General features: G+C 63.2%; 53 protein-coding genes, 1 tRNA gene and 1 riboswitch (1 of these 55 only partly in view). Of the genes, 25 read left to right on the top strand and 29 right to left on the bottom strand.

The genetic code is table 11. The annotated features are described in order from the left end of the window. The first annotated feature begins 471 nt into the window (after positions 1-471). On the top strand, positions 472-1659 hold the full coding sequence (gene hpnH / locus HNO79_RS13045; protein WP_010515706.1) for an adenosyl-hopene transferase HpnH: 1188 nt from the start codon (positions 472-474) through the stop codon (positions 1657-1659). A 139-nt stretch (positions 1660-1798) separates the two neighbouring features. Next, positions 1799-3088: a hemolysin family protein gene (locus HNO79_RS13050; RefSeq protein ID WP_010515707.1), complete on the top strand. Its 1290-nt coding sequence runs from the start codon at positions 1799-1801 to the stop codon at positions 3086-3088. Positions 3089-3302: 214 nt separating this feature from the next. Here the strand turns inward: HNO79_RS13050 and HNO79_RS13055 are convergent, their stop codons facing one another. After that, positions 3303-5279: a lytic transglycosylase domain-containing protein gene (locus HNO79_RS13055; protein ID WP_048855284.1), complete on the bottom strand. Its 1977-nt coding sequence runs from the start codon at positions 5277-5279 to the stop codon at positions 3303-3305. Positions 5280-5469: 190 nt separating this feature from the next. Continuing rightward, positions 5470-6396: a uracil-DNA glycosylase gene (locus HNO79_RS13060; RefSeq protein WP_214165472.1), complete on the bottom strand. Its 927-nt coding sequence runs from the start codon at positions 6394-6396 to the stop codon at positions 5470-5472. Positions 6397-6414: 18 nt separating this feature from the next. Here HNO79_RS13060 and HNO79_RS13065 point away from each other — a divergent pair, with 18 nt between their 5' ends. Together HNO79_RS13065 and HNO79_RS13070 are read left to right on the top strand one after the other, a co-directional pair. Continuing rightward, a complete protein-coding gene (locus tag HNO79_RS13065; protein WP_244987544.1) occupies positions 6415-8259 on the top strand; it encodes a tetratricopeptide repeat protein in 1845 nt (614 codons plus the stop codon). Then, positions 8259-9185 (top strand): 4-(cytidine 5'-diphospho)-2-C-methyl-D-erythritol kinase, encoded by a 927-nt coding sequence (locus HNO79_RS13070; RefSeq protein ID WP_214165471.1) that lies wholly within the window; start codon positions 8259-8261, stop codon positions 9183-9185. The genes HNO79_RS13065 and HNO79_RS13070 overlap by 1 nt, the downstream gene beginning before the upstream one ends. Before the next feature lie 169 nt (positions 9186-9354). Here HNO79_RS13070 and HNO79_RS13075 read toward each other — a convergent pair whose 3' ends face one another. The 6 genes from HNO79_RS13075 to HNO79_RS13100 all read right to left on the bottom strand — a co-directional run bounded on the left by HNO79_RS13075 (position 9355) and on the right by HNO79_RS13100 (position 15078). Continuing rightward, positions 9355-10341, bottom strand: a complete 987-nt coding sequence (locus HNO79_RS13075; RefSeq protein WP_200409922.1) for an SDR family oxidoreductase — start codon at positions 10339-10341, stop codon at positions 9355-9357. 145 nt (positions 10342-10486) lie between these two features. Continuing rightward, positions 10487-11065, bottom strand: coding sequence for a YqaA family protein (locus tag HNO79_RS13080; protein ID WP_214165470.1), 579 nt, complete (start codon positions 11063-11065; stop codon positions 10487-10489). 39 nt (positions 11066-11104) lie between these two features. Next, the gene (locus HNO79_RS13085; protein ID WP_010515716.1) at positions 11105-11581 is read right to left on the bottom strand and encodes an OsmC family protein; all 477 of its coding nucleotides are present in this window, start codon (positions 11579-11581) and stop codon (positions 11105-11107) included. 40 nt (positions 11582-11621) lie between these two features. Beyond that, on the bottom strand, positions 11622-13238 hold the full coding sequence (locus HNO79_RS13090) for an ATP-binding protein (RefSeq protein WP_010515718.1): 1617 nt from the start codon (positions 13236-13238) through the stop codon (positions 11622-11624). Positions 13239-13247: 9 nt separating this feature from the next. Next, entirely contained in the window at positions 13248-13967 is a 720-nt protein-coding gene (locus HNO79_RS13095; RefSeq protein ID WP_010515719.1) for a response regulator, read from the bottom strand. Positions 13968-14055: 88 nt separating this feature from the next. Beyond that, a complete protein-coding gene (locus tag HNO79_RS13100; protein WP_214165469.1) occupies positions 14056-15078 on the bottom strand; it encodes a cysteine synthase A in 1023 nt (340 codons plus the stop codon). A 149-nt stretch (positions 15079-15227) separates the two neighbouring features. Here HNO79_RS13100 and HNO79_RS13105 point away from each other — a divergent pair, with 149 nt between their 5' ends. Beyond that, positions 15228-15638: a rhodanese-like domain-containing protein gene (locus tag HNO79_RS13105; protein WP_010515722.1), complete on the top strand. Its 411-nt coding sequence runs from the start codon at positions 15228-15230 to the stop codon at positions 15636-15638. Positions 15639-15692: 54 nt separating this feature from the next. Here the strand turns inward: HNO79_RS13105 and HNO79_RS13110 are convergent, their stop codons facing one another. The 3 genes from HNO79_RS13110 to HNO79_RS13120 all read right to left on the bottom strand — a co-directional run bounded on the left by HNO79_RS13110 (position 15693) and on the right by HNO79_RS13120 (position 18955). Continuing rightward, a complete protein-coding gene (locus tag HNO79_RS13110; protein ID WP_408885698.1) occupies positions 15693-16589 on the bottom strand; it encodes a DUF2272 domain-containing protein in 897 nt (298 codons plus the stop codon). Positions 16590-16771: 182 nt separating this feature from the next. After that, entirely contained in the window at positions 16772-17131 is a 360-nt protein-coding gene (locus tag HNO79_RS13115) for a hypothetical protein (protein ID WP_010515724.1), read from the bottom strand. Between the two features lie 57 nt (positions 17132-17188). Then, complete coding sequence (locus HNO79_RS13120; RefSeq protein ID WP_214165467.1) at positions 17189-18955, bottom strand: Na+/H+ antiporter; 1767 nt, start codon at positions 18953-18955, stop codon at positions 17189-17191. 279 nt (positions 18956-19234) lie between these two features. On the opposite strand from HNO79_RS13120, the gene HNO79_RS13125 reads away from it, so the two are divergent. Beyond that, complete coding sequence (locus HNO79_RS13125; protein ID WP_048855275.1) at positions 19235-20170, top strand: DnaJ C-terminal domain-containing protein; 936 nt, start codon at positions 19235-19237, stop codon at positions 20168-20170. Further along, positions 20167-20496 carry a chaperone modulator CbpM gene (locus HNO79_RS13130; RefSeq protein ID WP_010515728.1) on the top strand — a complete coding sequence of 110 codons (330 nt, stop codon included), beginning with the start codon at positions 20167-20169 and terminating at the stop codon, positions 20494-20496. The genes HNO79_RS13125 and HNO79_RS13130 overlap by 4 nt, the downstream gene beginning before the upstream one ends. A 45-nt stretch (positions 20497-20541) precedes the next feature. Here HNO79_RS13130 and HNO79_RS13135 read toward each other — a convergent pair whose 3' ends face one another. Further along, positions 20542-20946, bottom strand: a complete 405-nt coding sequence (locus HNO79_RS13135) for a hypothetical protein (protein ID WP_214165466.1) — start codon at positions 20944-20946, stop codon at positions 20542-20544. A gap of 239 nt (positions 20947-21185) precedes the next feature. Here HNO79_RS13135 and budA point away from each other — a divergent pair, with 239 nt between their 5' ends. The 5 genes from budA (at position 21186) to HNO79_RS13160 (ending at position 28221) form a co-directional block, all read left to right on the top strand. Then, positions 21186-21989: an acetolactate decarboxylase gene (gene budA, locus HNO79_RS13140; RefSeq protein ID WP_029329654.1), complete on the top strand. Its 804-nt coding sequence runs from the start codon at positions 21186-21188 to the stop codon at positions 21987-21989. A gap of 81 nt (positions 21990-22070) precedes the next feature. Continuing rightward, entirely contained in the window at positions 22071-23762 is a 1692-nt protein-coding gene (gene alsS / locus HNO79_RS13145; protein ID WP_200409916.1) for an acetolactate synthase AlsS, read from the top strand. 204 nt (positions 23763-23966) lie between these two features. Beyond that, entirely contained in the window at positions 23967-25700 is a 1734-nt protein-coding gene (gene dld, locus HNO79_RS13150) for a D-lactate dehydrogenase (RefSeq protein WP_010515735.1), read from the top strand. A 138-nt stretch (positions 25701-25838) separates the two neighbouring features. Further along, on the top strand, positions 25839-27533 hold the full coding sequence (locus tag HNO79_RS13155) for an alpha-keto acid decarboxylase family protein (protein WP_214165465.1): 1695 nt from the start codon (positions 25839-25841) through the stop codon (positions 27531-27533). A gap of 244 nt (positions 27534-27777) precedes the next feature. Then, entirely contained in the window at positions 27778-28221 is a 444-nt protein-coding gene (locus HNO79_RS13160; protein ID WP_214165464.1) for an NUDIX hydrolase, read from the top strand. A 57-nt stretch (positions 28222-28278) separates the two neighbouring features. On the opposite strand, the gene HNO79_RS13165 is transcribed toward HNO79_RS13160, so the two are convergent. From HNO79_RS13165 to HNO79_RS13175, 3 genes are all read right to left on the bottom strand, one after another. Further along, complete coding sequence (locus HNO79_RS13165; protein WP_010515739.1) at positions 28279-28464, bottom strand: hypothetical protein; 186 nt, start codon at positions 28462-28464, stop codon at positions 28279-28281. A gap of 279 nt (positions 28465-28743) precedes the next feature. Continuing rightward, on the bottom strand, positions 28744-29727 hold the full coding sequence (locus tag HNO79_RS13170) for a phosphotransferase enzyme family protein (RefSeq protein WP_214165463.1): 984 nt from the start codon (positions 29725-29727) through the stop codon (positions 28744-28746). A gap of 45 nt (positions 29728-29772) precedes the next feature. Beyond that, a complete protein-coding gene (locus HNO79_RS13175) occupies positions 29773-31251 on the bottom strand; it encodes a carbohydrate porin (RefSeq protein ID WP_048855269.1) in 1479 nt (492 codons plus the stop codon). A 262-nt stretch (positions 31252-31513) separates the two neighbouring features. Between HNO79_RS13175 and moaB the strand changes: the two genes are divergently transcribed. Beyond that, positions 31514-32068, top strand: coding sequence for a molybdenum cofactor biosynthesis protein B (gene moaB, locus HNO79_RS13180; protein ID WP_010515174.1), 555 nt, complete (start codon positions 31514-31516; stop codon positions 32066-32068). Positions 32069-32093: 25 nt separating this feature from the next. Next, positions 32094-32669, top strand: a complete 576-nt coding sequence (locus HNO79_RS13185; protein WP_214165462.1) for a DJ-1/PfpI family protein — start codon at positions 32094-32096, stop codon at positions 32667-32669. 115 nt (positions 32670-32784) lie between these two features. Here the strand turns inward: HNO79_RS13185 and folE are convergent, their stop codons facing one another. The 3 genes from folE to metZ all read right to left on the bottom strand — a co-directional run bounded on the left by folE (position 32785) and on the right by metZ (position 35145). Beyond that, entirely contained in the window at positions 32785-33390 is a 606-nt protein-coding gene (gene folE / locus HNO79_RS13190) for a GTP cyclohydrolase I FolE (protein WP_010515171.1), read from the bottom strand. A gap of 57 nt (positions 33391-33447) precedes the next feature. Further along, positions 33448-33858, bottom strand: coding sequence for a Co2+/Mg2+ efflux protein ApaG (gene apaG, locus HNO79_RS13195; RefSeq protein WP_010515170.1), 411 nt, complete (start codon positions 33856-33858; stop codon positions 33448-33450). Between the two features lie 84 nt (positions 33859-33942). Further along, positions 33943-35145, bottom strand: coding sequence for an O-succinylhomoserine sulfhydrylase (gene metZ / locus HNO79_RS13200; protein WP_048855267.1), 1203 nt, complete (start codon positions 35143-35145; stop codon positions 33943-33945). A gap of 131 nt (positions 35146-35276) precedes the next feature. Further along, positions 35277-35357, bottom strand: a riboswitch (SAM riboswitch). 115 nt (positions 35358-35472) lie between these two features. Between metZ and HNO79_RS13205 the strand changes: the two genes are divergently transcribed. Then, positions 35473-35546: transfer RNA gene (locus HNO79_RS13205), tRNA-Gly, on the top strand. A gap of 82 nt (positions 35547-35628) precedes the next feature. Here HNO79_RS13205 and HNO79_RS13210 read toward each other — a convergent pair. The 11 genes from HNO79_RS13210 to HNO79_RS13260 all read right to left on the bottom strand — a co-directional run bounded on the left by HNO79_RS13210 (position 35629) and on the right by HNO79_RS13260 (position 47579). Further along, positions 35629-36120, bottom strand: coding sequence for a hypothetical protein (locus HNO79_RS13210; RefSeq protein WP_010515167.1), 492 nt, complete (start codon positions 36118-36120; stop codon positions 35629-35631). A gap of 154 nt (positions 36121-36274) precedes the next feature. Then, complete coding sequence (locus HNO79_RS13215; protein ID WP_214165461.1) at positions 36275-36958, bottom strand: PqiC family protein; 684 nt, start codon at positions 36956-36958, stop codon at positions 36275-36277. After that, positions 36955-37920 (bottom strand): MlaD family protein, encoded by a 966-nt coding sequence (locus tag HNO79_RS13220; RefSeq protein WP_010515165.1) that lies wholly within the window; start codon positions 37918-37920, stop codon positions 36955-36957. Before HNO79_RS13220 ends, HNO79_RS13215 begins: the two co-directional genes overlap by 4 nt. Then, positions 37920-38732, bottom strand: a complete 813-nt coding sequence (locus HNO79_RS13225) for an ABC transporter ATP-binding protein (RefSeq protein WP_010515164.1) — start codon at positions 38730-38732, stop codon at positions 37920-37922. Before HNO79_RS13225 ends, HNO79_RS13220 begins: the two co-directional genes overlap by 1 nt. 5 nt (positions 38733-38737) lie before the next feature. Continuing rightward, a complete protein-coding gene (locus HNO79_RS13230) occupies positions 38738-39874 on the bottom strand; it encodes an MlaE family ABC transporter permease (RefSeq protein WP_200409910.1) in 1137 nt (378 codons plus the stop codon). Positions 39875-40082: 208 nt separating this feature from the next. Further along, positions 40083-41153, bottom strand: a complete 1071-nt coding sequence (locus tag HNO79_RS13235; RefSeq protein ID WP_214165460.1) for a hypothetical protein — start codon at positions 41151-41153, stop codon at positions 40083-40085. Further along, entirely contained in the window at positions 41150-41884 is a 735-nt protein-coding gene (locus HNO79_RS13240) for a 2OG-Fe dioxygenase family protein (RefSeq protein WP_048855264.1), read from the bottom strand. Before HNO79_RS13240 ends, HNO79_RS13235 begins: the two co-directional genes overlap by 4 nt. Beyond that, positions 41877-44435: a mechanosensitive ion channel family protein gene (locus HNO79_RS13245; protein WP_244987545.1), complete on the bottom strand. Its 2559-nt coding sequence runs from the start codon at positions 44433-44435 to the stop codon at positions 41877-41879. Before HNO79_RS13245 ends, HNO79_RS13240 begins: the two co-directional genes overlap by 8 nt. Before the next feature lie 190 nt (positions 44436-44625). After that, positions 44626-45219 (bottom strand): RDD family protein, encoded by a 594-nt coding sequence (locus HNO79_RS13250; RefSeq protein ID WP_010515157.1) that lies wholly within the window; start codon positions 45217-45219, stop codon positions 44626-44628. Positions 45220-45337: 118 nt separating this feature from the next. Beyond that, on the bottom strand, positions 45338-46573 hold the full coding sequence (gene argJ, locus HNO79_RS13255) for a bifunctional glutamate N-acetyltransferase/amino-acid acetyltransferase ArgJ (RefSeq protein WP_200409907.1): 1236 nt from the start codon (positions 46571-46573) through the stop codon (positions 45338-45340). A 100-nt stretch (positions 46574-46673) separates the two neighbouring features. After that, positions 46674-47579, bottom strand: coding sequence for a peptidylprolyl isomerase (locus HNO79_RS13260; protein ID WP_244987546.1), 906 nt, complete (start codon positions 47577-47579; stop codon positions 46674-46676). Between the two features lie 246 nt (positions 47580-47825). Between HNO79_RS13260 and secA the strand changes: the two genes are divergently transcribed. The 10 genes from secA to tolB all read left to right on the top strand — a co-directional run. Next, on the top strand, positions 47826-50567 hold the full coding sequence (secA, locus tag HNO79_RS13265; RefSeq protein ID WP_214165459.1) for a preprotein translocase subunit SecA: 2742 nt from the start codon (positions 47826-47828) through the stop codon (positions 50565-50567). A 59-nt stretch (positions 50568-50626) separates the two neighbouring features. Then, positions 50627-51376: a YebC/PmpR family DNA-binding transcriptional regulator gene (locus HNO79_RS13270; protein ID WP_010515152.1), complete on the top strand. Its 750-nt coding sequence runs from the start codon at positions 50627-50629 to the stop codon at positions 51374-51376. Positions 51377-51384: 8 nt separating this feature from the next. Then, positions 51385-51891 carry a crossover junction endodeoxyribonuclease RuvC gene (gene ruvC, locus HNO79_RS13275; protein WP_010515151.1) on the top strand — a complete coding sequence of 169 codons (507 nt, stop codon included), beginning with the start codon at positions 51385-51387 and terminating at the stop codon, positions 51889-51891. Continuing rightward, positions 51888-52508, top strand: a complete 621-nt coding sequence (gene ruvA / locus HNO79_RS13280; protein ID WP_010515149.1) for a Holliday junction branch migration protein RuvA — start codon at positions 51888-51890, stop codon at positions 52506-52508. The genes ruvC and ruvA overlap by 4 nt, the downstream gene beginning before the upstream one ends. Next, positions 52505-53566: a Holliday junction branch migration DNA helicase RuvB gene (ruvB, locus tag HNO79_RS13285; RefSeq protein ID WP_214165458.1), complete on the top strand. Its 1062-nt coding sequence runs from the start codon at positions 52505-52507 to the stop codon at positions 53564-53566. The genes ruvA and ruvB overlap by 4 nt, the downstream gene beginning before the upstream one ends. Further along, positions 53553-53972 (top strand): YbgC/FadM family acyl-CoA thioesterase, encoded by a 420-nt coding sequence (locus HNO79_RS13290; protein WP_010515147.1) that lies wholly within the window; start codon positions 53553-53555, stop codon positions 53970-53972. Before ruvB ends, HNO79_RS13290 begins: the two co-directional genes overlap by 14 nt. A 201-nt stretch (positions 53973-54173) precedes the next feature. Beyond that, positions 54174-54839 carry a protein TolQ gene (gene tolQ, locus HNO79_RS13295; protein ID WP_010515145.1) on the top strand — a complete coding sequence of 222 codons (666 nt, stop codon included), beginning with the start codon at positions 54174-54176 and terminating at the stop codon, positions 54837-54839. A gap of 2 nt (positions 54840-54841) precedes the next feature. After that, complete coding sequence (tolR, locus tag HNO79_RS13300) at positions 54842-55276, top strand: protein TolR (protein WP_010515144.1); 435 nt, start codon at positions 54842-54844, stop codon at positions 55274-55276. Positions 55277-55306: 30 nt separating this feature from the next. Then, positions 55307-56299 (top strand): hypothetical protein, encoded by a 993-nt coding sequence (locus HNO79_RS13305; protein WP_029329575.1) that lies wholly within the window; start codon positions 55307-55309, stop codon positions 56297-56299. Positions 56300-56329: 30 nt separating this feature from the next. Continuing rightward, on the top strand, positions 56330-56790 hold the 5' portion of the coding sequence (gene tolB, locus HNO79_RS13310) for a Tol-Pal system beta propeller repeat protein TolB (protein WP_010515142.1). It continues 907 nt past the right edge of the window; 461 of the gene's 1368 nt are visible here — the first part of the coding sequence; the start codon lies at positions 56330-56332; its stop codon lies off the right edge, out of view.

Below are 56790 nucleotides of genomic sequence, written 5' to 3' on the forward strand. Positions count from 1 at the left end.
CGCGGGTTTGGTCTGATCCATGATGTTCGCGTCCATTATTCTGTGTTGGCCCTTGCCCCGTTCGTGGGGAGGAACCAACCCGGGTTTCGGTTTGGCCAGCCAGCCCCGGGATCGGGGCCGGTGCGGGCTGCTCCGGCGGCGATGAATGGCGGCTCATGGCACGAAAACCATGGCGACCGTAGCGTAATCGCGATGTGTTACTCCGGTTAAGCGTGTAAATACAGTCTCTAATTCTGTGACTGTTGTTAATTGGCCACACCAAAGCTGATAGCAATTGAATACAGGATGGTTTCTGTCCTATACCCTCGCGAAAGGCTTCATGTGTCGTACAAGTCCGCAACCTCGGCATGCTCTGAATGCACGGCTGGGTGATGTTGGACTTGTTTTCTCGTAGGTGGATGTGTCCATAGTCCGACCTACCAGACTTGAAATATGAGACCGGCGTTGGGCCGGTGCAGGAGCAGAGGTTTCATGGCCGTTCCTATTATGCAGGCAGTCCGCGTCGGTGCCTATGTTGTCAAGCAGCATGTCACGCGACGCAAACGTTATCCGCTCGTGCTTATGCTCGAGCCCTTGTTCCGCTGTAACCTGGCCTGTGCCGGTTGCGGCAAGATCGACTATCCCGCCCAGATCCTGAACCAGCGCATGACCCTGCAGGAATGCCTGGATGCGGATACCGAAGCGGGCGCGCCGGTCATCGCCGTGGCGGGTGGGGAACCGCTGCTGCACAAGGAAATGCCCGATATCATCCGTGCGCTGATCGCACGCAAGAAGTACGTATATCTGTGCACGAACGCCCTTCTTCTGGAAAAGAAGATGGACGATTACGAGCCGAATCCCTTCTTCTCGTGGGACGTACACCTTGATGGTGACCCGGCGATGCACGACGCGTCGGTGTGTCAGGACGGCGTGTACGAACGCGCGGTCGCCGCCATCAAGAAGGCGAAGGCCCGCGGATTCCGCGTGTCGATCAACTGCACCCTGTTCGATGGCGCCGATCCCAAGCGCGTTGCCGCCTTCTTCGACGAAGTGATGGCGATGGGCGTGGACGGCATCATGACCGCGCCGGGTTATGCTTACGAACGTGCGCCGGATCAGGAGCACTTCCTGAACCGTCACAAGACGAAGCAGCTGTTCCGTGACATCTTCCGTCTGGGCAAGGGCAAGAAGTGGCGCTTCACGCAGTCGCCGCTGTTCCTGAACTTCCTGGCCGGGAATGAGCAGTACCACTGCACCCCCTGGGGCAAGCCGCTGCGCAACGTCTTTGGCTGGCAGCGCCCGTGCTACCTGCTGGGTGAAGGTTATGCCAAGAGCTTTGAAGAGCTTATGACCGACACCGACTGGGATGCTTACGGCACCGGCAATTACGAAAAATGCGCCGACTGCATGGTCCATTCCGGCTACGAATCCACCGCCGTGATGGATGCCGTCCGCCGTCCCTGGCACATTGCCAAGGTCGCCCTGTTCGGGCCGGAGACGGAAAAGCCGATGGCGCCGGAAATCTCGCTGGCGAACCAGCGTCCGGCCGAATACGTGTTTACCCAGCACGTTGACGCCAAGATGGAAGAACTTGCCGCCCGCAAGAAGCCCGCGGCCCCGCCGCGCGTGAACAAGGTGGCGGCCGCCCCTGCTGCGGAAACGGCCGACGCGGCTGACTGATCGCGTTCATTCGCGCGGTCATGCACGGTTTTGGAAAAGGCGGGACACAGGTCCCGCCTTTTTCTTTTGCATGCGTATTGTCCAGCCATGTCCGCGCGGTGTGCCCGCGCGCGTGATTGTGCTGTAGGATCAGGGGATCATGGTTGTCTCATTGATTGTCATACTGGGTCTTGTCCTGCTCAACGGGCTTTTTGCCATGGGCGAACTGGCCCTGATTTCCGCTCGCCGGGCGCGGCTTGCCATTCTGGCGCGTGATGGTGTCAAGGGATCGGACCGCGCCCTGAAACTGGCGGGAGACCCGCAGAGCTTCCTGCCCACCGTCCAGATCGGCATGACCCTTGTCTCCATTCTGGAGGGCACCTTCGGCGGCAACAGTATCGAAGCAGGCGTCAGCCACTGGCTGTCCCATATCCCTGCCCTGCGCTCCATTGCGGATGAACTGGCCATGTTCCTGGTCGTCAGCAGTATTACCGCGGTCATGCTGGTGCTGGGGGAACTGGTGCCCAAGCAGATCGCGCTGCGGCAGCCCGAACTGATCGCAGCGCGCCTGTCGCTGCTGCTGGAATGGATGGCGTGGCTGACGCGGCCCATCGTGTGGCTGCTGGGGCGATCGTCGGAACTGGTGCTGAAGCTTATGGGTATTGGCGGCGCGATCCGGCAGTCCGTCTCGGTCGAGGAACTGCGGGCCTACATTGCCGAAGGGGCGCAGGCTGGCGTGCTGGAGCAGGAAGAGCGCGACATGATCGAACGCCTGCTACGCCTGGCCGAACGTCCCGTGCGGGCCATCATGACCCCACGGAACGAACTGTGCTGGGTGGAACGGCATGTGCCCCGTGCGCAACTGCTGCAGGTCCTGCGTTCGACCACCTATTCCCGCATCGTGGTGTGTGAGGGAGGGGTGGATAACCCGGTGGGCGTGATACTGGCCAAGGACATGCTGGACCGGTTTCTGGATGGCAAAAGCCCATCAGTGGAAATCGGGCTGCGGCATCCCATCTCGGTGCCCGATACGCTGTCGGCCTTTGACATGCTGGAGCGTATGCGCGCGTCCCCGCTGGGCCTTGCGCTGGTGCTGGATGAATATGGGTCGTTCGAAGGGATTGTGACCTCGTCCGACCTGTTTGGCGCCATTGTGGGGGAACAGCATGAACCGGGGAACACGCCGCCCCAGCGGCTGGCGCATGATAATGTGCTGGTGCTTGACGGGTCCATGCCTGCGGATGAGGTGAAGGACCGGCTTGGCCTGTCCGACCTGCCAGCCGAAGGCAGCTATCACACCCTTGCGGGGCTGATACTGGCCCTGCTGCGGCGCGTGCCGGCCAGGGGGGACAAGGTTGTCTTTTCAGGCTGGCTGTTTGAGGTGCTGGAAATGGAAGGGCGCCGCGTGGTGCGCGTGCAGGCCAGCCGCCAGCTTCTGGCGGAAAACTGACTGCTGCGTCCTTCCGTATAAAAACAGGAGAAGTTTTCGGATGCTGCCTTTTCAAAAAGGCGGCGTTCCCGGATGATTTCTGGAAAACGCTTTACCGGAAGCGTCCTTCAATGTTCGGGACGTTCCACAGGCAGGGTATTTCAGACGGCGTGCCATAAAAAAAGGGCGTCCCCCGACAATGGGACGCCCTTTTTTTACGGATATGCAGAACCCGTTAATGGATGGTGTGGCCGGTATGTCCCGCCATGGCCATTTCCGCGCCAAAACCGGGCCATTCATTGCGGGCCAGTGTTTCCAGCGAAGGCGCTGCAATTCCCAGCCTGTCGGCATAGATCCACAGATAGGTGAATGCCCGGCGGACATAATCACGTGTCTCGGTATTGGGCAGGCTTTCGATATACAGCAGCGGATCCTCGCCTTCGTCCATGGTCGCGCTGCGGCGCGAAATGGCGGACGGACCGGCATTATAGCTGGCCAGCATGCGGATCATGTCGCCACCCGGCGGCACATGCCTGCCACCGGCCTGCGTGGAAAGCTGGGCCAGGTAAAGTACGTAGCGCTGCCCGATATCAAGATTGGTCGCAGGGTCATGCAGGTCCACGGGACGCCGGGTGAACCGGTCCTTGTCATGCATGACGAAACCGGCCGTGACCGGCATGACCTGCATGAGGCCATGCGCACCGGAGCCTGATACCGCATTGCTGTCGAAATTGGATTCCAGCCGCGTCAGCGCATAGACCAGTGCCGGGTCCATGCGGAACCCATGTTCAGGCTGCAGCGGCGGCAGGGGGAAGCGGGATGCGTGGGTACTGTGCTCGCTCTCGTTCGTGTCGATCAGCATGAGCATCTGGGCCGACAGGTCCTTCATGTTCATGGCGTCGGCCACCATCTGGGTGGAATGGCACAGTGCGGCGTCGTTCTGGATATCGGGCCACATGCGGCGCAGGGTGGCTTCTGCCCGGTCACGCTCACCCACCTGCAGCAGGGCGAAGGCCCGGCGTCCTGCCGGTGTGGCGGCCACGGCCTCGATATCGATTTCACCCAGCACGCGGCTGCCCGCATGGATGGTCTGCTGTTCGGCCGCCAGTGTCATGGCGGCGTTCGGGCCGATGGTACCGGATGGATGGACGGATCTGGAGGCCGGTGTACGCAGGCCAAGGATCTGTGAGGCCAGAAGGCCGTAGAACGTATGTGGTGCCGCGGCCGCGCGGTGCAGCCAGGGGTGGTAGGCCGCCACGTCACCCGTCGCCTGATGGGCGCGTGCGGCCCAGTAGGCGGCACCGGCGCGGATGCCGCCCGGTGTCAGGCTGGCGCGTGATGCGGCTTCGAACAGGGGTTCAGCCATGTCCGGCCGTCCCTGCCGCCATGCGGCCAGACCGGCCACATAACCCGCAAGACCCAGCCGCTGGCCGGATCTGGCAAAGGCATCGCGCGCGATTGACATGGCCAGCCGGTTTTCACCGCTGCTGAACATGGTCATGGCGATTTCTGCCTGAAGATGGGCTGCATACAGGTCATTCATGCCCGGCGTCACCGCGATCAGGTGCAGGGCGCTGCGTGCCCCCTTTACCCCCTGCGCGGCACGTTCGCGCACCGTGTGGTCAAGCAGGCTGTTACGGGTAAACACGCGGAGCGAGGGGTCATCCTCCTCCGGCAGGCGGATATGCTGCGGGGGGTGACTGCTGTCCAGCGCGTTATGGGCCGGCGCTGGCGGCAGGGGGCCGCCCCTGTTGGGCATGGAGGACAGCAGGGAATAGATCGCGGGCGAATCCGCAAGCCCCGAAAACGTCCGCAGCCATAACCTCAGCTGTCCGGGGCTGGCATGGTAGGCGGGGTTGAGATACCGCGCGGCCAGGATGTCCCCCAGCAGGGTATCATCATGGATCGCGGCCGTTTCATGGATTGCGGCATCGAACTTGCCATCCGCCTGCAGCCGGAACACCCGGCGGATACGGCTGACGTCATCGGGCGAGAGGGGACGCGGCAGCCCGGCACTGCCCTGCGTGGGCAGACGCGGAAGGGCGAGTGCCGTTTCCTCGTTATGGTCGCCGTGGCTGGCCGGATCCTGATCCGGCCTTCCGGCGTCCACCGTTTGGGCACGCAGCGGCGCGAACGCCGCTCCTGCCAGAAATGCGGCGCCAGCCAGGAAGGCTGCCACCGCGTGATGGGGGGTATTGAGTGTCCCTCGCATAGCGCAGCCGGATGTAAGCCCTGTGCGGGAGGAAAGCAATAGCTAACGCATTAAGGGGTGGTAAATAAGTTTTCAGAACAGATACGGGAACTATATGTAAACAGTAAAAAACATATACTCGAAACAGAACGAATATCTACCATTCCCAAGCTAATCGCCCGGAATGATTATGTTAATACCCTTTATGATTTTAAAGGATGTTTCCGATTGTTTCCCGGATCAGAAGCATGTCTTTCCATGCATCCCGGCGGGCCGTGGCGCTGGCGCGCAACTGTAGCGGATGGCGCATGGGCAACGCCTGGATCGTAGGCACGGTTGCACCGTCATCCGCACAGTCGGGGGGCAGGGGCAGGTCGCGCCACCGGCCCCGCATGCGCGCCGCCGTGGTGCGCTGGCCCAGCAGGACGGAGACCGGCAGGTTGCCCATGAGTACCACGCGCGCGGGCCGCGCCAGCACGATCGCGCGTTGAATGAAGGGCAGGCAGATCCGTGTTTCGGCAACCGAAGGGGGCCTGCCGCCCGGCGGCCGCCATGGAATGACCGGCGCGCGCAGCAGGGTCGCCTGGTTTATGCCGATACTGCCGAACATGGCGGTGACCAGCGCCCCGCTTTCCCCGGCAAAGGGCTGGCCGCCGCGATCCTCGTCCGCATCCGGGGCTTCGCCAATCAGCATGAGCGGTGCCCCCTCCGGTCCCGCGACAAAGACGCTGTGGGTGGCCGTTTCACGCAGGCTGCACCCTTCGAAGGCGCAGATGGCGGCATGCAGGTCCGCCATCGTGCGCGCGCCACGTGCCGCCTCCCGCGCCGCTGCCACGGCCTGTTCCACCAGCGGGGCGGACCCGCGTGGGACAGGCGGGGGCGGGCGGTGATTTTTATGTGCATTCCCCGCGCCTGCCTGTATGGGGGGGGGCTGTGTCGTCCGGGGGTGGTCGTGTATCGTGGGGGCAGGCGCCAGCCGGTCATGCGGGTGGCTGTCCAGCGCGTCATCGGCGCCCCATTCGACATACAGGCGTAACAGGGACAGGGAATCAGTCATCGGATGGATATATCCCGCACAGGCAATGCAGGCATGCGCCGTTCCGTCCCCATGCGCAGGGTTTGGCAGCGGACGCCGCACGCGGTAGATTCTGGCGTCATGCTCTTACCTCGTCTGTCACGCATGGTCGTGGCCGCCCTTGTTGTACCGCTCATCGCCGGGATTCCCAACCGGGAAATACACGCCGCAACTCCGGATGACACCATCATTCAGGCAGGACAGCACGATCTGGCCACCAACCTGCTGGTGGGCAGCGTTGCCGCCAGCGAGGGTGATAACGCCAGCGCCGCGCTGGCCTTCCGCAACGCAGCACAGCTTGCGCCGACGTTCCGCCTGTTCAGCGAACGGGCGTTTTATTACAGCATTCTGGCTGGCAGCCCGGAGGCCGCGACACTGGCCCGCTCCCAGACACCCGGCGTCATGTCCGCGCTGGTGCTGGGGAATGCCGCGGCTCTTGCCGGGAAATGGGACGAAGCCCTGACGCAGTACCAGGGCGCGCCCGCAGACCAGATCATGACCCTGCTGCGGCCGTTGCTGCGGGCCTGGGCGCTGCAGGGCGCGGGCCGCACGGATGAAGCGCTGGCCGCACTTGAGCCCGCGCGTCAGGATCGTGCGCTGGGGGGATATTATACCCTGCATGCCGCCCTTGTGGCCCAGCTGTCGGGCCAGCAGATGCGCGCGGATACGCTGTTCCGGCAGGCGGCCAGCATGACGGGTGGCGACCTGTTCACCTCGCTGGTCATGGCGCGGTGGCTGGTGACGCAGGGGCACGTGGCGGACGCGCAGGCCCTGATCAACCAGCGCATAACGGGCATGCCGGTGCTGGAGGCGGCGCGCGCCAACATCATGGCCATGATCCAGCGCCCGGTGGTGACCCGCGCGACGCAGGGACTGGCGCAGGCATACGGGCTGATTGCCCTGCTGATCGACCAGCAGTTCTATGCCCGCGATGGCGTGGATGATGATCACCAGCCCGTTGATGCGGCAATGGAGATCGGCACCCTGCGTGGAACCGAACAGATGATGCTGCGCATGGCGCTGATGCTGGACCCGGCGGATTCGGAAGCGCGGCTGCTGCTGTCCTCCACGCTTCATGCCCGCAAGCAGGACCGACAGGCGCGCGAGGCGCTGGACGGCGCGCCCGCCGATGACCCGCTGCTGCCGGTCTACCGGACCGAACAGGCCGATCTTGACGTGGTGATGGGACATAAGGAACAGGCGGCGCTGGAACTGCGCGACCTGCTGCGGCAGGCCCCCGATGACCGCATGCTGTGGTCCAGCCTTGGCGATGCGCTGCTGGACCAGCAGAAATGGGCAGAAGCACTGGATGCGTACCAGCATGCCATGGCGCTGACCCACCACCCGCTGGAAGGCGATGACTGGCGGCTGCTGTTCGGGCAGGCGATCGCACAGGAACGGCAGGACCACTGGCCGCAGGCGCGTGCGCTGCTGCAGCATGCTCTCCAGCTGTCCCCGAACGAGGCGGACCTGCTGAACTACCTCGGTTATTCCATGGTCGAACATGGCGGCGACCCCGCCCAGGCGGAAACCTACCTGCGGCGCGCGCTGGCGCTGGCACCATCCGACAACCAGATCCGTGACAGCGTGGGCTGGGTGCTCATGCGGCTTGGCCATGTGGCCGAAGGCCTGCCCCTGCTGGAACAGTCCGCCGAGCAGATGCCACAGGACCCGGCCATCAATTACCACCTTGGCGTTGCGTACTGGATGGCGGGGCGCAGGCTGGAAGCGGTGAATGAATGGCAGAACGCAATCCAGTTCCAGCCCGACCCCATGGACCGGCGCAAGATTACGGCGGCCCTGACCTACGCCCGGGCATGGCAGGCCAATGCGGGGCATCCCGGCGTGGCGCTGCCTGCTGACCTCAGGCCTGCGGTTACCCCCGCCGCTCCTTCCCATTCACAGGCAAATGGAACCCATCACTGATGTCCCCACTACGTGAACTGGCTCATGCAAAGATCAACCTGTACCTGCATGTCACGGGGCGGCGTGATGATGGCTATCACCTGCTGGACAGTCTTGCGGTATTCGCCGGGGCGGCGGATGAACTGCGACTGGACTGCGGGTATGGTCGTGGCGGCCATGTCCGCCTGCGGATCGAGGGGACATTCGCCCCCGGTCTGCTGGATGACAGCGCTGACAACCTGATCGTACGCGCGGGCGCGCTGCTGCGTGCGCATGTGGGGACGGATGTTGCCGCCCGCCTGCCGGATGTGGAGATCGTGCTTGGCAAGGAACTGCCCGTAGCGTCGGGAATCGGGGGTGGATCGGCGGATGCCGCGGCGGCGTTGCGCCTGCTGCTGAAGGCATGGGACCTGTCCGTCGATCGTGCCGACCTCATGGTGCTGGCGACCCGTCTGGGCGCGGACGTGCCGGTATGCCTGGACCAGCTGCCAGCCCGCATGGAAGGAATCGGGGAGGAACTGACCCCCGCACCCGGCCTGCCCCCGTGTGGCATGATGCTGGTCAACTGCGGGCAGAGCGTATCCACCCCACAGGTGTTCCGTACGCGTGCACCAGGCTTTACGCCACGTGCGGACCTGCCCGCGCGGTGGAATACGCTGGCGGATATGGTGCGTGACCTGTCGGCACAGACCAATGACCTGCAGGATGCAGCCTGCGCCATCTGTCCCGAGATCACGGCCGTACTCGACTCCCTGCGTGCCGCACCCGGCTGCCGCCTTGCGCGGATGAGCGGGTCAGGCGCCACCTGCTTCGCCCTGTTTGACAGCCCGGAGGCGGCACGGGCGGCTGAACCTGCGGTGCGTCAGGGGAAATGGTGGGTCTGGGCGGGTGATCTGTACCGCACGGGTATGCGGCTGGATGCGCGGGCCGATTCGCTGTCCGCCTGACCGGACATGGGCTGTTGCAGACGGCAGCCCATGAAATATGCCATGGATCAGGAAGCGCTTCTGGTGAAGGCCGTCTCCGGAAAGCGTCGGGGAATGCCACCTTTTTGAAAAATGGCGGCACCCGAAAACCTTCGTTAATTCCTGGCGGAACTCGTGGCGGAGTGTACGCCTAGTCCCGTCTGCGGCGCAGGGCCAGCATTATGATGCCCATAAGGCCCGTGACGGTGGCCAGCTGCGCATGGCGGCTGGTCAGCAGCAGGGGCATGCTCTTTCGGGTGATCATGTCAAATCGGCCATGGGCGGCATAGGCCCCCGGCACGGTTTCATACAGGTCATCGGGTTCGTTGCCTGCAACCGGCGTCTTTTCCATCTGCTTCGCATAGCCCTTGCCCGACAGCCAGCGGTCCGACAGGCCGGGCAGGAAGGTGGCCAGTGCCCAGTTGCGCACACCAGACAGGCCAACCCAGATGTCACGTTCACGCCCGAAGGCGGCGCGGCATATCGCCTCGGCGGCGATTTCGGGTTCGTAAACCGGCCCCATCGGCTTCAGGCGCTTGCCGGTGTGGTTGCGTGTCCATGAAAAGCGTGGCGTGTTGATGGACGGCAGATGGACCAGCACGATATTGATCCGGTCCCCGTCATGCAGGATTTCCGGGCGGATGCTTTCGGAAAAGGCGCGCACGGCAGCGCGGGCTCCGTTTTCCACGGCCTGCAGCGGCGGCGGACGCAGGCTGGCCAGACGGTCGAGGTTGACAATGGTACCATGCCCGCGCCTGCGCATGCGCGCCAGCGCCGAGCGGGTGCCGTTGACGGTACCAAGGTAGGTCACTTCGGTCGCGCGCCGGATTTCATCGGCGTCAAGGGCGGCGACCTGCCCGGTCACGCTGGCGCCCGCGCAGTTGATCCACAGGGTGATGGCGCCAAGGGTTTCCTCGATTTCCTCGGCCGCCTGATCGACGGCCCTGGCGTCGGCCACGTCAACGCAGACGATATGGGTGCGCACGTTCAGTTCGCGCAGTTCGGCCGCCGCATCATTCAGCCGGTCGCGGTTACGGCCCAGCAGGGCGACATCGCACCCCGCGCGGCCCAGCGTGCGTGCTGTGGCGCGGCCGATACCTGCGCCCGCTCCGGTAATGACGGCAACCTGCTGCGGCATGAATGTGCTCCCCCACCCGTTGGAATATAGGCCCGCGAGGATGGTGCAGTCCGCGCGGGGATGAAATCATGACTGGTCCGTCATATCACGCCCCGCCAGACCCGAATACTGCCATGCGGATGGCCCCGGGGCGGCGGGTGGCCCGTCATATGTATTTCAGCGCCAAGATGCCGCCAACCAGCGCCAGCGCGAACAGGCCCGCCACCAGTGGCAGACGGCGTTCGATAAAGGCCTGGATCGGCGCGCCAAACCGGCGCAGCAGGGCGGCCAGCAGGAAGAAGCGCGCCCCACGCGTCACCGCGCAGGCCAGCAGGAAGGGCGCCAGCGGCAGGTGGGCGGCCCCGCTGGCGATGGTGACGAATTTGAACGGGATGGGGGTCAGTCCCTTGATGAGGATGATCCACACGCCCCATTCCCGGAAGCGCTCCTGCAGGACAAGCAATGTGTTCTGTGCATGATAGAACTGCACAATCGGCATCGCAATATAGTCCAGCAGGAACGAACCGATGGTCCATCCTAGCACGGCCCCGCATACGCTGGCCGCCGTGCAGATGGCCGCAAGGCGGGAAGCGCGCGCCCGACACGCCAGCACCATGGGCACCAGCATGATGTCGGGGGGCAGCGGAAAGACGCTGGCCTCGGCAAAGGCGATGACAGCCAGCCATATGATGGCATGTCGGCTGGCGGCCAGGGCAATGATGCGGGCATACAGGCGATCAAGCATTATCGGGCAATGCCATTACGTCTGTCCCACGGCAAGGCATTATTGCGCTCCGGTAACCCGCGGCTCACACAATACCGGGAAGCTGACCGAACGCGCGATGCAGCTGCGCATCGTGGCGTCCTGATGCAGGTCGATCACCTGCTGTATGTCATGGGGGGTGGAAATGGCGGCATGGGGCCGCAGGATGACCTGTGTGATGGAAAAGGAACCGTCCTCGTATTCATCAATCAGGGCTTCGGCGCTGTCGGAATAGGACAGGATACCGATTCCCATGGCGGTGCACAGGTGGATGAACCAGAGCTGGTGATCGGCGCACAGGGCGCCGAGCAGCAGTTTTTCGGGATTCCATTTCTGGGAATCGCCGCGGAAGGCAGGTGCGGCCGAGCCGTCGATAACCGGTCGGCCCACGCAGTGCAGTTCGTAATCACGATGATGGGCCTGCCGGGAAGCCCCGTCATTTCCGCCGTTTCCGGTCCATAAAAGCGAGACCTGATAGCGGTGTGTTCTGTCCGGCATTGAACGCTATATCCTGAATTGTCCGTACGGGAATCGGACCTTAGCAGACAAGTGTGACTGTCACACGCAATCCGTGTGGCTGTCGGTTGCCAAGACGGATATCACCGCCCAGCCCCCATATGATGTTACGCGAAATCGACAGCCCCAGCCCCGTGCCGCCGGTTTCGCGGTTGCGGCTCTGTTCGGCGCGCACGAAGGGATCGAACATGCGTTCAAGGTCTTCGGTAGGCAGGCCGGGGCCTTCATCCTCGATCAGGATGGTGACCTTGTATTCATCGGCGTCCTCGCCATTGCCCTTGTGGGGATGCAGCAGGGTGATCCTGGCGCCGCCGCCATATTTCACCGCATTGGTCACAAGGTTGCTCAGCGCGCGCTTGAGCGCCATGGGGCGTGCGCGCACCAGCACGTCAGGCATGTTTTCCGATACGAATACGATCTGATCCGCCGCATCGAGGTAGGTTTCGGCGGCTTCGTCGGTAATGGTCTGCAACATCGCGGTCAGGTTGACCTGTCCCATCGGCTCGCGCTGGGACGCATCCCGGCCGAAAGCCAGGGTGGCGGCGACCATGGCTTCGAGTTCATCAAGATCACTGAGCATCTTGATGCGCATTTCATCATCTTCAATGAATTCGGCCCGCAGCTTCAGCCGTGTAATCGGCGTGCGCAGGTCATGGCCGATCGCGGTCAGCATGAGCGTGCGGTCCGTCAGGTAACGGCGGATCCGGTGCGCCATGGTGTTGAACGCATGGGCGGCGCGGGCCACTTCGCGCGGGCCGTTTTCGGGCATGGGGGGCGCGTTCATGTTACGGCCCAGTTCCTCGGCGGCGGCGGCAAGGGTGCTGACCGGCGCGATCAGCCTGCGCACGCCCCACAGGATCAGCAGCCCCCCCGTGAACGTCATGATGAGGAAGGCAATGGGGAAGGTGGGGGACCGGAACGGGCTGGGTCGGGGCAGCACGTAATGGATGGTGACCCATCGGCGTTCATCGGGCAGCAGGAAGGCCACGGCCCGCCTGCGTCCGGTCGCGGGGGAAACCAGCACCTGTTCCGGGCGCATGGAAGGGGGCAGTGGCCCCATGCCCTGATCGTTTTCCGGACCAAAGCCATGCGGCCCGCCCGGGCTGTCGGGGCTGAAGGGACCGCCGCCATTATGTCGGCCGGGCCCATCGCCCCCGCCATCCGGCCCACCCGGGCCAAAGGGGACAGGGGCCATGTCATCGGCTCTGGGGCCGTTCCATTCATGTGGCTGGTGCATGTGCGCAGCGAAGGGGGGACGACCGGGCAGCGCGCGCGCATTGATCATGTCCGGCTCGGGGCCGGGGGTCAGGGTAATGGTAATGTTTTCGGGCAGATGCAGGGCGGCCAGTTCCCGGTCGCGGTCGGACGGCGCGGTTTCCACTATGGCGCGGTAGTACGTGAACATCTTGCTGCGCGCGCGTTCATAGATCATGCGCTGGTCAAAATCGAACCGGTCCATCGCGTGGATGGTCAGGCCGATGATCTGGATGATTCCCAGCCCGCCAATCAGCAGCAGCGTGGTGCGTGCCGCCAGCGACTGTGGCAGCAGCCGCTGGCGGATGCGCTGCATCCAGCCGGGGGCCGTGCTTTCATCGGTTTCGGGGGAAGACAGGAATGACGACCAGGATGAATTGGACATGGGCGTCGGTCAGTGACGCTCGACTTCTGATGCGAGGACATAGCCACCGCCCCGTACCGTTTTGATCAGCTGCGCGTTGCGTCCGTTATCTTCCAGCTTGCGGCGCAGGCGGCTTATGGCCACGTCGATCGCCCGGTCAAACGGGCCGGCCTGCCGGCCGCGCAGCAGGTCAAACAGCATGTCACGGGTCATGACCCGGTTGGCCCGTTCCAGCAGGGCCAGCAGCAGGTCATATTCCCCGCCGGTCAGCGGGACCTCCACCCCGTCGGGGTTGAGCAGCCGCCGTCGCCCGGTATCAAGCTGCCACCCTGCGAAGCGCAGCGTGTGCAGCACCGGCACGCTGCGGGGGTCGGGGGTGTCGCTGGCCCGGCGCAGCACGGCGCGGATGCGGGCCAGCAGTTCACGCGGGTTGAAGGGCTTGGGCACGTAATCATCCGCCCCCAGTTCCAGGCCGATGATCCGGTCCGTATCATCGCCCATGGCGGTCAGCATGACGATAGGCACGTTGGCCTGCGTGCGCAGCCAGCGCGAAATGTCCAGCCCGCTCTCGCCGGGCAGCATGAGATCGAGGATCACAAGCTGGTAATGCCCCTCCGCCCACCGGCGGCGGGCTTCCTGCCCGTCGCGTGCGGTGGTGACGCGCAGTTCATTGCGTTCAAGAAACCGTGCCAGCAGGTCACGGATCTCGCGATCATCATCAATGATCAGGATATGGGGCAGCGGGCTCATGGTACCATCCTACATGACCATCGGGGCAGGAACATCAGATGTTTCAATCCGTTGCAATTGCCGCCCTGTCAGGGTCAGGCGCGCGGCCTCAGGCCAGCCAGCCAGGAACCGGCAGGTCCTTGGCGCGCAGGAATTCGGGGTTGAACAGCTTGGACTGGTACCGCGCGCCACCGTCGCACAGGATGGTGGCAATGCGGTGTCCCGGCCCCATGGCGCGCGCGACCCGGATGGCTGCGGCGATGTTGATGCCGGCCGACCCGCCAACCGATAGCCCTTCATGGATCAGCAGGTCATAGATCTGCTCCAGCGCCTCAGGGTCGGGAATGCGCACGGCGTCGTCGAAGTGCAGGCCTTCCAGGTTGCCTGTCACCCGCGACTGGCCAATGCCTTCGGTTACCGATGATCCGCTGATCGACAGGTCGCCCGTCTTGACCCAGCCGTAAAGGCCCGACCCCTCCGGGTCGGCCAGGACGACGCGCGGGCGGGCGACGCCAGCCTGTTCCGCGCAGTCCTCAAGCCCCAGCGTGACACCGGCCAGCGTGCCGCCCGTCCCGCACGAGCAGGTGAAGGCGTCGATCCTGCCCCCCATCTGGTTCCAGATTTCGGGGGCGGTGGTGTGGCGGTGGCCTTCGCGGTTGGCGGTGTTGTCGAACTGGTTGGCCCAGACGCCGCCGGTTTCCTCTGCCAGGCGGCGCGAAACATGGACGTAGTTGCCAGGATCACGGAACGGCTTGGCGGGGACCAAGCGCAGGTCGGCGCCGATCATGCTCAGGAACTCGATTTTCTCGCGGCTCTGCGTCTCGGGCATCACGATGACCGAGCGGTAGCCGCGCGCATTGGCCACCAGCGTCAGCCCGATGCCGGTATTGCCCGCCGTCCCTTCGACAATCGTGCCGCCGGGCTTGAGCGTGCCGCGGCGTTCGGCGTCGTTGATGATGGCAAGGGCTGCGCGGTCCTTGACCGAGCCACCGGGGTTCATGAATTCCGCCTTGCCGTAGATATCGCATCCCGTTGCCTCCGATGCCCGTCGCAGGCGGATCAGGGGCGTATGGCCGATGGCGGCCGGCATGTCCGGTGAGAGGGAGGGGGCGGGATTTGCACTTTCGGCCATAAGGCAGCACCTTCACTGGTCTGGATCATATCATGCGGCACGGCGGCCGGACATGGCGGCCATGCCGGGCGTGTTGCATTCCTTACTATCAGGAATGCGTGCGGCTTGGCATATCCCTAAACAGGTTTTCCCGATGAAAGGAAACAGCAATGATCGATGATATTTCCCCTACCGCTGCATGGGAGGCCGTGCGCAGCCGCCCCAACGCATGGCTGGTTGACGTGCGTACCCCCATGGAATGGGAGCATATCGGCGTGCCCGACCTGTCGGGCGCAGGCAGGACACTGGTGCGTGACAGCTGGCAGCTGCCGCCTGCGGGGCAGGTCAACCCGGATTTCGTCACCACGCTGGAAAAGGCAGGGATCGGCAAAACGGATGAGGTCTATTTTATCTGCCGTTCCGGTGCGCGCAGCATGGCCGCAGCCCACGCGGCGTATGATGCGGGATACCACAACGTGCATAACGTGGCCGACGGGTTCGAGGGACCGGAAGACGCAACCGGTCGCCGTGGCTGCGTTGCGGGCTGGCAGGCATCCGAACTGCCGTGGTCGCGTGGCTGATCACCCGGCAGGTAATGTCCGGCCCGGCGGAGATGATCCTGCCGGGCGGGGTGATTACTGGTCCGCCTGTGGTTCGCTATCGGCGTCGTAGCGGACCTGCAGCACGACACACCAGGGATAGCGGGGGTCAAGGCTTCGGCCCCGGTGGTCGAACAGCCGCCCGTCCTGTCCCACCGGGACATGGGTCAGGGCAACCGCGTCATCTATGTTGCCGCCGATGATGCTGATTTCATGGCCGAAGGGCGCATCATCGTGGGGACCAGCCACCACGATGCCGCAATGGGCGGGAAAGCCCTGTGGTGTGGGCAGGTCACGGAAGCGCACCGACTTGCTGGCCCCGCGCCCCACGCAGATCAGGTCCCCCGGTTTCGGTGCGTAACGGGCGGGGTTGCGGGCCTTCACGCCCTTTTCCTGTCCCGTTGCCGCGGCGTTGATGTAGGTGGCGTGGTTGGGGGAATAGGCAAAGCGGTCATTCGCCCCCGCCACCCGCATGACATACGAAATGAACGCCGCAGACCAGGCAAAGCGGCCATCATGCACGAAATCGGTTATGTGGCCGTCCGCGTCATGCTTGCCGTCCCATGCGATCTCGGTTTCCTGCGGGTCCTGGCCAATCCACCAGTATTCGCCCACGCGCTGCCACAGGCCGGGCGTGCGTTCGGGCTTGACCACGGGCGTGGTCGGCTCGGGGCGCAGCAGGGGATCGTCATCACTGACCGGTTCCCCGAACAGCCGCCATTCGCGCAGGGCGATGGCCACCACGTCCTGCCGGGCAAAGGGTTCGTAATTGCGGGTGGCGAAATCAGGCACATGGGTGTTGACCGCCAGCGGTCCGGCCCCGGTAGCGTATTGCGCAACCGGCGTGGTCGCCCGCCGGGCATGGTTGTCAGGACCATGGGCACAGGCGGCAAGGCAGGCCAGGGAAACGAAAAGGACGATCTTGCGCAAAATCGGCACTCCATTGCAGGCGGCGTGCCCAATCCATACGGGGTGCACCGGCCCGGTGGAAGGGGGCAGCCCGTACATGGGATGAAAATGCGCCATTCATTCCGACGAAAAAACATGGCAGGCGTTTTCAGGCAGACGGCATGTCCCGAAGTGCCTTGCCTGCGCGCGGATACGCCCGGGGCGGGTTAATTGCCGATCCGGTCACCAGTATTGTTGGCGGACTGTGTGCGCCACATGCCTTCGGCCACCATGCATTCCGAGAAAAAGCGGATATGGGTACTGCCCACCGTGGTGGTTGCGCTGCCTGAATTGTTGCTGGACAGCGCACCCATCGAGGCTTTTGTCTCACATTTCTGTTCAGCGGCGACATAGCGGGGATCGTGTTCATCCATCGCGGGCATGTAGCCCCTGACATGACCATAGGGAGAATCCGCATGGACGCGGTGCTGGGGCACGCTGAAATGATGCGAGCGGGCCAGGGCACACGGCGCAAGGACAGCGGTCAGGCACGCGCCCGCGGACAGGGCGCGTAGGAGGGGCGGCATGGGCAGTTTCTCCGGTTTGCAGCTCTGTTGCGGGTATAGGGGCACCGCCCGGCCGTGTCAGTGGCTGACGGCGCTGGCCATGCGTGCATCGGTGGGCTGGGTTGTGGTTTCGTGGTTGTCCGCAGGCAGGCTGTCGGGACGGGGCAGGGAGCGCGCCTCGATCTGGAGTTCCTGTTCAATGAAGTCCAGTTCCTGGTTTATGGTCCATTCGGTTTCGTCATTGATGTGTTTCTGGACCACGCGCATGTGCAGGCGTTCGCGCATGTGCCGGATGATCCGGAAGCGCAGCGCCAGTTCGGCGCGTTTTTCCCGGATGGCGGTGGCGCGTATGCTGGCCTCCGCCGCGCGGGAATTGTCCAGCCTGTGCACCGTATCCTGATATTCATGCAGCAGGCGGCCAATGGCTTCCTGCTTCAGGTCCACCGATTCTTCATGGCCGGGCAGCCCGTCGATTTCCTGCTGTGCCAGCGCCGCCTGTTCGGCATGCAGGGTTTCGATGGCAGTCTGCGCCAGTTCGATGCGCATCATGTCCAGTTCATGCAGGGTGGGGTCTTCTTCATCGGTGCGCATGCCATGCAGCAGCGGCGGGATGGCCATGCTGGCCAGCAGCAGTGAACAGATGATCACCCCCGCCGCCAGCGTCACCAGCAGGTCACGGCCCGGAAATCCCGGTCCCGCCACCGACGCCACCGGCAGCGAGAGCACGGCCGCCAGCGTAATGGCCCCACGTGTGCCCGCCACCGTCATCAGCATTACGGTGCGGGCGGAAGGGATGACCGTCTTGCGGTGGCGGAAATGGGCGAACAGCCGACGTGCGGAAATGGAAATCCAGATCCATGCGAAGCGGATCAGGCTCATCATCAGCTGGATGCCCACAATGGCCAGGATCAGGAACCATGGCGATACGCCACCCGCGCGCGCGATGGCGGCCCCCCCGCTGACAAGATCGGGCAACTGAAGGCCCAGCAGCAGGAAAATCACGGCGTTGAACGTGAAGTTCACCATGTCCCACACCGTGGTGGCTTTCAGTCGCGTCTCGGTCCGGGCTTCGTTCATCACGCCGGTGAACTTGACGGTCATGCCCCCGGCCACGGCGGCCAGGATGCCCGAACACTGCAGCGCGTCGGCAATCAGGTAAATGCCGAACGGCAGCATCATGGCCAGCGTGATATGGGTGGGTGGATCGTCATAGCCGCGTATCAGCAGCACGTGTTCCGCCCGGCACGCGGCCCATGCGCAGGCAATCCCGATCAGGATGCCGCCCGTGGACATGAAGATGAAGCTGCCCAGCGCCTGCTGGAAGGAAAACAGTCCCGTCATGGCCGCCGCCACCGCGAATTTGAAGCACACCAGCCCCGATGCGTCGTTCAGCAGCGCCTCCCCATGCAGGATATGCACCACGCGCGCGGGTGCCCGCCCGCCTTCGATCATGCTGCCGACCGAAACAGCATCGGTGGGGGACATGACGGCGGCCAGCGCAAAGGCCGCGGGCAGCATGATGGGCGGGATCAGCCAGTGGATGAAGTATCCGCATGCCAGCGTGGTAAAGACCACCAGCCCCAGCGCCATCATGATGATGATGTTCCGCAGTTCCCCGAATTCGCGCATCGGCATGCGATAGGCATCGGCGTACAGCAGCGGTGGGATGAACAGCAGCAGGAACATGTCGGGATCAAAACCGATATTCAGCCCCGCCAGGGCGGCAATCGCCCCCACCCCGATCTGGATCAGGGGCAGCGGCACGGGAATCCGTCCCACGCGTGAGATCAGGCTGCTGAGTCCGGTAACGGTCAGTAATGCAAGGGTGATGAAAACGGCATGCATCTGCGGGGGTCTTTTTTATATTTCTATTGTCATCGGCAAATACTTCATTTTCCATTTAATTAAAAATACAAAAAATGTTATTTCGAAGTTCCTGTTTTGTTATTTTCTTCTGCCTGCCATGCAGGAAATAAAGATTTCCCTCCGCTTTCATTGACCCTGTGCGCCCCAATTCCCATTATCGAGGTAAGAGTGACCGCAAGGTCGTATTCATGATGTTCGGGACGATAACGGGCGTGGCACAGGCCGGGCTGGCATGTTCCGACGGAGGATGATTTTTAAGTGAGCAAGGATCCATACGAAGTACTCGGCATAGCCCGCACGGCAAGCCAGGATGACATTCGCAAGGCCTATCGCAAGCTGGCCAAGAAGTACCATCCTGACCTCAATCCCGGCGACAAGGTGGCGGAAGAGAACTTCAAGGCCGTGGGCGCAGCCAATGCCCTGTTGTCGGATGAGGAACAGCGCGCCCGCTTCGACCGTGGCGAAATTGACGCCACGGGACAGGAAAAGGGCTTCGGCTTTGGCGGCGGACGCTATCGTGATCATGCCGAAGGGGCGCAGGGCTTCAATTATGGCGGCGGCCAGTTTTCGGAAGATGACCTGGGCGATATTTTCGGCACCATGTTCGGTCAGGGCGGGGGCGCCGGGTTTGGTGGTGGCTTCCGCCGCCGCCCGCAGGGACCGCAGAAGGGGGCCGACCGCCAGTATGCCCTGACCGTCAGCTTCCTTGATTCCGTCAATGGCGGTACGTCGCGCATTACCCTGCCCGGTGGCACGCAGCTGGATGTGAAGATCCCCGCCGGTATTACCGACGGTCAGGTGATGCGCCTGCGCGGCAAGGGCGATCCGGGCGTGCAGGGCGGCCCCGCCGGTGACGCGCTGATTACCATCACCGTCGCCCCCGACAGCACCTACACGCGCGATGGCAATGACATCCGCATGTCGCTGCCGGTGGACCTGAAGACGGCGGTGCTGGGGGGCAGCATCACCATTCCCACGCCTGCGGGATCGGTGAAGATGAATGTGCCCCCCCATTCCGACAGTGGCAGCGTGCTGCGGCTGCGCGGGCGTGGGGTCAAGGCGCATGGCAAGCAGGAAGCCGGCAACCTGTATGTCAAGCTGGTCGTAACCATTGGCAAGGTCGATCCCGCGCTTGAGGCTTTCCTGAAGGGCACGACGGATCAGGCCGGGGAGCAGGGGAAGGATAAGGCATGATCACGCTCGAAACCCTGTGCGTGCGCATCGGCAACGTGCCGGCGGACGAGGTGCAGGGCTGGATCGACAGCGACTGGCTGCGCCCCGAAGGGGTGCGCGGGCATTACCTGTTCCGCGAGATTGACGAGGCCCGCGCCCGCCTGATCCTTGAACTGCGCGATGACATGGGCATCAACGATGAAGGGATGCCCGTCGTGCTGTCCCTGCTGGACCAGTTGTATGCCGCCCGGCGGCAGATGCTGCGCCTGCGTGAGGCCATAAGCGTCCCGCGCGACGACGAACTGCGCAGCCGGGTGCGCGCCCTGCTGGCCAGTATGCACGACTGACTGCCATGCCCCCATGCCTGGACCGGCATGGGGGTATTTTTTTACTTAATCCGCGCGGCTGAGTGGCAGGTCCAGCTTCTGCCCCGGCTTCGCGCCCTGCATCTGCAGGTCGGCGGCGTTGGGGGATGTCAGGCGGAAGACCGCGCGCGGGTTGTCATCAACCGACCGCAACGAGGTGTCGTCCTGAACCTTCATCTCGATGGTGCGTCCGGTCAGGCCGGTAATCTTGCCCAGCGAGTCCGGCAGCCGGAGGTACAGCCGCGCCGCCGGGCCAAGTGCCTTGTTGGCGCTGATGGTGACGGGCTTGAGGCCCAGCGCCGTCCAGTCCCCGGTATATGCGCCGGGGCCATAGGGGGGCTTGGGGTCCGTGCTGTCGGCGCGGGCGATGGTGCTGCTGCCGACAACGCCACCAAGGGCCAGCGCGGCAAGCGCCATGTGGAATGGTTTCATCAATCCAGTCTTCCTGATCGTGTTTCGGTCGCCACAATGGCAGGTGCGCGCGCCCCTAAGCAAGCGCGGGGGCTGCACGTCAGGCCCCACGAAGGGGAACGGATACGGCCTGTTCCATATTTTTTATATATGGAAAACGCCTTGAATATATATTGGACGTACGAACCCGGCTGGCTCACCATCCCACTGCAATCACACATGACCGGGAAGTGCGGCGCCCATGCTTGCGCTGCCACCCGATGCAGGAGACTGAGGTCTTGAAGCTGAAATGCTACTCGGTAGGCGATGTCGATACCCGCTCCAGCGCCGCGGATGCGACTGGCGTGCGTCCGCGCATGAACCGCCTGTACCAGACGTCCACCATGGCAGCGCTGCTTGATGCGGTGTACGATGGGGAAACCACGCTTGATGAACTGCTGATGCACGGCAATTTCGGGCTGGGCACGTTCAACGCGCTGGATGGCGAAATGATCGTCAATGACAGCGTGATCCACCAGTTTCGCGCCGATGGTCAGGCGGGCCGCGTGCCCGGTGATCTCAAGACCCCGTTCGCATGCGTCACCTTCTTCAACCCGGAGAAGGAATACATGATCGATACCGCGCGCGACAAGGACGGGTTCGAGGCGATTGTCGACCAGCTGGTCAACAACCCCAACCTGTTCGCCGCCGTGCGCTTTACCGGCATGTTCGAACGTGTCGAGACCCGCACCGTGTTCTGTCAGTGCCGCCCCTATCCGCCCATGCTTGATGTGGTCGCGCGTCAGCCGACCATGCAGCTGGGGGCATCTACCGGCACCATGCTCGGTTTCCGCACGCCGGGTTACATGCAGGGTGTGAACGTGGCGGGCTACCACCTGCACTTCCTGACGGAAGACGGGCGTCGTGGCGGCCATGTGACCGATTACGCGGTGCTGAAGGGCAAGCTGGAAGTGGGCGTGATTTCCGATGTGGAAATCCAGCTGCCCCGCACGGAACAGTTCGCCCGCGCCAACCTGTCCCCCGAAAACATTCACGAAGCCATTCGCGTGGCTGAAGGCGGCTGAGGGGGCTTCTCCCCTCCCGTTTACTTGGATTGACCGCCCGCGCCCTGGCTGCGGCGCCTCCCCGTTCAGGAATCTGGAACAATGACTGACAAAAGCAAACCTGCCGCGCCTGAGTGCGGGGCGGACATGATCGTGCGCAACCTGGTCGCACATGGCACGACCCACGTATTCGGTATTCCGGGTGCGAAGGTGGACCGCCTGTTCGATGCACTGGTGGACAGCCCCATCGAAACGGTTGTGACCCGTCATGAACAGAACGCCGCCTTCATCGCCGGTGGCATCGGCCGCCTGACGGGCAAGGCCGGCGTGGCGATTGCCACCTCCGGTCCCGGTGCGTCCAACTTTGTGACCGGCCTTGCGACCGCCAATTCCGAAGGCGACCCGGTGCTGGCCATTGGTGGCGCGGTCAAGCTGGCTGACCGGCTGAAGCTTACGCACCAGAGCATGGACACCGTTGCCCTGTTCCAGCCGATCACGAAATACAGCGCGGAAATCACCTCTCCCGCCGCCGTGTCGGAATGCATTTCCAATGCGCTGCGCTTTGCCGAAAGCGGGCGTCCGGGCGCGGCCTTCGTCAGCACGCCCATGGATATCCTGTCCATGCCAGCTGAAGGCAAGGTGCTGTCCGGCCGCAAGGTGCCCACCACAGGCGCCGCCCCGGCTGAAGCCGTGAACGAGGCCCTGACCCTTGTGCGCAAGGCGAAGCGTCCCGTCATCCTGCTGGGCCTGCTGGCCAGCCGTCCGGATGTGGCCGACGCGGTGCGCGCGCTGGTCGCGACGACGGGCGTGCCGGTCATTGGCACCTACCAGGCCGCAGGCGCGGTATCGGAAGAGCTGTCCGATCGTTTTGGCGGTCGCGTTGGCCTGTTCCGCAACCAGCCGGGTGACCAGCTGCTGCATGAAGCGGACCTGGTCATTTCGATTGGCTACAACCCGATCGAATATGACCCGTGGCTGTGGAATGTCGATAACGGCCGCAAGATCGTCCATGTCGATGTCGTGGCCGCTGAACTGGACACCCATTACGATCCGGCGGTGGAACTGGTGGGTGACATTGCGGCATCCGTGCGTGCCCTTGCCGCACAGGCGGGCAAGCTGCCGCGTGCGCCGCAGCTGGAAGACATCCTGTCGCAGTATCACGCGACCCGTCTGGCCGCGCTGTCGGGTGCGCGCAGCACCAGCAATACCGCGGTGCATCCGCTGCAGATCGTGCGAGAACTGGAGCCGTTCGTGACCCCCGATGTCACGATGTGCCTTGATATGGGCACCTTCCACATCTGGCTCGCGCGTTACCTGCTGTCCTTCCGTGCACGCCAGATGCTGATCAGCAACGGCCAGCAGACCATGGGTGTCGGCCTGCCGTGGGGTATTGCCGCAAGCCTGGTCAACCCGGCGCAGAAGGTGATCTCCATTTCCGGTGACGGCGGCTTCATGATGTCGTGCATGGAACTGGAAACGGCGGTGCGGCTGAAGTGCAACCTGATCCACATGGTCTGGGTTGATCAGGCCTACAACATGGTCGAGATGCAGGAAAAGAAGAAGTACGGCCGAGGATCGGGCGTGGAATTCGGACCGATCGACTTTGCCATGTTTGCCCGTTCGTGCGGTGCGCACGGCATTGCGGTACAGTCCGCCGACGGGATTGCCGGTGCAATGCGCGAAGCCATGGACATCGAAGGCCCGGTCGTGATTTCGGTGCCGGTTGACTATTCCCAGAATCACCTGCTGATGAAGCCGCTGGCGACGCTGGGCGAGACGTCGGCCGCTGCGTAAAACCGGCCGCATGCGTGAGTAAAACGGCCCGCCACGCCCTGACCGGCGGGCGGGCCGTTCTGTTTGGACATGTGACATCGGCATTTTATGCGCACGTCGTCCGATGCGGCACATGCCAGACTATGAAACGCCATTTTGGAAATGCGGCATGGGCCGACCACAGGTCGCCAGCAGGCTCCGGAATGGGATTGAGGAACAAATAAAATGCTGAAAGCGGCACAGGACATGTCATCTACTGCGGGCGCACAACTGGTTACGGAACTTCAGCAGATCGTAGGCCACCACCATGTGCTGACCGAGGACGGGGCGACGCTGCCTTACCGTCGCGGGTTCCGTTTTGGTGAGGGACGTGCGCTTGCGGTGGTCATGCCCGGTTCGCTGGTGGAACAGTGGCGCGTGCTGCAGGCCTGCGTGAAGGCGGGCGTGATCGTGATCATGCAGGCGGCCAATACCGGCCTGACCGGCGGGTCCACGCCCGATGGCAATACCTATGACCGCGATGTGGTGATCGTGCACAGCATGCGCATGCGCACGATCCACCTGATCGGGGAAGGCAGGCAGGTCGTCTGCCTGCCTGGCGCCACGCTGGACCAGCTGGAAAACATGCTCAGGCCCATCGGGCGCGAACCCCATTCGGTCATCGGGTCGTCATGCATTGGCGCGTCGGTATTCGGCGGTGTCAGCAATAATTCCGGTGGTGCGCTGGTACGCCGTGGGCCGGCATATACCGACATGGCGCTGTTTGCGCAGGTATCGGACAAGGGCGAGCTGCAACTGGTCAACCACCTGGGCATCGAACTGGGCAGCGACCCGGAGGAGATCCTGAAGCGTGCGGAGGAAGGCAACTTCCCTGAAGCCAGCATCAACTGGAACGCAGGCCGCGGGCATGATGATGACTACGCCCGTCATGTGCGTGACGTGAACGCTGACACGCCCGCACGTTATAATGCCGACCTGCGCCGCCTGCATGAAGGGGCGGGCTGTGCGGGCAAACTGGGCCTGTTCGCCGTCCGCCTTGATACGTTCGAGGCCGAAAAGGATCCTGTCGTCTTCTATATCGGCACCAACCAGACCGATGTGCTGGAAGACGTGCGCCGTCATATCCTGTCGTCCTTTGCCGAACTGCCGATTGCAGGCGAATACCTGCATCGGGATGCGTTCAACATTGCCGAAAAATACGGCAAGGACACGTTTGTCATCATCCGCATGATCGGTACGAAACGCCTGCCGGCCATGTTCGCGATGAAAAACGCGTTCGATCGCCTGGCTGACAGGATTGGCTTCCTGCCCAAGCATTTCAGTGACCGGTTCATGCAGTTCATGAGCCATTTCTTCCCGCAGCACCTGCCTGCGCGCATGCGTGACTACCGTGACCGGTTCGAGCACCACCTGATGCTCAAGGTCAGCGCATCCGGCGCGCAGGAAGCACGGGATTTCCTGAAAAGCCATTTCGCGACGCATGAGGGCGAGTTCTTCGAATGCACCCCCGATGAGGGCGCGAAGGCATTCCTGCATCGCTTCGCCGCCGCCGGGGCCGCCGTGCGGTACCGCAATGTCCATACGGATACGACCGAAAACATCGTGGCGCTGGACGTGGCCCTGCGCCGGAATGATCAGGACTGGTTCGAGGTACTGCCCAAGGACATTGATGACGAGATCATCGTCAAGCTGTACTATGGACATTTCCTGTGCCACGTGATGCATCAGGATTACGTGGTTCGCAAAGGGTATGACTGCATGGCGCTGGAACACCGCATGCTGCCGCTGCTGGACCGGCGTGGGGCGCGGTACCCGGCGGAACATAATTTCGGGCACCTGTATGCTGCGCCCGATGACGTGCTGGCCCATTACCGCCAGCTTGATCCGTGCAACTGTTTCAATCCGGGCATTGGCCAGGCCACCAAGCGCCGGAACTGGGTTGCCGAAAGTGTAGGTTGAGCGCCCGCCGCGCCCGGCGGCGCCCCTGCTGTCCTTTCGGCATGATGGCCCGGTTGCGGGCCATCCATGTGGCTCCCCCCGCATGGGGCAAGGGCGCGGTATCCCGCGCCCCCACACAAGGGAAGGAAAGTCGAAATAATGACGTATACAGTTGGCCATTACCTTGGCGAACGCCTGGCGCAGATCGGGCTGAAGGATCATTTCGCGGTCGCGGGCGACTACAATCTTGTCCTGCTTGACCAGCTTCTTGAAATTGACGGCCTGCGGCAGGTCTACTGCTGTAATGAACTGAACTGTGGTTTCAGTGCCGAAGGCTATGCCCGCGCTAATGGCGCCGGGGCTGCCGTCGTCACCTTCAGCGTGGGTGCGCTGTCCGCGCTGAACGCCATTGGCGGCGCATATGCCGAAAACCTGCCGGTCATCCTGATTTCAGGTGCGCCCAACTCCAACGATCATGGCAGCGGGCATATCCTGCACCATACCATTGGTACGCCGGATTATTCCTATCAGCTTGAGATCGCCAAACGCCTGACCTGTGCGGCGGTGTCGATCACCTCGGCCGAGGATGCGCCGGTACTGATCGACCATGCCATCCGCACCGCGCTGCGTGAAAAGAAGCCGGCCTATATCGAAATCGCGTGTAACGTGGCCCCGATGCCATGCCCGCGTCCCGGCCCGGTTGGCGCGATTCTGGCCGATGTGCCGTCCGACCCGGAAACGCTGAAGCTGGCGATTGACGAACTGGCCAGTTTTATTACCGCGCGGAAGAAGCCGATCATGCTGGTGGGCAGCCGCCTGCGTGCCGCAGGATGCGAGGATGCCGCCATTCGGCTGGCTGATGCGCTGGGCTGCGCCGTGACCACCATGGCTGCCGCCAAGAGCTTCTTCCCCGAGGATCATCCCGCCTATGCCGGGACCTACTGGGGCGATGTCAGCAGCCCCGGCGCACAGCAGATCTTTGACTGGGCGGATGGCGTGCTGTGCCTGACCCCGGTATTCAACGATTATTCCACCGTTGGCTGGACCGCGTGGCCCAAGGGCGACAATGTGGCGCTAATGGATGCGCGGCATATCGCAGCCGGTGGCAAGGCATTTGATGGCGTGCACCTGCGTGACGTGATCGAGGGCCTGATCGACAGGCTGAAGGGCCAGCCGAAGAAGGATGCGACGCTGGTTGAATACCATCGCATCAAAACTCCCGAGGCCCCGGTCGCCGCGGCGGAACCCAATGCCCCGCTGGTGCGTGCCGAAATGGCCCGTCAGATTCAGGGCCTGCTGACATCCGATACATCAGTCATCGCCGAGACCGGGGATTCCTGGTTCAACGCCATACAGATGAAGCTGCCGCACGGCGCGCGCGTGGAACTGGAAATGCAGTGGGGCCATATCGGCTGGTCCGTTCCCGCCACCTTCGGTTATGCCGTGGCGGCACCGGAACGCCGGATCATCGCCATGATCGGCGATGGCTCTTTCCAGCTGACGGCGCAGGAAGTTGCCCAGATGGTGCGGCTGAAGCTGCCGGTGATCATCTTCCTGGTCAACAACCGGGGCTATACCATCGAAGTCCAGATTCATGATGGTCCGTATAACAACATCAAGAACTGGGACTATGCGGACCTGATGGGCGTGTTCAATGCGGAAGATGGCCACGGCAAGGGCTTCCGCGCCACGACTGGCGCCGAGATGGAAAAGGCTATTGCCGCAGCGGTCGCGAACAGGGAAGGCCCGACGCTGATCGAATGCGTGATCGATCGTGATGACTGCACCAGCGACCTGATTTCGTGGGGGCGCCGCGTTGCGACCGCCAACGCCCGGCCGCCGGCTGCGCGCTGATCTCAAATATCAGGACAATTCACAGGATTGGGGGTGCCTTCGGGCGCCCCCTTGTCGTATGGGACGTATTTTCCACGGGCTGTTTCCACGGTCCGCAGATCATCGGGACGTTTTTGGCGAAGCTTTTTTCAGGAAGCTTCGGAAAACCTCGTCTTTTTGAACAAAGGCGACACCCGGAAACTTTTATTATTTTTTATCAACGGATTGTTTCCAGACAGGGTCTTAAACGGGAAGAGGTCGGATAATGACAGCAATAACCAGCCCACGCGTGGGATGTGGCGCGGCGATCATGGACAGGGACGGTCGTATCCTGCTGCTGCGGCGCCTGAAGCAGCCAGAGGCTGGATGCTGGGGCCTGCCGGGTGGCAAGGTAGACCCATACGAGACCACCGCCCATGCAGCCGAGCGTGAAATAAAGGAGGAACTGGGCATCACCATACAGGCCCGTGACCTGCTGTGCCTTGTGGAGCAGATGGATGCCAGAGCCGGATATCACTGGCTTTCGCCCGTGTACCTGATCACGTCATGGCAGGGTGTACCGACCTTGATGGAACCGGACAAGCATGAGGGACCATGTTGGTATGCCCTCGACGCCCTGCCTGCGGAACTGACCGAACCGACCCGTCAGGCATTGGCTGCCCTGCGGACGCGCCCTGAACAGTCGCAGGAAAATAATGTCAAAGTTTGATTTTTATCGTGGCCCGGATGATGGACCTGCGGTCAACTGACCCCACGGTGCAGGTGATCAGGCGTTTTCGGTCGGGGTATTGAGCGTGCGGGCATAATCACGCAGCGCACGACGGTGTCGGGAATAGATCATCCGCGTGGTCTGGGACCGGGTCGGGATTTCCTCGGGCGTTACGGACAGGCCAACGGCGACGACGGGGGAAGCTGCCGGGGACGAGGCGATCGTGTCAACTGCAGGGGTCATTGCTGTTTTTCCGTTATGTGCCAAGGACGGGACGGGCTCCGGTGAATCGGGTTGTTAACCGAACGACACATTACCTAACGTTCATACATGTCAGGAATGAGGCATAAAAGACATACTGCGCTGAAAATTCGATTCCTCAGGTCACATTTATTTGATCTCATGCAACCCTCGCCTGGTGCGGTTTTCGCCTCGAAAACTTTCTGAAAAGTAATGTGGGCGGTTTCATCACGAAGATGAATTAAAAAAATATCTAATTATGCCGTTCCGCAACGGTAGCGATCAGCCGATATGGCGCAATAACCGGCCCTGCATCCATGCCTGACATAAGCCCAGCGTGCGATCGGACCAGTCGGGACCAAGGCTGTGCACCTGCTGCGTGTCATGGTGCGTACCGGTCCATGCCAGAAGCTGGATGCGGCGCTGGATAACAAGGGCGGGCAGGATGTCGAGGTCGGCCTGCGTGAGGGGCCCGGACGTGGCATAGCCCCGTAGCCAGTGGTCAACCCAGCGGGGCACATGCGGGTGGTCTTCATGGAAGCTCAGGGCTGCTGCAAGATCCTGCATGAACCAGCTCAGGCCGCAGTCATCAAAATCGATCACGCGCGTATGCGTGCCGCTGACCAGCAGGTTGGCCAGCCGCAGGTCGGCATGGATCAGCCCGAATCGATGGGGGGGCGTGCCGTAGTCCGCCAGTTGCGCATCAACCTGCCGCAGACAGTGCGCGATCAGGTCGCGTCCGGCCCCGGTCATGCCGGGTACACTGTCCCATTGCCCCCACAGGGCATGGGGGCCGGTCATGGTGGCGGGCACCCATGCCTTGCGGACAAACCCGTCCGGGCGCGTCCAGTGGCGGCTGTGGTCATGCAGACGGGCCGTAATGTGCCCCAGTCGGGCAAAGGCCGCGGGATCAATGTCCGGGGTGGGTTCGTTGCCGTCCATCCATGCAAACATGACGGCATGGCGGGTCATGCCATTATCGCCCGGCAGCGTGCGCAGGCACTGGCCGTCATGACCGGGAACGGGCAGGGGTACCTCCAGCCCCGACGCATGCAGGGCATCAAGCCATGCCAGTTCGCTACAGATCTCGGGCGCTGTATGATAGCCGGGCCGGTGCAGGCGCAGTGCGTAGCGCTCGCCCCCCGTCGTATCGACGCGGAAAATAACGTTTTCTGAAATGGACACCAGCGTTGGCCGGGCGTCCCGCAGGGGATAGCCAGACAACGCAGCATGGGCCTGTTGGTAAAGGAAAGCGGGATCGGTCATGATCCGCTTCCCATACCTTGTGGACGCCCGTTGATGAAGGGGATGTTACAGGATGCAGTTGAACTGCAGGCCCATCACCGCCGCATCGTGGTAAGTGGTGGTGCCGCCGGGGCGGTTGATATACTGGAAATCGGGCTGGAAGCTCATGCCGCGCGCTGTGTGGATGTTGTAGAAGACTTCATACACATCTTCATGCGTCTGGATGCCCCACGCCTTTCCCCACTGGTTGGACAGGAACGGCGTGCCCGCCAGGACCGAGGATTCTTGCTGCAGGACGGATGCGCGGCTCATTTCGAAATAATGGAACATCGCACCCACGGTATCGAGCGGACGCCCCCATGCCGCACCCGTTTCCACCATGCCGGCCCACGCATGGTATTTCATCGCCGAGACCTTGCCCGATGTGTACATGAAACCCGCCAGTGCGATCAGGCCGTTGGTCGGGCCCGCGCCATTGCGGATGAACATCTGGTCGGCCTGGAACCACGCGGTGCTGACACCGGACTGCTTGCGGAACGGCTGATGCGTCAGAACGGCGGAGTTGCCGTTGATGTCCTGGTACAGGTCGCTGTACTGCGAATTGTCATAGCCATAACCCGCCTTGTAGTGACCGGCGAGGTGATGGCGGCCGAATTCTGGCAGCCAGCCGAATTCCACCGGGGTCGAGAACTTGCCCAGGCCGCTCTGTGCCCATGACCATCCCGAAATGCCGCCGTTGTAGGAATGCGGCGATACGGCAAACATACTGGCCATGATATAGGTATTGACCGTGGGCATGACGCGCATGACCACGCCAAGGTTGCCCGACGGCCAGTCACGGCCACCCGGCACGTATTTGCCCGGCGCGGGGTTACCGCAGATCGACACGTTCATGAAGTCACAGAACAGCGGGGATGCGGCAAAGAAGCTGCCAACGGGAATCCAGCCCGCGCTGATATCCAGCCGGTTATGGAACAGTGACTGTTCGGCATACATGTAGACCAGATGGGCGACCACGTTACCACGCGCGCCATAGATCTGCTGCACGCCGGCAAGGGAATCGTGGATGTAATCCGTACTGTCGTTACGGCCATGGCCGTTCACGATCATGGTATGTGTCCAGAAATTCTTCGGTGCGCCCGCCAGCTTGTGCCAGTCGATATCGACTTCCACACCGACCTGCCCGGCATCGGTCACGCCCTGCTTGGCGCCCCCGCGGAAATTGCCCGCCAGCTCCTCATGCACGTCGGCTTCAATATGGACGCCATGCTTCAGCAGGAAGGGCTGAAGCCCGGCCCAGTCCCCGAAAAAATGCTGGTTTCCATAGGGTGCGCTGAAAAATGACCCGGGATCGTTCACGGGAACATTACGTCGTGAATTGACGTTCAGACTGGGCTGCGCACCAATGACGCCCTGACCTTCCCCGGGAATGGCCTGTGCCGATGCGGTTTCACTCAGGGTGAAAAGCGCAAGAAGAAGCAGGGATAGCGGTATAAAAAATCGGGAGAATGTTCTGATCATTCGCGCATCGATAACATATTTCATGCCGAATATAAACCTTGGGAAGGGAATTACGTAAAAACTAATATTTTGTAAAATAACGGTAAAGGGATTTTTTTTTGTTATATCAATAGATTCATATAGAGTGTTGTTATTCCTTGGTGTGTTTTTTTTGTGCAATGCACAAATACATCAGAATTTTGTGTTTATTCTCACATATTACTCATTTTTCCTGCCGTGGGGACACCTGCATGTGCCGCCGCAATGCCCGTTGACGCCGCGACGCGGGAGTGGTGAACATGGCCACATGTCGCGTCTTGATATGAAAAGAACCTTCCTGCCTGTCCGCATCGCCGTGCTGACGGTGTCCGATACCCGCACGCCGGAAACGGACAGATCCGGCGACATACTGGCCGCCCGCATTGCCGGGGCGGGCCATGTGGTGGCCGCCCGCGCCATCGTGCCCGATGACGTGGACCGTCTGGCCGCGACACTGGCGGGCTGGATTGCGGATGCGCAGGTGGATGTCATTATTTCAACAGGCGGCACCGGGGTAACGGGCCGCGATGTCACGCCGGAAGCTTTCGATAAAGTGATCGAAAAACGGATCGAAGGCTTTGGCGAACTGTTCCGTATGCTGTCGTACCAGAAAATCGGAACATCCACGATCCAGTCCCGTGCACTGGCCGGGGTGGCGAACGGTACCTACCTGTTCGCGTTGCCCGGATCATCCGGCGCGGTGAAGGACGGGTGGGACGACATACTGGTCTGGCAGCTCGACAGCCGCCATGTGCCCTGCAATTTTGTCGAACTCATGCCCCGGCTGCGTGAACACCTGTCCCCGGATGACCATCACGACTGACCGGATAACGGGAAGGATGCGGATAATGAGTGCACCAAGGCTTCTGCTGCTGGCTGGTGACTATGTCGAGGATTACGAGGTCATGGTGCCATATCAGGCGCTGACCATGCTGGGCTATCGCGTCGATGCGGTCTGCCCGGGCCGTAAGAAAGGCGAGCATGTCCTGACGGCTATCCATGATTTTGAAGGTGCGCAGACCTACAGTGAAAAGCCGGGTCACCGATTTGCGCTGAACGCGACATTTGACGACATCAGTCACGCGGATTACGCGGGCCTTGTCCTGCCCGGTGGGCGCGCGCCGGAATACCTGCGTCTGGATGCGCGGGTCATCGAACTGATCCGTGCCTTTGCTGACCGGCCCATCGCCGCGATCTGTCATGCGGGCCAGCTTCTGGCGGCCGCACGCATCATTTCGGGGCGGAGGGTTTCAGCCTATCCCGCCTGCCGCCCGGAGGTTGAACTGGCCGGTGGCATATATGCCGATATTGCGCTGGATGCAGCGGTGACGGATGGCAGGCTGGTCACGGCACCGGCATGGCCCGCCCACCCCGCATGGCTGGCGCAGTTCATCGCCGTGCTGGGGGCAAAAGTCAGCCTGTAGCGCTGCGCGATCAGTAAAGAAGTTTTTGGTGAAGCTTTTTGCAAAAAGCTTCCGGTGCCGCCTTTTTTAAAAAAGGTGGCACACGGAAACGTCTGTTCGCTTATTAAATATACCCTCAGATACCGCTGCTGTTCATGGCCGGGCGGTTGAGAATCGACAGGAATTCGCGTCGCGTGTCCGAATTGGTGCGGAAGGTGCCCAGCATGCGGCTGGTTACCATTGATACGCCGGGACGGTGCACGCCGCGCGTGGTCATGCACTGGTGTGATGCCTCGATCACCACGGCCACGCCATAGGGCTGCAGTTCCTCATTGATGGTATTGGCAATCTGGGCCGTCAGGCGTTCCTGGATCTGGAAACGCCGGGCATAGGCATCCACCACGCGGGCCAGCTTGGAAATGCCCACCACCCGCTTGCGCGGCAGGTAGGCCACGTGGGCCACGCCAATGATGGGCACCATGTGGTGTTCGCAATGGCTTTCCACGCGGATATCGCGCAGCAGCACCATCTCATCATAATCATCGACTTCGGAAAAAGTGCGGCGCAGCAGGTCGACCGGGTCTTCGGCATAACCGCAGAAGAATTCGTCATATGACTTGATGACGCGCTGGGGCGTGTCACGCAGCCCCTCACGGTCGGGATCTTCGCCCGCCCAGCGCAGCAGGGTACGGACGGCCTCCTCTGCTTCCTGACGAGTGGGATGGGAATCGATGGGGGTCATTTCTGTTGGTTCTTGTTGTATGGGCCCGTCCGGCACGGACAGGCCACAGGGGGACAGTTAATGAAGGATGGCCGGATGGTGCGGGCTGTCCAGGCTGAATACGGGAATGCTGACATCAAAGTGCTGTCGGCTGGCGGGGCGGATCATATGGTACATCCCCCCCATGAAGCCGGTTGGCGTTTCAAGGGCGGCCCCGGACATGTATTCGAAACTGGCGGCGGCGTCGATCAGGGGCTGTTCCCCCACCACGCCGTCGCCTTCCACGCGGTCGATCCGTCCCTGCCCATCCACGATGCGCCAGCTCCGGCGCAGCAGCTGTATCTGCTCTGTCCCGTGGTTTTCGATACGGATCCGGTACGCCCACACGTAACGGTGTTCGTCCGGCTCCGACTGGTCATCCAGCCAGAAGGTCTGGACCACCACGCGTACATTGTCGGTCGTCTCCTCGAAACAGGGGGTATTGTCCATTGTCTCGCCCAGCGGGGACTCCGCTCCTTCCCCACCGGGGGGAGGGAAAGGCCTGTTCTTGCTCATGGAGAGGATGCTCCTTGTTTACCGGTTGCCCAGCGCCGCAATGCCGCGCTTGAGGTCGTCAATCAGGTCGTCGGCATCTTCCAGCCCGACGGAAAAGCGGATCGCCCCGTCGGTAATGCCAAGGCGGGCACGTTCTTCGGGCGCCAGCTTCATATGGGTGGTGGTGGCCGGATGCGTGACAAGCGAGCGTGCATCGCCAAGGTTGTTGGAAATCGAGATCAGGCGCAGCGCGTTCATGAAGGCGAATGCCCCGTCCTTGCCCCCCTCGACTTCAAACGCCACCAGCGTGGACCCGGCGGACATCTGCTTTTTCGCCAGTTCATACTGCGGGTGGTCCTTGCGGCCGGGATAGAACACACGCACGATGCCGGGCGCATCCGCAAGGAAATCCGCCACCTTCGCGGCATTGCGCGTCATGGCGTCCACGCGCAGGCCCAGCGTCTCGATGCTTTTCAGCATGACCCACGCATTGAAGGGCGACAGACTGTTGCCGGTGTTACGGGTAAACGGGCGCAGGACTTCGTCAATCCATTTGGCGTTGCCCAGCACTGCCCCACCCAGCACGCGGCCCTGTCCGTCGATATGCTTGGTGCACGAATACACCACCACGTCGGCCCCCAGTTCCAGCGGCTTCTGGTACAGCGGGGTGGCGAAGACATTATCCACCACAACCGTCGCCCCGGCCTTGTGCGCGAGATCGCAGATCATGCGGATGTCCAGCACATCCAGCATCGGGTTGGACGGGCTTTCCAGCAGCACGGCACGGGTCGGCTTCGACAGTGCCTCTTTCCACGCCGCCATGTCGCCGCCATCAACGAAGATGGTTTCCACACCATAACGCGGCAGCAGTTCGGCCACGATCCAGTGGCACGACCCGAACAGTGCGCGTGACGCCACGACCCGGTCACCCGCGCGCACCTGCGCCAGCAGCGCGGAGGATACGGCCCCCATGCCCGTCGCCGTCAGGACGCAGGCTTCCGCCCCCTCCAAGTCACACAGGCGGCGTTCGAGGTTTGACGTGGTCGGGTTGCCAAAGCGCGAATACTGGTAGTGCGAGATATCGCCCGTAAAGGTGCCCTCGGCCTGTTCCGCGCTGTCATAGACAAAGCCGGAGGTCAGGAACATCGCCTCACTGGTCTCACCATACGGTGTGCGCTCAAGGCCCGCATTGATCAGGCGCGTGGCGGGGCGAAAGGACTTGGGATCAGGCTGGTCAGTCATGGCTGGTGGCTATTCCTGTGAACGGGGATGGGCGTGAATACGGGCAGAGATGCCGGCGCCGGGGCAGTTCCGGCAGCCCATTCCCCCAAAAAGGCGGTTCACGACCGTGGAAACCATGATGCCCGCGCCCTGTCGGGCGGGATCAGGCCTCTTTAGCGCGTATGTTTTACCTCGCCGCAAGCCGGCCGTATCAAATCACGAGGGCCCGGTGGAAACCGTCCCCGGACATCACTGCTTATTGCGGATCAGGGCAGGGTGCGTCAACTGTCGCCCGTCATGTGGGGGTGATTGCATCCGCACGGCTTGTGCAGTATAGAGGGCCACAACGCGGGTGTAGTTCAATGGTAGAACGGCAGCTTCCCAAGCTGCATACGAGGGTTCGATTCCCTTCACCCGCTCCATCTTTCCCATGAAATCATACATCCGGCGGCCCTGACCTGCGGTCGTTCCATCATGCAATGACGCCTGCCTGCCGGTCTGTTGTCACGGGGCGGGTTCTGGGGCTGCCTGGGTGTCGGTATAGGTCGTGCCGTTCCAGATCCAGCGATCCGTATCATCAACCAGCAGGTCGTGCATGTTGCCATGTACCTGCGGGGTAATGGTGATCGGTCCGCTGACGGAATCCAGCACCAGGGTCCATTTGTGCCCGTCGGGCAGGTACACGGACGTGGAACATCCTGCCGAGCCACACAGGCTGGCGGATTGGAGCTGAACAAACAGCGCCATGCGACGCGGGTTGTCCGACAGCAGGCCCGATCCGGTCAGCAGGACGGGCTGTTCACGCTGGTTTGCGGCATCATGCAGATCCTGCGCCACCAGCCTGCGCGCCTGCCGGTCCAGTTCCGTGCCGGGATGCTGCGCCAGGATGACCGGCCCGCCTTCCGCCCGTGCCATGCCGACACCGGACAGCAGCAGGGCGGCAGGCAGGCAGATCAGACATGCGGCCCGGCGAAGGGAAGGAAAAAGAGGGGGCATGACGACACTCCGGCAGGTTGGACAGGATTGCGCACCCAATGCCCCTCCTGCCGAAAGGTTCCCCCATTCATGGCGGCAGGGTGGCGCAGGCGGCCCGTTTCCCCCAGCCTAACCGGGGCGGGACAGGACTGGCCACCCCTGTCGTGTCGGATGTTCAGCCCTTGGTGTGACGATGGAAGGTCATGGCGGTCTGCGGTGTCGCGCCGGTTGTGCCGGGCCAGCTTGCCTCGATCCGGTCGCTCAGTTCATTCAGCAGGCTTTCCGTTACCTTGGCGATGTTGGCGTTGCTGGCCGTATTGCCATCCATGACGATGGTGGTGCGGTTACGCAGGATGGATGCGCGCGTGTCCTGCGGGATGATGGCCCAGTCCGCGTTCAGCGCGGATTTGCCGTCACGGCTGACATCAAGACGGCTGATATTCAGCTGCAGCCGCCATGTCGGGCGGTCAGGCTGGCTCTGGTCGGTTACGAACAGGTTCGGCCATTTCTGCGCCAGCCGCGCCGTGATCAGGTCGGTAGCCCCTACCGACAGGCGGCTGGCCCAGCGGCCCAGCCCGCTGCGTTCGATTTCATGGCCGTTGCGGACCATGATGTCCTGGCTGTCCAGATAGTCGGGCATGCGCGCGCGCTCGACCTCGATCACAGGCGTGCTGTCCGTGATGGGAATGGTGGAACTGCTTTCCGCGCCCACGGCCACGGCGGGCGCGCCAAGGGTATAGAAGCGGACCGGGGCCGAGGAACAGGCCGACAGCACAACCGCCGACAGCAGCAATCCGCCACCTGCCCGCAGGGCCGGATACAAACGGGAAAGAGAGACAGCGGGCTGGCGCGTTTTCATTTATTGCGTCCCATCAGCAGAAGTTGCGGATTACTTTCGACTTCATTGGCGAATCCGCGCAGCCCGTAGCCTGCTTCCATGATATCACGCATCGTATCGTCCAGATTGAGCCTGTCACGTGATTGCGGATCGGTCAGCGTACGCAGGCTGGCAAGTGTCTCATGCGCCTGTGTCATGGTCTGGTGCGTATTGGCGATCAGCGTCAGCAGTTCCGCCCGCCGCGCGGCAAACTGCTGGCTGTTGGTGGAGATCAGCCGGTCCAGCTTGTTGATGGTGATGCTGGCGCGGTTTTCCACATCCGTAATGGTGGCGCGGATGTGGGTGACCGCCGCGTCGCTATGCGCCGATGTCTCGCGGATACTGGTGATCATGCCCGGCAGGTCGCGGTTCATGTCGGCCGCCAGCTTGCGGATGCTGGCCATTGCGGTCTGCAGGTCATGATGAAGCTGCTGGACGGAAGTGGACACCAGCGTGGTTTCCAGCTGCTGCAGCGCCGTCTGCCCCATCGGGATTTCCGTCAGCGTCGTGTCCACCAGTCCCGGGTGCAGCCGCGCCGGGGTTTTGGGGTCGAGGTCGAGGTCAAGCTCGGTCTGCCCGGTGACAAGGCTGTGCAGCGTCATTTCCGCCCGCAGGCCATTGGCGATCAGTTCGGGCAGCGGCGGCAGGTCGCTGCGTCCTGGCGCATGGTTGGGATCGAACAGGATATAGACCGGCATGTAGGTGTGATGGTCCGCCGGATCGACCTTGACCGTAATACGTTCGACAGCCCCCACCGGCACGCCCCGGAAATTGACGGGGGAGCCGATGTCCAGCCCGTTGGTCGGGCTTTCAAAAATGACCATTGCCTCACTGGTACGGCCGGGCAGGGGGAGCGACCCCTTCACGCCCAGTATGATGAGCGCAACGGCCGCAACCCCCAGCACGGCTGATCCGATCAGCGTTTGCCTGCCGGGCATCGGCATTACCCGTTTCCAGCGGAGCCGGAACTGTCCAGCTGTTCACGGTGCATGAAGGCATGGACCATCGGGTCTGTGCAGTGATCGCGCAGCCATGTGGGGGAGCCGTGGGCAATGGCCGTTTTCTGCTCGGCATCAAGAAAGATGCCGTCATCGGCGATGTGGAACAGGCTGGACAGTTCATGGCTGACGATGATGATCGTCGCCCCCAGCCCGTCGCGCAGGTTCAGGATCAGTTCATCCAGCCGGGCGGACGTGATCGGGTCCAGCCCGGCGGAGGGTTCATCGAAAAACAGGATATCGGGGTCCAGTGACATGGCGCGGGCCAGGCCCGCGCGCTTGCGCATGCCGCCACTCAGTTCGGACGGATACTGGTCGATGGCATGCAGCATGCCCACCAGCCCAAGCTTGAGTTCCACAAGCTGGCGGATCACGTCTGGTTCCAGCTTGGTGAACATCTGCATGGGCAGGGCGACGTTCTCGCCCACGGTCATGGAACTCCACAGCGCGCCGCTCTGGAACAGGACGCCGAAACGCCGGCCGATCCGCACGCGGCTGGCATCATCGCCAGCCCAGTAATTGTCCTTTTCCACCAGATAGGTACCGTGCGTGGGACGCAGCAGGCCGATCATGCTTTTCAGCAGGGTGCTCTTGCCACAGCCCGACCCACCCATGACGGCAAAGATGCTGCCCCGCTTCACGCGGAAGGACACGTCGTGCTGGATCACCTTGCTGCCGAACGCCAGCGTCACGTCATCGACCGAAATCATCACCGGACGGTCATCGGTGGAGGGCATCTGGGTATTGGTATCATTCATGGCGGTCAGATCCCGATGACATTGGCGATAACCGCGAAGATCGCATCCAGTGCGATCACGCCCACAATGCCCACGACCACGGCCTTGGTCGCGGCAATGCCAACGTCAGCGGCGCTGCGTCCGGCCTTCAGTCCGATGCGGCAGCTGGTCAGGCCGACAAATGTGCCGAATACGAAGCTCTTGATGAAACCGAACGTGAACTGGTCCAGCGGCAGCGCCTGGATCGTTTCGTGGAAATAGCCCAGTGGCGATACGTCCAGCATGATATAGGACACGAAGAACCCGCCCAGCATGCCGATCAGGCAGCCGTACAGGTAGAGCAGCGGCATGGTGAAGGCGAGGGCGAGCACCGACGGCAGGATCAGGTAACTGGAAACCGGAATGCCGAAAACCTGCAGCGCGTCGATTTCCTCATTGGCCTGCATGGTGGAAATGCGCGCGGCATAGGCGCCGCCGGTACGTCCGGCCATGATGATGGCGGTCATGACAGCCGACATCTCGCGCACCATGGCAATGGCCACAAGGCTTGCGACATAGATGTCAGCCGCGAATTTATGCAGCTCCACCGACCCGACGAAGGCCAGGATCGCGCCGACCAGGAAGTTCACCACGCCCACGATCAGCAGTGCCGCCGGACCCGCGGCATTCAGGTCGGACATGAGGTCGACGGTGCGCATCATCCCGCGCCCGACCAGCGAGGCCAGCCCCCCCTTGGCCGCCGCCGTGCCCATTTCGCTGACACAGCCCACTTCGTTCAGGGTGTCGAGCGTAAACTGCCCCACGGCCGCCACCGGGGCGAAATGATGGGGTGGCGGGGGCGTTGGTTCGGGCGGGATTTCGGGCAGCAGGTCCAGCAGCTTGTGCGCGGATTCCGGCAGGGTGTTGGTATCGACGTTCACATGGGCTTCACGCGCGCTGCGCTTGAGTTCCCACAGGAAGCTGATCAGCGAGGTATCCCATTTGCCAAGCTGGTCGGTGCTGAATTCGACCGGCTCACCTTGAGGCACGTCTTTCAGCGCATCGGCGGGAAAGGCGGGCGTACGTCCTTCCTGTGCAATCCAGTCCCCAGACAGGGTGACAAGGGTCCGGTTCGCCTCGGGCTGAAGATGCCATTGCGGCGCACCATTGACGGACGTATTCACCAGCCTCTCCAACCTCAGTGCCGCAACCTTGCCCGTCCGGTTACGGGGGCGGCATGCACAAAACAATCCCCGTCCATCTTACATGACTGCGTCGCGCATGCGCATGGCGGGCATCTCACGGTATCCTGTTTTCCATACCAGATGACCCGCCCGGCACAAGCCCCGCCGGCGTGGAGGCTCCGCGATGGCAGCGCATGGCTTTGCCCCGTTACCGGTCCATGCGGGGCAGCCCCGGCGGGTCATGCAGGATGTCCAGCGCCGGGTCTGCAGGCGGTTTCCCATGTATGACAGCACCCATGTCCGTCATCACGCGCTGGGCGGTGGGCATGCGGTAATGCAGGGGATCCCAGAAATTATCGCGGTTTTCCGTCAATGCGCTGTCATGGTTGAAATCAAGGGCAACCACGTTGGGCTGGTGGGCGGCAATCCGTTCCACCCCCAGCCTGCATGCCTGCAGCCGGGCCGCCGCAATGCCCCCCGCCGTTCCGTGCAGGAATGCCGATGCGGGCGGAAACCACAGGATGCGGATGGTGGAGGCAGGCATGCGCCCGACCATTGAATCCAGCAGCGCCATGGTGGCCGGTGGCGTGTCGGCCATGCCAGGCGGGGCGGGGCTGTTATCCGGTGGCGACCAGTGGTCGAATGCGGCCTGTACCCGTCCCCGCAACTGGTCGTACCGGTCATCGGGCGGCACGAAACTGGTATAGCCATCCGTGCCAAAACGCTGTTTCTTCTGTCCGGTCAGCCACAGGAACTGATTGGCGGCTTCCTGCAGGGCATACAGGCTGGCCATGTGCAGGTAGCCGGTCCATGCGGGGTGGCCGTACATCCATTCCGGCCACGGACGGTTGGGGGATGTCAGGCTGCCAGGGCGTTCATGGCACCAGGCGGCGTCCACGCCGATCATGACAATGCGCGGGGCGGGATGGGCGCGCAGGAAGGTATCGAGTTCACGCGCCTGTTCCCACGGGCTTGCGCTGTTCATGGCCATGTTCAGGAAATGCGTGCCCAGGGCACGGTTCATCACGGCGGGCTGGATCAGCCGGCTGGTGGATGTGCCCAGCATGACGGAATCAAACCGGGGGTCACGCGCCAGCGCGGGCATGGTGTAACGGGCGTTGGACGTAACGGGTATGCGGGGCAGGCGGGGGGAAAAGGGCAGCACGTCCCATGGGTCAACCGTTACGATGAACAGGTAGAGCCCGCCCCCCACCGCCAGCATGACCGCCAGTGCAAGCCGGCAGAAGTGTCGCCACGCCCCTGCCTGCACCGGCGTCATTGATGGCGGAATGTCACGACCAGTACGTCACGATAGGCCGGTCGTGTGGGATCAAGGGGACGCACCGCGGTGACCCCGTGATAGACGCGGTTGTCATTGACCACCGCCGTATCCAGCGGCTGGTCCAGCATGAAACTGCCCACAAGGGTGCGCTGGAGATCATGGATGGCGGTTTCGCCCGACATGACGTTCTCGCGCCGGATCATCACGACCATGACCCAGTCCACGCCATCACGGTGCAGCCCTTCGGGTGTCGGCTGACCGGGGCTGTCTCCCTGCGCTTCGATGCGGAACTGGTGGATTTCGGTATGCCATGTATCGGGCATGACGGCCGGATCGGTCAGGTCGGTTACGATCCGGTGCATGAGCCGCAGTATGGCGACCAGCGCCGGATGCGTCCCCATTTCCGGTTCCACCGCGCGGAACCAGCGTTCGATGCCGCCATTCAGTTCGTTATAATCGCGGCTCTGGTAATGGGGCTGGTGTTTCTTGCGCTGGATGCCATCGGCGCTGATGGCGAAGGTGGCATGACGGCGGCGGCGGTACCGGCCGCCATCCGCCATGTAGCGGTCCAGTCCCAGCCGGTTCCAGCTGTTGGCGAAGCTGGCCCAGTCACGCAGGCCATACTGTTCCAGCAGGGGGCGCATGTCCCCCGCCGGCACGAAGGCGTAGCCATCCCTGCGCAGGGGGGATTCCAGTTCCGCCAGCAGCATGGGCGTTCCATCAGCCATGGGAAGGGTCATTGCCCTTGGGGCTGGTGGCGTCCTTGCCCTCCCCGTCATCCGCCTTTGGGGCGGCGGCCTTGGGTGCCTCAGGCTGCGCGTTGTGCGCGGCGAGGATGGCGGCGGGATTTTCCTCCATGTTCATGCGCAGGGCGCCACTGGGCGCATTGGCCAGCATGTTGACCGAGGTCGGGATCGGGAAGGCAACCTTTTCCTTCACCATGCGCGCGCCCAGGCGGGCATAGTATTCACGATAGACCTTCCACTTGGCCCCCGCCGCCGTGCGGATGGAACCAAGGAACTTGGCCCCGTTTCCGTCCGCCTGCTCAACACCCAGGAACGAGAAGTCGGACTTGATCAGCGGGCCATAGACGGGGTCCTTGCGCAGCAGGCCCAGTTCGTCCTTCAGGATCGCAGCAACGCGATGCGGATCTTCCGACAGGTCCAGCATGAAGCTGACCACCACAAGGTTGTAATCGCGCGAGGTATTGGCGATCGACGTCACGGAGGAGAACGGGATGATATGCAGGTCCCCGTTGACCGCGCGCAGCCGCAGGGTGCGGATCGACAGGTGTTCCACCGTACCCGCGACGCTGCCCGCCGTGACCCAGTCGCCCACCTGCATCGCATTTTCCACCAGCATGAAGAAGCCGGTAATGAAGTCCTTGACCAGGCTCTGTGAACCGAAGGCGATGGCGGCACCCATGATGCCCGCACCGGTCAGCAGCGGGGCGACGTTGATGCCGATCTGCGACAGCGTGGTCACGGTCACGATGATGATGATGAAGGTCAGCAGCACCGTGCGGATGATCGGCAGCACCGTGCGCAGCCGGGTGGCGCGGGATGCCTGGTCCGATGTCTCGAACCGGGTGATCTGGTTCTGCAACGTGGCGTTGGCCACTTCCCACACCACGATGGCGATGGTGTAGGCGACCATGATCGTCAGCATGGCGCCCACGATCTTCGGACCCAGCGAGCCATGCAGGAAGAAGCGGATGGCGGGCAGGCCCCACGACTGCAGCAGCAGCACGACGGTCACGAATGTCAGCAGCACCGACAGCGTACGCCGGGCCATGGGATAGTAGTAGTCCACGCGGGCCTGCAGGCCGGGGTACCGCTTTTCAGTGGCTTCAGGCACATGGAAGATCTTGTTCTGCAGGCTGAATGCCAGGACCGACAGCAGCCGCGCGCCAAGAATGACCACAATGGTCAGCGACAGCGTGCGCAGGATCCATGCATAGCCGCCACGGATCTGGGTCGCCCATACCAGCCACAGCGCGAAGTCGAAGAACATGGCCGGGATCCACCAGAACCGGACCATCCTGCCCACGAACATCCAGAACGGCTTTTCGCGCAGGCGGCCCGATGGCTGCAGGGCCGCGCCCACATGGTGGCGGATGCGCCAGATGAAGATCGCGATCAGGATATGTTCGATCAGCACCACGGCGCGGATGATGGCTTCCGTGCCGCGTGCGGGCATGTCGAACACGCCGCCCAGCGTGGACAGGCAGACCACGATGGACGGCGCCGCGACAAGGAAGTTCCACCACCGCGTGACCATGCGCGCCGTCGCGTCCGATGCGCTGCACAGGCGGATGGTGGGCGAGTGGGGAACGAATACCGTTTCCAGCAGCAGATAGATCACGCGCGCGATGACATAGGCGTTCGTCAGCGTGATGGTGACCATCGCGGCCTGATGGGTGGAGGTGAACAGGGCGGACGCGCCATAGCCCAGCCCGCAGAACAGGGCGACCGGCATCAGCTTGATCAGCAGGTGCAGCAGCGAATAGGGGATGCGCGTGATGATGCGCAGCGTTTCGTGCTGCTGGCGGTCATCCTGCTGCCGGGTCTGTTCGGTCTGCTGTTCGGCCTTGGCATCGGCGGAGGATGCGGGCGGCGGGGCGGGCTGGTCGTTATCCGCCTGGTCTTCATGCGTCAGGCGCTGGTTCAGGCGCTGTTCGGTCGCGACCGCGCGCGCGGTGACACCCGCCAGCGGCTTGCGCATGGCGATGGACAGCGCACGTTCGGCAACAAGGGCCAGGATGAAGATGATGCTGGCACGTCCCATCGCATCCAGCAGGATCCGGCGCGAATCCGCATTGGACAGGATGGAATGGACCCACCGGCCCACAAAGGCCAGATCCTTGAACAGCGCCATAAAGTTCTGGCCCTGCTGCAACGCGACATCGCGTATGTGGGTCAGTTCGTTCATGGTTTCGCTGCTGATGCTGTCGGGTTCAAGCGACACATCGGCGGGGGCAGCGGCTTTTTTCGCAGGGGCGGGTGCGGCAGCGGCCGGCTTGGGCGCGGGCAGCCCCTTGGCTATGGCATCAAGGGTGCGGGTGAACTCCTCGCGCTTCTGCGGGTCGTTCATGACCGACAGGACCTGCTGTGCCTGCTGGCTGGTTATGCCCTGCGCGGGGGCGGTGGTGTCCGCCGCGCGGGCCTGCATGGCCATGGGCAGCAGAGCCAGCATGAAGGCCGCCAGCAATGTCAGGATGCGGCCCCGTCTGGACCGGGTGGGGGCAGGATGGACCGTTGTCGCGTAATGGGCCGACATGCCGATTGTTCACCTCCTTGGAAATCCGGGAACCCTGCGCAGCGTTGCCCGGGGCCCCTCACCGTAACACCAAAACGCCCGCGCGCATTCCTGCGCGGGGCGGGCCGTCATGCTGCGGGAAAAACATTCAATATCAGAATAGAAGGCCGGCAGACGGGACAAGGTTGCATTTTTGTCATGTTTTTTTGTGTCAGCCGCCCCATTGTGGCGGCAGTGGCGCAGGCGCGCGCGCTTCGCGCCGGATCACGCAGGTGCCCGCCAGAATGTCATGCAGCCCCTGCTTGCGCTGCGTCCACATGACCATGAGGAAACCCACCCCACAGATCAGTGCCGACAGGTATTTGCCAAAATACCGCCCTGCCGCCCGCAGCGCTGTGATGCGGTTGCCATACAGGTCGGTCACGCGCATGCGGCACAGGATCTTGCCCGGCGTGGCCTGCAGGGATGATGCCTCGAACACGATGTAGTACGCGGCGGGCAGCAGCAGGGTGATCAGTTCGAACAGCCCGTTGCCGTTCCAGTGCAGGTGGGGCGTGCTGGAAACGATGGTGTAGTCTGCTGGCTGGATATAGGAAATCCGGTAATCGCCCCCGCTGCCCCCGGTCGATTGCGGGTCGAATATGGAGATCGAGAGGCTGGGCGGCACCAGCAGCATGCCCAGCAGCCCCAGAAGCGCCCACAGCACGATGGAATCGATCACATAGGCCACGACCCGGATCCAGAACCCTCCATAGGTCCAGACATCCTGTTGGGTGGAGGCAGGGCGGAAAAACGGGTTTGTCATGCAGGCTGTTCCTGTCTGGCAGACGTGATGGGTATACCACCACAGCAATGCCATTGCTGCGTGCGCAACGGAACAGGAAAAAAAACGCACGCCCGCAATCAGGCGCCCGGCAGGCGCCTTAGCTGCGATAGGACCCGTTGATGTTGATATAGCCGTGCGTCAGGTCACAGCCCCATGCCTGTGCCGTGCCGTTGCCCAGACCCAGATCGATCGCGATCTCGATTTCCTGTCCGCGCATGTGCGCGACCACGGGCGTTTCATCGTAATCATGCACGACGGTGCCGTTCCGGGCGATCCATGTTCCGCCAATACCGACCGACAGCGTATCGCGGTTGGCGGGTTCGCCACATTTGCCGACCGCCATGACGACGCGGCCCCAGTTGGCGTCTTCCCCCGCAACGGCGGTCTTGACCAGCGGGGAATTGGCGACCGCCATGGCGACGCGGTGGGCCGAGTCATCGGACACCGCGCCCGTGACGACGATGTGCATCATCTTCGTGACGCCCTCGCCATCGCGGATCACCAGCAGGGCGAGTTCCAGCAGCAGGGAATCAAGTGCCGTGCGGAAGTCCGCCAGATGCGGGGACTGCGCATCCTCGATCTCCACATTGCCCGCCTGTCCCGTGGCGAACAGCAGGATCATGTCGGAGGTGGAGGTGTCCGAATCCACCGTAATGCAGTTGAAGCTGCGGTTGACGCCATCAGACAGCAGGGACTGGATCACGCCCGCGGGCAGCTTCGCATCGGTTGCGATGAAGGATAGCAGGGTGGCCATGTCGGGTGCCACCATGCCGCTGCCCTTGACGATGCCCTGGATCCGCACCGTGGTTTCCCCGATGCGTGCCGTGCGGGTCGCGGCCTTGGGGAAGGTGTCGGTGGTCATGATGCCGCGCGCGGCGTCCGCCCAGCCGTTATCCGACAGGGTGGCGTACAGGCCGGGCAGTGCCGCCGAAATCTTCTGGTAGGGCAGGATTTCACCGATCACACCGGTGGAGGCGAGGAAAACCTCGCTCGCGGCACAGTTGACCAGACGCGCTGCATCGGCAGCGTTGGCCTGTGTCGCCTCGAACCCTGCGCGGCCGGTAAACACATTGGCGTTCCCGGCATTGACCACCAGCGCGCGCGCACGGCCATCGGCCATGGCGGCGCGGCACCAGTCCACCGGCGCACCGGGGCACTTGCTGCGGGTATAGACGCCCGCGACGGTCGTGCCCGGCGCGAATTCCGCCATCACCAGGTCGGTGCGCCCCGTGTAGCGGATGCCCGCCGCTGTTGCGCCAAAACGCACCCCCGCCACGGGCGGAAGTTCAGGCAGTGGCCGGGCAAGGGGGGAGACGGGCAGGGCGTTGGCCATGGTCGGTCAGGATCCTGGGATGACAGCGGGAAACGGGGAATGGATAAACAGGTGGCGCGGGCAGGAACACGGTTGTGCGCCCGCCCGCGCCACGTCCGGGTCAGTGGGCCGCGGGCTGTTCAGGCAGCGGCTTGCCATCGGGGCCGTAGCGCACGACCTTGACCTGCGCCAGGGCGTTGCTGACGGCTTTCTGCACGCCTTCCTGGATCAGCTTCTGGCGGATCTGGTCGCGGGTTGCGTCCAGCGTGGGCGTGGGCGCGGTGCGCTTGCCCAGCACCTGGATCACATGCCAGCCGTACTGGGTATGGACCGGGGTCTGGCTGAAGGTGTTGGGCTGCATGGCCGATGCCGCATCCCAGAAGGTCGGCAGCATGTCGCCCTTCTTGAACCAGCCCAGGTCGCCGCCATTCTGCTTGGCCGATCCGGGATCCTTGGACAGCTTGGTGGCCAGCTGGCCAAAGTCGGCGCCGGCCTTCAGCTGCTTGATGACGTCATTGGCCTCGGCCTCGGTCTGCACCAGGATGTGGCGGGCGTGGATTTCCTCGGCGCCCGGCTTGTTGGCGTAGTTCTTGTCGTAATACGCCTTGACCGCGTCATCGGTCAGTGTGGGGGCGACCTGCGCGGACAGATAGGCATTCTGCAGCGCATTCTGCGCAGCCTGCTGCATCTGCTGCTGGACGTCGGGCTGCTTGTCCAGCCCGGCCTTGGCGGCCGCGACCTGGATGGCGCGCTGGTCCACAAGCTGGTTGAGCAGGATCGGCACGATGATGTTGTCGGGCAGCTTGCGCAGCTGCTCGGGCATCGTGGCCATGGCCTGCCGCACGTCATTGAGGCGGATGTCCTGCCCGTTCACGCTGGCGAGGAGCGGATTCTGGTCCGCCGTGGCCGGCGCAGCGGGCTTGGTCGCCGCCGGCGCGGGCGACGCCGCGAGTGCAGGAGGGACAATGAAAGAAGAAGCAAGCAGGGCCATCGTTGCGACAGCCTTTGCCGGACTGATAGTCCGCATGTGCAAAAAACCCTAGTTATGAACGCGTTCGGCAGGCATCATGGCGAAGGGCGGCCCGACCTGCAAGGGCCGGATGCGATATGGCCGTTTTCCCCCGTTTCCGCCATGGCGCTGCGGTCCATCGGTTGACCAGTGGCGGCGTGGGTCCTATCTCATGTCTCCGCGCGAGAATTTTATCCGCCAAGCCTGCCCCCGCCCAGCCGGTCCGCTGCGGGCGTGCGGGACTGTCATTCCGGGAAGGTCTTCATGTTCGCCAGTATTGCCCGCGCCCTGTTCGGAACCGCCAATGACCGGGCGCTGAAATCGTACCAGCGGCGTGTGCCCGCGATCAACGCGCTGGAACCCCAGGTCCAGGCGCTGGACGATGCAGCCCTTGCCGCCAAGACGACCGAGTTCCGTGAACGCCTTGCCACGGGCGAAACACTGGATGCCCTGCTGCCCGAAGCCTTTGCCGTCTGCCGCGAGGCTTCGAAGCGCGTGCTGGGCATGCGGCATTTCGATGTGCAGCTGATTGGTGGCATGGTCCTTCATGATGGCAAGATTGCGGAAATGCGCACGGGTGAGGGCAAGACCCTTGTCGCGACGCTTGCCGTCTATCTCAGCGCGCTGGCGGGCAAGGGCGTGCATGTCGTGACCGTCAACGACTACCTCGCCAGCCGCGATGCCGACCAGATGGGCGCGCTGTACAACTTCCTCGGCCTGAGCGTGGGCGTGGTCGTGCCCAACATGCCTGAGGATGAGCGGCGCGCCGCCTATCGTGCCGACATAACCTACGGCACCAACAACGAATTCGGTTTTGACTACCTGCGCGACAACATGAAGTACCGCGTGGAGGACATGGTCCAGCGGCCGTTCCACCATGCCATCGTCGATGAGGTCGACTCGATCCTGATCGATGAGGCGCGCACCCCGCTCATCATCTCCGGCCCCGCCGAGGACAGTTCCGACCTGTACCGTGCCGTGGACGAGGTGATGGTCGCCCTGGTGGCCGACCCGGAAACGTACGAGAAGGATGAGAAATTCCGCTCCGTCATCCTGACGGAAAAGGGTGCGGAACAGGTGGAGGACCTGCTGCGCACGGCGGGCGTGCTGCATGAAGGCGGCCTGTATGACAGCCACAACGTGGCGGTGATCCACCATGTCCAGCAGTCGCTGCGCGCGCATACGCTGTTCACCCGCGATGTCGATTACATCGTGCGCGGTGGCAAGGTGATCATCATTGACGAGTTCACCGGCCGCATGATGGAAGGCCGCCGGTATTCGGACGGCCTGCACCAGGCGCTGGAAGCCAAGGAACATGTCGAGGTCCAGCAGGAAAACCAGACCTTGGCCTCGATCACGTTCCAGAACTATTTCCGCATGTATCCCCGCCTGTCGGGCATGACCGGCACGGCCATGACGGAAGCGGACGAATTCGCGGATATCTACAAGCTCGACGTGATCGAGATCCCGACCAACCTGCCCGTCGCGCGCAAGGATGATGATGACGAGGTCTACCTGACCGCGCGGGAGAAATACGAGGCGGTCGCCAGCCTGATACAGGAGATCAGCAGGACATCCGGCCAGCCGGTGCTGGTGGGCACGACGTCGATCGAGAAGAGCGAATACCTCTCCTCCCTGCTGCGTCAGCACGGCATCAGGCACAATGTCCTTAACGCCCGCTTCCATGAACTCGAGGCCGAGATCGTGGCGCAGGCCGGTGCACCCGGGGCGATCACGATCGCGACCAACATGGCCGGGCGCGGCACCGACATCAAGCTGGGCGGTAATGTGGACATGCTGATCCACCAGCGTCTTGCCGGCATCGAGGACCCCGAGGAACGCGCCCGGCGCGAGCAGGAACTGCGCGAGACGGTGGCGCGTGATCACGACATCGTGCGCAAGGCGGGTGGTCTGTATGTCATCGGCACCGAACGGCATGAAAGCCGCCGTATCGACAACCAGCTGCGTGGCCGTGCGGGCCGTCAGGGTGATCCGGGCAATTCGCGCTTCTTCATCTCGCTTGAAGATGACCTCATGCGCATCTTCGGCACCGACCGCATGGGCAACATGCTGCAGAAGCTGGGCCTGAAGGAAGGGGAGGCCATCGTCCATCCCTGGATCAACAAGGCCCTTGAGCGCGCGCAGAAAAAGGTCGAGGCCCGCAACTTCGACATGCGCAAGAACACGCTCAAATATGATGACGTGATGAATGACCAGCGCAAGGAAGTCTATGCCCAGCGCCGGGAATACATGGGGGCGGAAGATGTCTCCCCCATCATCACCGAAATGCGTGAAGACGTGATCCACGACATGGTGGCCCGCTGCATCCCTGAAAAATCCTTCCCCGAACAGTGGCTGAAGGACGAACTGGCGCAGGATGTGCAGGCCACGCTGAACCTGACCCTGCCGATCGCGGAATGGGCGAAGGAGGACGGCGTGGACGCTGGCGTCGTGACCGAACGGATCGAGCAGGCCGCTGCGCAGTCGCAGGCCAGCCGGGCCGCCAATTTCGGCCCCTCGGTCATGCGGTATGTTGAAAAGCAGGTCCTGCTGACCACGTTCGACGCTGTATGGAAGGAACACCTGCTGGCCCTGGACCAGCTGCGCCAGGGCATCGGCCTGCGCGCGTATGGCCAGAAGGACCCGTTGAATGAGTTCAAGCATGAAGCGTTCGAACTGTTCCACGCCATGCTGGACCTGCTGCGGGTGCGCGTGACCTCCACCATGGCGCGGGTGGAAATGGCGCCGCCGCCGATTGACAATCCGTTTGCCGGTGTTGCCGAAATCCACTCTGACCCCGAAGTGCCGGGGCTGGAGAACGAGCCGGGACCCGGCCTGATGCCCGACGCGACGGGCCGCCAGCCGGACCCGTCCATGGCCACGCCCATTGGCGCGGCGGCGGTCATGCCCGATGACCCGTCCAGCTGGGGCGAGGTCTCGCGCAATGCGCCGTGCCCCTGCGGGTCGGGCAAGAAATACAAGCACTGCCACGGGCGGCTGGTCTGACCAGCTGCCCCGGGGTGGACAGACAAGAACGATAGACGAAACAGGATCAGGGACGAACGATGGCGGGTCATTCCCAATTCAAGAACATCATGCACCGCAAGGGCGCGCAGGACGCCAAGCGGGCCAAGCAGTTTGCCAAGGTCATCCGTGAAATCACCGTGGCCACGCGTGAGGGCATGCCCGACCCGGCCATGAACCCGCGCCTGCGTGCCGCCATTTCCGCCGCGCGTGAAGTCAACATGCCCAAGGACACGGTCGAACGTGCGATCAAGAAGGCATCTGGTGCCGGTGGTGGCGATGACTATACGGAAGTCCGGTACGAAGGCTACGGCCCCGCCGGTGTCGCCGTGATCGTGGAAGGGCTGACCGATAACCGCAACCGTACGGCGTCCGATGTCCGTGCCGCGTTTTCCAAGCATGGCGGTTCGCTGGGGGAAACGAACTCGGTCTCCTTCATGTTCACCCGTCTGGGCGTGATCACCTATCCGGCTGATGCGGCCAGCGAGGACGACCTGATCGAGGCGGGCCTTGAAGCCGGCGCCGAGAATGTCGAGACCGTGGACGGCATGCATGAAGTGACCTGCCCGGTCGAATCCTTCTTCGCCGTGCGTGACGCGCTGGAAACCCGCTTTGGCGAACCGGCTTCGGCCAAGCTGGACTGGCGTCCGTCCAATACGGTCGAACTGGATGAAGACAAGGCACGCAGCGTGTTCAAACTGATCGACACGCTGGAAGACCATGATGACGTGCAGGCGGTGTACGCCAATTTCGACGTGCCGGACGACGTGGCCGAAAAGCTGTCGGCCTGATCCGGCCGGTGGTCCGCATCCTTGGTATCGATCCCGGCCTGCGGTTTACCGGCTGGGGGGTCGTGACGGCGCAGGGTAACCGGCTGAGCCATGTGGCCGATGGGGTGATCGCCACCGATTCGGCACTGTCCGTGCCCGAACGCCTGCGCCATCTGCATGATGCGCTGCTGGAACTGGCGCGGAACTTTGCCCCGGATGAAGCCGCGGTTGAGGAAACCTATGTCAACCGCAACGGGGCCGCGACGCTGAAGCTGGGTTATGCCCGCGGGGTGGGGCTGCTGGTGCCGATGCTGCTGGATATTCCCGTGGCCGAATACGGGGCGAAAACGGTCAAGCGTGCCGTGGTCGGCACCGGGGCCGCGACAAAGGAACAGGTCTGCATGATGGTCCGCCGTATCCTGCCCACGGCATTGCTGAAGCGCGCGGACGCGGCGGATGCGCTGGCGGTAGCGATCTGCCACGCCCACCATCGCGCCAGCGCCGCCCACATCGCCAACGCGACGAGGATGGCATGATCGCGCAGCTGCGCGGCCTGCTGGCGCAGGTGGAGGCGGATCGCTGCGTCATTGACGTCAATGGCGTCGGCTATCTGGTGCAGGCATCCAGCCGCACGCTAGCCGCACTTCCCCAACCGCCGGAACTGGCCTGCGTGCTGGTGGAAACCGTGGTGCGGGAAGACGCCATCCTGCTGTACGGTTTTGCCGAGGCATCGGAACGGTCATGGTTCCGCCTGCTGACCACCGTGCAGGGCGTGGGGGCGAAGGTTGCGCTGGCCATCCTGTCGGTCCTGCCGCCGCCGGACCTCATGGCCGCGATCGCGGCGGGAGACAAGACCATGCTGACCCGTGCGGGTGGCGTGGGCGCACGGCTGGCACAACGAATCGTGACCGAACTGCGCGACAAGTGCGACGGGATGCCCACCGGCCTGCCCGCAGGGGTGGCGGTATCGGCGGCGACTGTTGCGGTTCCCACGCCACGCAGCATCGCGGCGGATGCGGTGCTGGCACTGTCCGGTCTTGGCTTCCGCCGTGCCGAGGCGCAGCCCGTGGTGGAACGGGTGATTGGCCGCTTCGAGGACAATGTCGATCTAGATGTCGTGATTCGTGACGCGCTGAAGGAACTGGCCCGATGAGCGAACAGCCCGAGCGTGAGATCGACGCCCGCAGGGGGGAGGAAGACGGCAACGAGGGGTCGCTGCGGCCCCAGACGCTTGATGATTTTACCGGCCAGAAGGCCAGCCGCGAAAACCTTGCCATTTTTATCGCCGCGGCCCGGCAGCGTGGTGATGCGCTGGACCATGTGCTGCTGCACGGGCCGCCGGGACTGGGCAAGACCACGCTGGCGCAGATCGTGGCGCGCGAACTGGGCGTGGGCTTTCGCGCCACATCGGGGCCGGTGATCCAGCGCGCGGGCGACCTGGCGGCGATCCTGACGAACCTGCAGCCGCGCGACGTGCTGTTCATTGATGAAATCCATCGCCTGCATCCATCTATCGAGGAAGTGCTGTACCCGGCGATGGAGGATTTCCAGCTTGACCTGATCATCGGCGAAGGGCCTGCCGCGCGTTCGGTGCGGATCGACCTGGCGCCCTTCACGCTGGTGGCAGCCACCACGCGCGCGGGGCTGCTGGCCACCCCGCTGCGCGATCGGTTCGGCATTCCGCTGCGGCTGGTGTTCTATACTCCGGAAGAACTGTGCCAGATCGTGACCCGGGGGGCGCGTAAGCTGGAATTCGACCTGACGCCGGAAGGGGCGGAGGAAATCGCCCGCCGGTCCCGTGGCACGCCGCGTATCGCGGGCAGGCTCCTGCGCCGGGTGCGTGACTTTGCCGCCGTGGCGCGCGCGGGCAGCGGCCCGGTGGACCGGGCGCTGGCCGATGCCGCATTGTCGCGGCTGGAAGTCGACTCGATGGGGCTGGATGGCATGGACCGCCGTTACCTGCGCCGGATCGCCGAATACCACCATGGTGGCCCTGTGGGCGTGGAAACGCTGGCAGCCGCCCTTGCGGAAGCGCGTGACACACTCGAGGACGTGATCGAGCCTTACCTGATTCAGGAAGGGCTTGTGCTACGGACAAGCCGTGGGCGCATGCTGGGCGAACGGGGCTGGCGACACCTGGGGTTGCACCCCCCCGCCCGCGCGCCCGGACAGGGTGACCTGCTGGGGGATGGGATTGATGGTACAACATAATATCGACTTCCGTATCTATTACGAGGACACGGATGCGGGGGGCGTGGTCTACCATGCCCGCTACCTTGCGCTGGCGGAACGTGCCCGCACGGAAGCCATCCGCGCGCAGGGACAGGCGGCGTCCGACCTGCTGGCCGATTACGGGCTGGCCTTTGTGGTGCGGCATGCGGCCATTGATTACCGCGCGCCGCTGCGGCTGGATGATATCGTGCGCATCACGACTCGCCTGACGGAACTGGGGGCTGCAAGCTGCCGGCTGCTTCAGGATTTTCATCGTGTGGATGGGGAAGGCGGCACGGCATGCGGGTCGCTGGATGTCCGTCTGGCCTGCATCCGCGCAGAAGATGGACGTGCTGCCCGATTTCCGCCGCTATGGCGTGATCTGTTACGCGAACTTGTGGCCTGAACCAGACGAAGGCATGCAGTGTGCATGTGCTTTTCGTGCCATGGGTTGACCGGGATGCAAGGCTGTGCGGAAAGCGGGTTGGCCGCGACTTGCTAAAGGGGCAAGTTTCGTGTTTGTGCGAACGGTCAAGGTGGGCAGGAGGTATATTTGGACCAAGCGGTTAACGCGGCGAATCTGGGCGCTGCAGCGGGTGATCTGTCGATGTGGGCGCTGTTCATGCACGCATCGATTGTGGTCAAGCTGGTAATGATTGGCCTGGTAACCTGCAGTGTGATTGTGTGGGCAATCATCTTCGACAAATTCACGACCATCCGCCGGATCAACCGGCAGGCGGATGATTTTGAGGAACGCTTCTGGGCCGGTGGCAGCCTAGAAGACCTGTACGAATCCGATGGGGCAAAGCCCGTCCATCCCATGGCGGCAGTCTTTGGCGCGGCAATGGGCGAATGGCGGCGGTCGTCGCGCATTACCGGCATCGATCTGGTGCATGGCGGGGTGCAGGACCGCGTCAACCGCGCCATGGCCATTACCATTACACGGGAAATGGACCGCCTGAACCGGTGGATCATCTTCCTTGCCACCATCGGGCCGGTCGCGCCGTTCATCGGCCTGTTCGGCACGGTGTGGGGGATCATGCATGCCTTCGGGTCGATCGCGGCGATGCACAACACCAATCTGTCCGTCGTGGCGCCGGGTATTTCCGAGGCCCTGTTCGCGACAGCCATCGGTCTTGTCACGGCCATCCCGGCGGTGATCGCCTATAACGTGATCAGCAACAGCATGAGCGTGTTCGAGGACCGGCTGGACGCCTTCGGTACCGAATTCGCCGCCATCCTGTCGCGGCAGTCCGAAGAAAGGGGCGCCTGATCATGGGGGCAAGCCTGAGCGACCTGCGCGGACGCCGGCGCAAGCGGCGCCCCATGGCGGAAATCAACGTCACCCCGCTGGTTGATGTGATGCTGGTGCTGCTCATCATTTTCATGGTGACGGCCCCCATGATGACAAGCGGCGTGAACGTGGACCTGCCCAAGACGGACGCGGCCCCGGTCAATACCGATACCAAGCCGATCACCGTCTCGATCCGGTCCAATGGCGACCTGTACCTGGGCGATGATCCCGTCTCGCCGGACCAGTTGGTGGACCAGTTGAAGGCGGCGGCGCAGAATGATCGCGAACACCGCATTTTCGTACGGGGGGATTCCCATATCGATTATGGCCGGGTGATGCAGATCATGGGCCAGATCACGGCAGGCGGCTTTACGCACGTGGCGCTGCTGGCGCAGCAGCCGCCCGGCGGCCACTGAGCTGAACCAGGTATCGGGAGCCGTCTGATCGTGGTGCCACCGCGTCGTTCCGAACGTATTCTCATGCGGCGCTCCGTCCTGGTGTCAGGCGGGCTGCATGTCGCGCTGCTGCTTGCGGTACTGCTCAGGATGCCGGTGCCGGTTCCCAAGGAACCGCCACCGCCGCCCACGATCGAGATGGAATTCGCGGCCGATACCGGCACGTCGACCCCGCACAAGGGCGACAGGCCTGCGCCCAAGCCTGCCCCGGCGCCCGCGCCGGTCAGGCAGGAGGCGCCACCCGCGCCCACCCCGCCGGAGAAGGCACCGAACGAGGAAGCGGCCCCGCCACCACCGCCACCACCACCCATGCCGCCGCCGCAGCAGGCGCCAAAGCCCGTGCCGGATGCGCCGACGCCGCCGCGTGAACAGCAGCCTTCACCCGATGCGGTGAAGCTGCCGCCCACGCCGCCCAAGGCCGCACCGGCGCAGGCCCATGCCCCGGTTCCCCCGTCGGACCAGCCGGACCCGACGGCAGCGCCCAAGGTGCAGGAGCGGTCAAGCACGACGCAGCCCAACGAGGCGAAGAAGCACGTGCCCGATACGCATTCCCTTCTGGCGACGCTGGATGCCTTCCGTGCGGACCAGAAGCAGACGCATCCGCCCAAGGCGCGCCCCAACCCGCAGCAGGGCGGCGCGCCCGATGGCGGCGGGACGCCGGATGGCGATATCACCAGTGCGCTGAACGCAACGCAGCAGAAGGCGATCGGCAATTCCGTGCGGCGCTGTTATTCGGAAGATACGGCCGCGCGGAATTATGCCCAGTTCGTGGCGCATCTGGTGGTGACGGTCGATGGGACCGGTACGGCGCGACTGGTGGAATTCGCCCCCCAGACACAGGCACAGATGGCGTCGGACCCGTCCTACCGTGCGCTGGCGGAACGCGCGCGTGATGCGGTGCTCAGCCCCACCTGTGCCAAACTGCCCATTCCGCAGAACCTGCTGGGACAGACCAGACAACTGAAATTCGTATTCCGTCCCTGAGATACGGGGAACGAAGGCGAGGAGAGGAAAATGACGTCAAGCGTAAAGCCACTGATCCCCGATGATGATGCCGACCGGCTGGCCGCGGCCTTTGGCCGTCGTGGCTTCATGGGGGCGGGTGTGGCCGGCGGCCTTATGGCCACGCCGCTGTTTGCCGCGGGTGCCGCCCATGCACAGGCGGCGGGCGATGCCGAAATCACGGTGGACCAGGCGCGCACCGCGCCCATTCCCATTGTCCTGCCTTCGCTGGGCAGCGGCGTCGCGCAGCAGATCACGGATGTGATTTCCGCCGATCTTGGGAATTGTGGGCTGTTCCGTCCCATCAGCGCCAGCATGCCGCAGGGCACGCCGGATTTCGGCAGTTACAAGTCCATGGGCGCACGTGCGGCCGTGACCGGAAAGGTCGTGGACCAGGGCGGTAGCCTGCGGGTGGAATTCCGCCTGTGGGATGTCGTGACCGGCAAGCAGGTCCAGGGTACGGCCTATACCGC

The sequence above is a fragment of the Komagataeibacter oboediens genome (assembly GCF_018491655.1).
Lineage (GTDB): Bacteria > Pseudomonadota > Alphaproteobacteria > Acetobacterales > Acetobacteraceae > Komagataeibacter > Komagataeibacter oboediens.

What these genes read in the sequence shown, in the direction of transcription:
- hpnH (WP_010515706.1), top strand. Translation starts at nt 472, where the DNA reads ATGGCCGTTCCTATTATGCAGGCAGTCCGCGTCGGTGCCTATGTTGTC.
- HNO79_RS13050 (WP_010515707.1), top strand. Translation starts at nt 1,799, where the DNA reads ATGGTTGTCTCATTGATTGTCATACTGGGTCTTGTCCTGCTCAACGGG.
- HNO79_RS13055 (WP_048855284.1), bottom strand. Translation starts at nt 5,279, where the DNA reads ATGCGAGGGACACTCAATACCCCCCATCACGCGGTGGCAGCCTTCCTG.
- HNO79_RS13065 (WP_244987544.1), top strand. Translation starts at nt 6,415, where the DNA reads ATGCTCTTACCTCGTCTGTCACGCATGGTCGTGGCCGCCCTTGTTGTA.
- HNO79_RS13070 (WP_214165471.1), top strand. Translation starts at nt 8,259, where the DNA reads ATGTCCCCACTACGTGAACTGGCTCATGCAAAGATCAACCTGTACCTG.
- HNO79_RS13075 (WP_200409922.1), bottom strand. Translation starts at nt 10,341, where the DNA reads ATGCCGCAGCAGGTTGCCGTCATTACCGGAGCGGGCGCAGGTATCGGC.
- HNO79_RS13080 (WP_214165470.1), bottom strand. Translation starts at nt 11,065, where the DNA reads ATGCTTGATCGCCTGTATGCCCGCATCATTGCCCTGGCCGCCAGCCGA.
- HNO79_RS13085 (WP_010515716.1), bottom strand. Translation starts at nt 11,581, where the DNA reads ATGCCGGACAGAACACACCGCTATCAGGTCTCGCTTTTATGGACCGGA.
- HNO79_RS13090 (WP_010515718.1), bottom strand. Translation starts at nt 13,238, where the DNA reads ATGTCCAATTCATCCTGGTCGTCATTCCTGTCTTCCCCCGAAACCGAT.
- HNO79_RS13095 (WP_010515719.1), bottom strand. Translation starts at nt 13,967, where the DNA reads ATGAGCCCGCTGCCCCATATCCTGATCATTGATGATGATCGCGAGATC.
- HNO79_RS13100 (WP_214165469.1), bottom strand. Translation starts at nt 15,078, where the DNA reads ATGGCCGAAAGTGCAAATCCCGCCCCCTCCCTCTCACCGGACATGCCG.
- HNO79_RS13105 (WP_010515722.1), top strand. Translation starts at nt 15,228, where the DNA reads ATGATCGATGATATTTCCCCTACCGCTGCATGGGAGGCCGTGCGCAGC.
- HNO79_RS13115 (WP_010515724.1), bottom strand. Translation starts at nt 17,131, where the DNA reads ATGCCGCCCCTCCTACGCGCCCTGTCCGCGGGCGCGTGCCTGACCGCT.
- HNO79_RS13120 (WP_214165467.1), bottom strand. Translation starts at nt 18,955, where the DNA reads ATGCATGCCGTTTTCATCACCCTTGCATTACTGACCGTTACCGGACTC.
- HNO79_RS13130 (WP_010515728.1), top strand. Translation starts at nt 20,167, where the DNA reads ATGATCACGCTCGAAACCCTGTGCGTGCGCATCGGCAACGTGCCGGCG.
- HNO79_RS13135 (WP_214165466.1), bottom strand. Translation starts at nt 20,946, where the DNA reads ATGAAACCATTCCACATGGCGCTTGCCGCGCTGGCCCTTGGTGGCGTT.
- budA (WP_029329654.1), top strand. Translation starts at nt 21,186, where the DNA reads ATGCAGGAGACTGAGGTCTTGAAGCTGAAATGCTACTCGGTAGGCGAT.
- alsS (WP_200409916.1), top strand. Translation starts at nt 22,071, where the DNA reads ATGACTGACAAAAGCAAACCTGCCGCGCCTGAGTGCGGGGCGGACATG.
- dld (WP_010515735.1), top strand. Translation starts at nt 23,967, where the DNA reads ATGCTGAAAGCGGCACAGGACATGTCATCTACTGCGGGCGCACAACTG.
- HNO79_RS13155 (WP_214165465.1), top strand. Translation starts at nt 25,839, where the DNA reads ATGACGTATACAGTTGGCCATTACCTTGGCGAACGCCTGGCGCAGATC.
- HNO79_RS13160 (WP_214165464.1), top strand. Translation starts at nt 27,778, where the DNA reads ATGACAGCAATAACCAGCCCACGCGTGGGATGTGGCGCGGCGATCATG.
- HNO79_RS13165 (WP_010515739.1), bottom strand. Translation starts at nt 28,464, where the DNA reads ATGACCCCTGCAGTTGACACGATCGCCTCGTCCCCGGCAGCTTCCCCC.
- HNO79_RS13170 (WP_214165463.1), bottom strand. Translation starts at nt 29,727, where the DNA reads ATGACCGATCCCGCTTTCCTTTACCAACAGGCCCATGCTGCGTTGTCT.
- HNO79_RS13175 (WP_048855269.1), bottom strand. Translation starts at nt 31,251, where the DNA reads ATGAAATATGTTATCGATGCGCGAATGATCAGAACATTCTCCCGATTT.
- moaB (WP_010515174.1), top strand. Translation starts at nt 31,514, where the DNA reads ATGTCGCGTCTTGATATGAAAAGAACCTTCCTGCCTGTCCGCATCGCC.
- HNO79_RS13185 (WP_214165462.1), top strand. Translation starts at nt 32,094, where the DNA reads ATGAGTGCACCAAGGCTTCTGCTGCTGGCTGGTGACTATGTCGAGGAT.
- folE (WP_010515171.1), bottom strand. Translation starts at nt 33,390, where the DNA reads ATGACCCCCATCGATTCCCATCCCACTCGTCAGGAAGCAGAGGAGGCC.
- apaG (WP_010515170.1), bottom strand. Translation starts at nt 33,858, where the DNA reads ATGGACAATACCCCCTGTTTCGAGGAGACGACCGACAATGTACGCGTG.
- metZ (WP_048855267.1), bottom strand. Translation starts at nt 35,145, where the DNA reads ATGACTGACCAGCCTGATCCCAAGTCCTTTCGCCCCGCCACGCGCCTG.
- HNO79_RS13210 (WP_010515167.1), bottom strand. Translation starts at nt 36,120, where the DNA reads ATGCCCCCTCTTTTTCCTTCCCTTCGCCGGGCCGCATGTCTGATCTGC.
- HNO79_RS13215 (WP_214165461.1), bottom strand. Translation starts at nt 36,958, where the DNA reads ATGAAAACGCGCCAGCCCGCTGTCTCTCTTTCCCGTTTGTATCCGGCC.
- HNO79_RS13220 (WP_010515165.1), bottom strand. Translation starts at nt 37,920, where the DNA reads ATGCCGATGCCCGGCAGGCAAACGCTGATCGGATCAGCCGTGCTGGGG.
- HNO79_RS13225 (WP_010515164.1), bottom strand. Translation starts at nt 38,732, where the DNA reads ATGAATGATACCAATACCCAGATGCCCTCCACCGATGACCGTCCGGTG.
- HNO79_RS13235 (WP_214165460.1), bottom strand. Translation starts at nt 41,153, where the DNA reads ATGACGCCGGTGCAGGCAGGGGCGTGGCGACACTTCTGCCGGCTTGCA.
- HNO79_RS13240 (WP_048855264.1), bottom strand. Translation starts at nt 41,884, where the DNA reads ATGGCTGATGGAACGCCCATGCTGCTGGCGGAACTGGAATCCCCCCTG.
- HNO79_RS13245 (WP_244987545.1), bottom strand. Translation starts at nt 44,435, where the DNA reads ATGTCGGCCCATTACGCGACAACGGTCCATCCTGCCCCCACCCGGTCC.
- HNO79_RS13250 (WP_010515157.1), bottom strand. Translation starts at nt 45,219, where the DNA reads ATGACAAACCCGTTTTTCCGCCCTGCCTCCACCCAACAGGATGTCTGG.
- argJ (WP_200409907.1), bottom strand. Translation starts at nt 46,573, where the DNA reads ATGGCCAACGCCCTGCCCGTCTCCCCCCTTGCCCGGCCACTGCCTGAA.
- HNO79_RS13260 (WP_244987546.1), bottom strand. Translation starts at nt 47,579, where the DNA reads ATGCGGACTATCAGTCCGGCAAAGGCTGTCGCAACGATGGCCCTGCTT.
- secA (WP_214165459.1), top strand. Translation starts at nt 47,826, where the DNA reads ATGTTCGCCAGTATTGCCCGCGCCCTGTTCGGAACCGCCAATGACCGG.
- HNO79_RS13270 (WP_010515152.1), top strand. Translation starts at nt 50,627, where the DNA reads ATGGCGGGTCATTCCCAATTCAAGAACATCATGCACCGCAAGGGCGCG.
- ruvA (WP_010515149.1), top strand. Translation starts at nt 51,888, where the DNA reads ATGATCGCGCAGCTGCGCGGCCTGCTGGCGCAGGTGGAGGCGGATCGC.
- ruvB (WP_214165458.1), top strand. Translation starts at nt 52,505, where the DNA reads ATGAGCGAACAGCCCGAGCGTGAGATCGACGCCCGCAGGGGGGAGGAA.
- HNO79_RS13290 (WP_010515147.1), top strand. Translation starts at nt 53,553, where the DNA reads ATGGTACAACATAATATCGACTTCCGTATCTATTACGAGGACACGGAT.
- tolQ (WP_010515145.1), top strand. Translation starts at nt 54,174, where the DNA reads ATGTGGGCGCTGTTCATGCACGCATCGATTGTGGTCAAGCTGGTAATG.
- tolR (WP_010515144.1), top strand. Translation starts at nt 54,842, where the DNA reads ATGGGGGCAAGCCTGAGCGACCTGCGCGGACGCCGGCGCAAGCGGCGC.